Source organism: Candidatus Poribacteria bacterium, assembly GCA_021295715.1.
In the GTDB taxonomy this organism is placed as follows: domain Bacteria; phylum Poribacteria; class WGA-4E; order WGA-4E; family WGA-3G; genus WGA-3G.
This window is the reverse complement of the sequence record JAGWBV010000003.1, coordinates 230,687-288,357: the sequence shown is the minus strand read 5'-3', so window position 1 is coordinate 288,357 and position 57,671 is coordinate 230,687. Positions and strand designations below refer to the sequence as shown.

58 protein-coding genes and 3 pseudogenes (2 of these 61 running past the window's edge) are annotated in these 57,671 nt (G+C 47.7%); 31 read left to right on the top strand and 30 right to left on the bottom strand.

Going from position 1 to position 57,671, the window contains the following annotated elements; translation table 11 throughout:
* The 3 genes and pseudogenes from J4G07_02285 to J4G07_02275 form a co-directional block, all read right to left on the bottom strand.
* Positions 1-235, bottom strand: a pseudogene (locus tag J4G07_02285) (LD-carboxypeptidase) (it extends 759 nt beyond the left edge of the window).
* Positions 232-1,317, bottom strand: coding sequence for a hypothetical protein (locus tag J4G07_02280; protein MCE2412807.1), 1,086 nt, complete (start codon positions 1,315-1,317; stop codon positions 232-234). The pseudogene J4G07_02285 and the gene J4G07_02280 overlap by 4 nt, the downstream one beginning before the upstream one ends.
* 118 nt (positions 1,318-1,435) lie before the next feature.
* Positions 1,436-1,609 (bottom strand): hypothetical protein, encoded by a 174-nt coding sequence (locus J4G07_02275; GenBank protein ID MCE2412806.1) that lies wholly within the window; start codon positions 1,607-1,609, stop codon positions 1,436-1,438.
* Positions 1,610-1,942: 333 nt separating this feature from the next.
* Between J4G07_02275 and J4G07_02270 the strand changes: the two genes are divergently transcribed.
* Positions 1,943-3,253 carry an aminotransferase class I/II-fold pyridoxal phosphate-dependent enzyme gene (locus J4G07_02270; protein MCE2412805.1) on the top strand — a complete coding sequence of 437 codons (1,311 nt, stop codon included), beginning with the start codon at positions 1,943-1,945 and terminating at the stop codon, positions 3,251-3,253.
* A 72-nt stretch (positions 3,254-3,325) separates the two neighbouring features.
* Entirely contained in the window at positions 3,326-3,655 is a 330-nt protein-coding gene (locus J4G07_02265; protein MCE2412804.1) for an HNH endonuclease, read from the top strand.
* Positions 3,656-3,759: 104 nt separating this feature from the next.
* Here J4G07_02265 and J4G07_02260 read toward each other — a convergent pair whose 3' ends face one another.
* The 7 genes from J4G07_02260 to J4G07_02230 form a co-directional block, all read right to left on the bottom strand.
* Positions 3,760-4,392 (bottom strand): hypothetical protein, encoded by a 633-nt coding sequence (locus J4G07_02260; GenBank protein MCE2412803.1) that lies wholly within the window; start codon positions 4,390-4,392, stop codon positions 3,760-3,762.
* A 64-nt stretch (positions 4,393-4,456) separates the two neighbouring features.
* On the bottom strand, positions 4,457-5,371 hold the full coding sequence (locus tag J4G07_02255) for an ATP-binding protein (protein MCE2412802.1): 915 nt from the start codon (positions 5,369-5,371) through the stop codon (positions 4,457-4,459).
* Positions 5,372-5,523: 152 nt separating this feature from the next.
* Positions 5,524-6,327 carry a hypothetical protein gene (locus J4G07_02250; GenBank protein ID MCE2412801.1) on the bottom strand — a complete coding sequence of 268 codons (804 nt, stop codon included), beginning with the start codon at positions 6,325-6,327 and terminating at the stop codon, positions 5,524-5,526.
* A gap of 86 nt (positions 6,328-6,413) precedes the next feature.
* Positions 6,414-8,054 carry an alpha-keto acid decarboxylase family protein gene (locus J4G07_02245; protein MCE2412800.1) on the bottom strand — a complete coding sequence of 547 codons (1,641 nt, stop codon included), beginning with the start codon at positions 8,052-8,054 and terminating at the stop codon, positions 6,414-6,416.
* Positions 8,044-8,739 (bottom strand): HAD-IA family hydrolase, encoded by a 696-nt coding sequence (locus J4G07_02240; protein ID MCE2412799.1) that lies wholly within the window; start codon positions 8,737-8,739, stop codon positions 8,044-8,046. Before J4G07_02240 ends, J4G07_02245 begins: the two co-directional genes overlap by 11 nt.
* Complete coding sequence (locus J4G07_02235; protein ID MCE2412798.1) at positions 8,736-9,788, bottom strand: Ldh family oxidoreductase; 1,053 nt, start codon at positions 9,786-9,788, stop codon at positions 8,736-8,738. The genes J4G07_02240 and J4G07_02235 overlap by 4 nt, the downstream gene beginning before the upstream one ends.
* A 231-nt stretch (positions 9,789-10,019) precedes the next feature.
* Positions 10,020-10,805 carry a phytanoyl-CoA dioxygenase family protein gene (locus J4G07_02230; protein MCE2412797.1) on the bottom strand — a complete coding sequence of 262 codons (786 nt, stop codon included), beginning with the start codon at positions 10,803-10,805 and terminating at the stop codon, positions 10,020-10,022.
* A 277-nt stretch (positions 10,806-11,082) separates the two neighbouring features.
* Between J4G07_02230 and J4G07_02225 the strand changes: the two genes are divergently transcribed.
* Complete coding sequence (locus J4G07_02225; GenBank protein ID MCE2412796.1) at positions 11,083-12,069, top strand: aldo/keto reductase; 987 nt, start codon at positions 11,083-11,085, stop codon at positions 12,067-12,069.
* 62 nt (positions 12,070-12,131) lie between these two features.
* Here J4G07_02225 and J4G07_02220 read toward each other — a convergent pair whose 3' ends face one another.
* Both J4G07_02220 and J4G07_02215 read right to left on the bottom strand, forming a co-directional pair.
* Positions 12,132-12,899: a hypothetical protein gene (locus J4G07_02220; GenBank protein ID MCE2412795.1), complete on the bottom strand. Its 768-nt coding sequence runs from the start codon at positions 12,897-12,899 to the stop codon at positions 12,132-12,134.
* Positions 12,900-12,986: 87 nt separating this feature from the next.
* Entirely contained in the window at positions 12,987-13,541 is a 555-nt protein-coding gene (locus J4G07_02215; protein MCE2412794.1) for a cob(I)yrinic acid a,c-diamide adenosyltransferase, read from the bottom strand.
* A 42-nt stretch (positions 13,542-13,583) separates the two neighbouring features.
* Between J4G07_02215 and J4G07_02210 the strand changes: the two genes are divergently transcribed.
* Positions 13,584-14,918, top strand: coding sequence for a mandelate racemase/muconate lactonizing enzyme domain-containing protein (locus J4G07_02210; protein MCE2412793.1), 1,335 nt, complete (start codon positions 13,584-13,586; stop codon positions 14,916-14,918).
* A gap of 131 nt (positions 14,919-15,049) precedes the next feature.
* On the opposite strand, the gene J4G07_02205 is transcribed toward J4G07_02210, so the two are convergent.
* From J4G07_02205 to J4G07_02195, 3 genes are all read right to left on the bottom strand, one after another.
* Complete coding sequence (locus J4G07_02205) at positions 15,050-15,805, bottom strand: hypothetical protein (protein MCE2412792.1); 756 nt, start codon at positions 15,803-15,805, stop codon at positions 15,050-15,052.
* 225 nt (positions 15,806-16,030) lie between these two features.
* Entirely contained in the window at positions 16,031-16,465 is a 435-nt protein-coding gene (locus J4G07_02200; protein ID MCE2412791.1) for a hypothetical protein, read from the bottom strand.
* Between the two features lie 249 nt (positions 16,466-16,714).
* Positions 16,715-17,623 carry a patatin-like phospholipase family protein gene (locus J4G07_02195; protein MCE2412790.1) on the bottom strand — a complete coding sequence of 303 codons (909 nt, stop codon included), beginning with the start codon at positions 17,621-17,623 and terminating at the stop codon, positions 16,715-16,717.
* 163 nt (positions 17,624-17,786) lie between these two features.
* Here J4G07_02195 and J4G07_02190 point away from each other — a divergent pair, with 163 nt between their 5' ends.
* From J4G07_02190 to J4G07_02180, 3 genes are all read left to right on the top strand, one after another.
* On the top strand, positions 17,787-18,503 hold the full coding sequence (locus J4G07_02190; protein MCE2412789.1) for a superoxide dismutase: 717 nt from the start codon (positions 17,787-17,789) through the stop codon (positions 18,501-18,503).
* 22 nt (positions 18,504-18,525) lie between these two features.
* Positions 18,526-19,683, top strand: a complete 1,158-nt coding sequence (locus tag J4G07_02185; GenBank protein ID MCE2412788.1) for a sulfite oxidase — start codon at positions 18,526-18,528, stop codon at positions 19,681-19,683.
* Positions 19,684-19,825: 142 nt separating this feature from the next.
* On the top strand, positions 19,826-20,605 hold the full coding sequence (locus tag J4G07_02180) for a phytanoyl-CoA dioxygenase family protein (protein ID MCE2412787.1): 780 nt from the start codon (positions 19,826-19,828) through the stop codon (positions 20,603-20,605).
* Positions 20,606-20,649: 44 nt separating this feature from the next.
* On the opposite strand, the gene J4G07_02175 is transcribed toward J4G07_02180, so the two are convergent.
* Entirely contained in the window at positions 20,650-22,872 is a 2,223-nt protein-coding gene (locus tag J4G07_02175) for a tetratricopeptide repeat protein (GenBank protein ID MCE2412786.1), read from the bottom strand.
* Positions 22,873-22,875: 3 nt separating this feature from the next.
* Complete coding sequence (locus tag J4G07_02170; protein MCE2412785.1) at positions 22,876-23,196, bottom strand: type II toxin-antitoxin system HigB family toxin; 321 nt, start codon at positions 23,194-23,196, stop codon at positions 22,876-22,878.
* Between the two features lie 35 nt (positions 23,197-23,231).
* Between J4G07_02170 and J4G07_02165 the strand changes: the two genes are divergently transcribed.
* Positions 23,232-23,750, top strand: a complete 519-nt coding sequence (locus J4G07_02165) for a transposase (GenBank protein MCE2412784.1) — start codon at positions 23,232-23,234, stop codon at positions 23,748-23,750.
* A 126-nt stretch (positions 23,751-23,876) separates the two neighbouring features.
* Here the strand turns inward: J4G07_02165 and dacB are convergent, their stop codons facing one another.
* A complete protein-coding gene (gene dacB / locus J4G07_02160; GenBank protein MCE2412783.1) occupies positions 23,877-25,169 on the bottom strand; it encodes a D-alanyl-D-alanine carboxypeptidase/D-alanyl-D-alanine-endopeptidase in 1,293 nt (430 codons plus the stop codon).
* A gap of 298 nt (positions 25,170-25,467) precedes the next feature.
* On the opposite strand from dacB, the gene cimA reads away from it, so the two are divergent.
* Together cimA and J4G07_02150 are read left to right on the top strand one after the other, a co-directional pair.
* Positions 25,468-27,054 carry a citramalate synthase gene (gene cimA / locus J4G07_02155; protein ID MCE2412782.1) on the top strand — a complete coding sequence of 529 codons (1,587 nt, stop codon included), beginning with the start codon at positions 25,468-25,470 and terminating at the stop codon, positions 27,052-27,054.
* Between the two features lie 235 nt (positions 27,055-27,289).
* Positions 27,290-27,886: a hypothetical protein gene (locus J4G07_02150; GenBank protein ID MCE2412781.1), complete on the top strand. Its 597-nt coding sequence runs from the start codon at positions 27,290-27,292 to the stop codon at positions 27,884-27,886.
* A 23-nt stretch (positions 27,887-27,909) separates the two neighbouring features.
* Here the strand turns inward: J4G07_02150 and J4G07_02145 are convergent, their stop codons facing one another.
* The 3 genes from J4G07_02145 to J4G07_02135 are packed head-to-tail and all read right to left on the bottom strand — an operon-like array spanning position 27,910 to position 30,410.
* Positions 27,910-28,890, bottom strand: coding sequence for an SDR family NAD(P)-dependent oxidoreductase (locus J4G07_02145; protein ID MCE2412780.1), 981 nt, complete (start codon positions 28,888-28,890; stop codon positions 27,910-27,912).
* Positions 28,891-28,902: 12 nt separating this feature from the next.
* Positions 28,903-29,772, bottom strand: a complete 870-nt coding sequence (locus J4G07_02140; GenBank protein ID MCE2412779.1) for a hypothetical protein — start codon at positions 29,770-29,772, stop codon at positions 28,903-28,905.
* Between the two features lie 56 nt (positions 29,773-29,828).
* On the bottom strand, positions 29,829-30,410 hold the full coding sequence (locus J4G07_02135; GenBank protein ID MCE2412778.1) for a redoxin domain-containing protein: 582 nt from the start codon (positions 30,408-30,410) through the stop codon (positions 29,829-29,831).
* A gap of 114 nt (positions 30,411-30,524) precedes the next feature.
* Between J4G07_02135 and J4G07_02130 the strand changes: the two genes are divergently transcribed.
* The 9 genes from J4G07_02130 to J4G07_02090 all read left to right on the top strand — a co-directional run bounded on the left by J4G07_02130 (position 30,525) and on the right by J4G07_02090 (position 39,189).
* Entirely contained in the window at positions 30,525-31,229 is a 705-nt protein-coding gene (locus J4G07_02130; GenBank protein ID MCE2412777.1) for a hypothetical protein, read from the top strand.
* Positions 31,230-31,399: 170 nt separating this feature from the next.
* The gene (locus J4G07_02125; protein MCE2412776.1) at positions 31,400-32,506 is read left to right on the top strand and encodes a hypothetical protein; all 1,107 of its coding nucleotides are present in this window, start codon (positions 31,400-31,402) and stop codon (positions 32,504-32,506) included.
* Between the two features lie 10 nt (positions 32,507-32,516).
* A complete protein-coding gene (gene mazG, locus J4G07_02120; GenBank protein ID MCE2412775.1) occupies positions 32,517-33,308 on the top strand; it encodes a nucleoside triphosphate pyrophosphohydrolase in 792 nt (263 codons plus the stop codon).
* 84 nt (positions 33,309-33,392) lie between these two features.
* Positions 33,393-34,142, top strand: coding sequence for a hypothetical protein (locus J4G07_02115; protein MCE2412774.1), 750 nt, complete (start codon positions 33,393-33,395; stop codon positions 34,140-34,142).
* A 496-nt stretch (positions 34,143-34,638) separates the two neighbouring features.
* Positions 34,639-34,791, top strand: coding sequence for a hypothetical protein (locus J4G07_02110; protein MCE2412773.1), 153 nt, complete (start codon positions 34,639-34,641; stop codon positions 34,789-34,791).
* A 152-nt stretch (positions 34,792-34,943) separates the two neighbouring features.
* Entirely contained in the window at positions 34,944-35,642 is a 699-nt protein-coding gene (gene nfi / locus J4G07_02105) for a deoxyribonuclease V (protein MCE2412772.1), read from the top strand.
* Positions 35,639-36,430 carry a hypothetical protein gene (locus tag J4G07_02100; protein MCE2412771.1) on the top strand — a complete coding sequence of 264 codons (792 nt, stop codon included), beginning with the start codon at positions 35,639-35,641 and terminating at the stop codon, positions 36,428-36,430. The genes nfi and J4G07_02100 overlap by 4 nt, the downstream gene beginning before the upstream one ends.
* Entirely contained in the window at positions 36,427-37,857 is a 1,431-nt protein-coding gene (locus J4G07_02095; protein ID MCE2412770.1) for a sulfatase-like hydrolase/transferase, read from the top strand. The genes J4G07_02100 and J4G07_02095 overlap by 4 nt, the downstream gene beginning before the upstream one ends.
* Before the next feature lie 156 nt (positions 37,858-38,013).
* The gene (locus tag J4G07_02090; GenBank protein ID MCE2412769.1) at positions 38,014-39,189 is read left to right on the top strand and encodes an aminotransferase class I/II-fold pyridoxal phosphate-dependent enzyme; all 1,176 of its coding nucleotides are present in this window, start codon (positions 38,014-38,016) and stop codon (positions 39,187-39,189) included.
* A 109-nt stretch (positions 39,190-39,298) separates the two neighbouring features.
* Here the strand turns inward: J4G07_02090 and J4G07_02085 are convergent, their stop codons facing one another.
* From J4G07_02085 to J4G07_02045, 9 genes and pseudogenes are all read right to left on the bottom strand, one after another.
* Entirely contained in the window at positions 39,299-40,201 is a 903-nt protein-coding gene (locus J4G07_02085) for a phytanoyl-CoA dioxygenase family protein (protein MCE2412768.1), read from the bottom strand.
* Entirely contained in the window at positions 40,201-40,848 is a 648-nt protein-coding gene (locus J4G07_02080) for a DNA-processing protein DprA (GenBank protein ID MCE2412767.1), read from the bottom strand. Before J4G07_02080 ends, J4G07_02085 begins: the two co-directional genes overlap by 1 nt.
* A 96-nt stretch (positions 40,849-40,944) precedes the next feature.
* Positions 40,945-41,607, bottom strand: a complete 663-nt coding sequence (locus J4G07_02075; protein ID MCE2412766.1) for a hypothetical protein — start codon at positions 41,605-41,607, stop codon at positions 40,945-40,947.
* A complete protein-coding gene (locus tag J4G07_02070; GenBank protein MCE2412765.1) occupies positions 41,608-41,931 on the bottom strand; it encodes a DUF2188 domain-containing protein in 324 nt (107 codons plus the stop codon).
* Positions 41,912-42,562: pseudogene (locus J4G07_02065) on the bottom strand (hypothetical protein). The gene J4G07_02070 and the pseudogene J4G07_02065 overlap by 20 nt, the downstream one beginning before the upstream one ends.
* Positions 42,563-42,580: 18 nt before the next feature.
* Positions 42,581-42,784 (bottom strand): hypothetical protein, encoded by a 204-nt coding sequence (locus tag J4G07_02060; protein ID MCE2412764.1) that lies wholly within the window; start codon positions 42,782-42,784, stop codon positions 42,581-42,583.
* 579 nt (positions 42,785-43,363) lie between these two features.
* On the bottom strand, positions 43,364-44,254 hold the full coding sequence (locus J4G07_02055) for a hypothetical protein (protein ID MCE2412763.1): 891 nt from the start codon (positions 44,252-44,254) through the stop codon (positions 43,364-43,366).
* 104 nt (positions 44,255-44,358) lie between these two features.
* The gene (locus J4G07_02050; GenBank protein ID MCE2412762.1) at positions 44,359-45,045 is read right to left on the bottom strand and encodes a hypothetical protein; all 687 of its coding nucleotides are present in this window, start codon (positions 45,043-45,045) and stop codon (positions 44,359-44,361) included.
* Between the two features lie 112 nt (positions 45,046-45,157).
* On the bottom strand, positions 45,158-45,955 hold the full coding sequence (locus tag J4G07_02045) for a hypothetical protein (GenBank protein ID MCE2412761.1): 798 nt from the start codon (positions 45,953-45,955) through the stop codon (positions 45,158-45,160).
* A gap of 253 nt (positions 45,956-46,208) precedes the next feature.
* Here J4G07_02045 and J4G07_02040 point away from each other — a divergent pair, with 253 nt between their 5' ends.
* From J4G07_02040 to J4G07_01985, 12 genes and pseudogenes are all read left to right on the top strand, one after another.
* On the top strand, positions 46,209-46,856 hold the full coding sequence (locus tag J4G07_02040; protein ID MCE2412760.1) for a ThuA domain-containing protein: 648 nt from the start codon (positions 46,209-46,211) through the stop codon (positions 46,854-46,856).
* A gap of 63 nt (positions 46,857-46,919) precedes the next feature.
* Positions 46,920-48,026 carry a mandelate racemase/muconate lactonizing enzyme family protein gene (locus J4G07_02035; protein ID MCE2412759.1) on the top strand — a complete coding sequence of 369 codons (1,107 nt, stop codon included), beginning with the start codon at positions 46,920-46,922 and terminating at the stop codon, positions 48,024-48,026.
* Positions 48,027-48,045: 19 nt separating this feature from the next.
* Complete coding sequence (locus J4G07_02030) at positions 48,046-48,822, top strand: hypothetical protein (protein MCE2412758.1); 777 nt, start codon at positions 48,046-48,048, stop codon at positions 48,820-48,822.
* Between the two features lie 314 nt (positions 48,823-49,136).
* Entirely contained in the window at positions 49,137-49,547 is a 411-nt protein-coding gene (gene ndhC / locus J4G07_02025) for an NADH-quinone oxidoreductase subunit A (protein ID MCE2412757.1), read from the top strand.
* Positions 49,537-50,106, top strand: coding sequence for an NADH-quinone oxidoreductase subunit B (locus J4G07_02020; protein ID MCE2412756.1), 570 nt, complete (start codon positions 49,537-49,539; stop codon positions 50,104-50,106). The genes ndhC and J4G07_02020 overlap by 11 nt, the downstream gene beginning before the upstream one ends.
* Positions 50,107-50,214: 108 nt before the next feature.
* Entirely contained in the window at positions 50,215-50,700 is a 486-nt protein-coding gene (locus J4G07_02015; protein ID MCE2412755.1) for an NADH-quinone oxidoreductase subunit C, read from the top strand.
* 210 nt (positions 50,701-50,910) lie between these two features.
* Positions 50,911-52,116, top strand: a complete 1,206-nt coding sequence (locus J4G07_02010) for an NADH-quinone oxidoreductase subunit D (protein MCE2412754.1) — start codon at positions 50,911-50,913, stop codon at positions 52,114-52,116.
* A 44-nt stretch (positions 52,117-52,160) separates the two neighbouring features.
* Entirely contained in the window at positions 52,161-53,435 is a 1,275-nt protein-coding gene (gene nuoH, locus J4G07_02005; GenBank protein ID MCE2412753.1) for an NADH-quinone oxidoreductase subunit NuoH, read from the top strand.
* 200 nt (positions 53,436-53,635) lie between these two features.
* On the top strand, positions 53,636-54,301 hold the full coding sequence (locus tag J4G07_02000; protein MCE2412752.1) for a 4Fe-4S binding protein: 666 nt from the start codon (positions 53,636-53,638) through the stop codon (positions 54,299-54,301).
* Between the two features lie 150 nt (positions 54,302-54,451).
* Complete coding sequence (locus J4G07_01995; protein ID MCE2412751.1) at positions 54,452-54,970, top strand: NADH-quinone oxidoreductase subunit J; 519 nt, start codon at positions 54,452-54,454, stop codon at positions 54,968-54,970.
* A gap of 100 nt (positions 54,971-55,070) precedes the next feature.
* Positions 55,071-55,379: an NADH-quinone oxidoreductase subunit NuoK gene (gene nuoK, locus J4G07_01990; GenBank protein ID MCE2412750.1), complete on the top strand. Its 309-nt coding sequence runs from the start codon at positions 55,071-55,073 to the stop codon at positions 55,377-55,379.
* 122 nt (positions 55,380-55,501) lie between these two features.
* Positions 55,502-57,671 (top strand): annotated as a pseudogene (locus tag J4G07_01985) (NADH-quinone oxidoreductase subunit L); it runs 3 nt beyond the window's last position.

The window sequence follows — 57,671 nt, the reverse complement described above, 5'->3', positions numbered from 1 at the left end:
CGATCGTCTCATCGGCAAAAGCCGCCATCAAATCGTCGGCACGCGCTTTCGGGTTTTTGGAAAGATAGACTGCATTGCGCAAAGCGTGCTCTGTTTCGATAACCGTCACGCCGAATTCTTCTTCAAGTTGACGTTTGCCTATCTCGTAGCGGTAGGGAACAGTGCCGGGACCACCCCAAGAGAGCGAAATCGCCGCGATACGGCTACCCGGACGTAGTACCTTGGGTTTTATCATTTTATCCATTGGAAAGCCCGACTCTCTTTTAACTCGTCAATAAGTACGAGAAGCCGTTCCTTGGCTTGCTGACGTGAGCTAAGCGTCGGTGGAGGTGGTTCAAAAATCGTCCCGCGCTCGCTTTGCACCCACCCCTCTGTGCTGTTATCAATCTTGACACGGAGCCATCTGCTTTCAAGATCGAGATAAACCTTCAATCGGTTGTTCTCACTTCGAATATTATATTTCAGCGGAGGGCTGCTGATTTGCCAACTCATGCCATCTTCGCCTGCTGACACCCGCGCCCGTCGCGATAGCGGTATCTTCTCCGCAACAAATTCTTGGAGCAATTTGGAAGGTAACTTTCCTTGAGCAAGCGAATCCTGCAATGCCGCATCCGTCTCAAACAGGAACATCAGAATTTCAAACTTCGATTGCTGGAAAACGTTGAGTTTCCCTTCGCCGTTCACAACACTGTAAGCTTGCTTATATCCGTTATCCTTGATGAGCCACCGCCTGTTAGTCTGTTTAGTGGAGATTTCTAAGTCCTTTGAGAGTGAAATTGGTGCTTTTTTGTTTGTCTCGAACGCCTCCCTTAAATCGGGAAGATATACCTCAACGTTGCTATCAGTTTTTACAACTGTGTAAGCTGCACCTGTGGTGTCCCTGAGTAGCCACTCTTCGCCACTTAGTAAGACTTCAATAGGGGATGCGCTCGGACGGAATCGGATGTCTTTTGTCATATCTGCAAACATCTTTTGCCAATTCGTTTCGGTCTTCAAAGACGCATCCAAACGTTCTGTTTTCAATCTTGCGCGATGCGCCAATCCCGCTGTAAATAGAAGTTCACGCTCCAATTTACCGCTATTCAGGTTGCTAATGTATTGTCGATCTAGACTAAAGCGGTAAACATCTTTGGTGTAACGAATCGGTTTCGAGTCAACCGTAGGTCTTCCGCGTAGTGCTGTCCGTGTGTGAATTTGGAGTTTCGGTACCTTTTTCTGCTCAACCGGAGGGGCTTGGAGGAGATATACACAGATACCAGCACCGACCGCAAGAATAAAGATAATGAGAAATACCAGTCTTTTCAGAAATGCTTTCATGTTTGCTCCTGTTGCCGCCGTGCGTATTATTTTTTTTAGGCTTACGCTAAATTCGGATGCATGCCCTTACACAATTGACCAAGTTTGGTGCCGCACCGATTTGCATAAGCCCTATTGTTTATTCGATGTCTGATCTTTTAAAGCGAGTTGCTCTGCTTACGAGATGCCTGAGTTCATCCACTTGTTCATTGTGAATTGGGGGTGCGATACCTTCAATACTCCGCGATACCGCTTCTAAACTTCCTTCTTGTGCCCAAAAACTTTCACGCAGAATTTCTGCGAATTCCGCCACAGTAGGGACTCCTTTTTATCCGCGCTGCTGAACCTATCTCAATTGTTTTTGCACCACTTCGTTAGTATATAATGCATAACGAGTCTTGGTGAAAAATGGTTGACATTAAGTTGGTGGCAGTCCACAATTGCAGTAAGGCTGGTAATGAATTACGCTGAACGTCTGGTAGATTATACTATCATGAAGATGTGATTAACGAATGATGTTGTGGTGTTGGATGTGCAATGAATCTACGACTATAAACGCGGTCTGTCATACACTTGTTATTGATATGTTAGATACTTAAACGTTATCAATTCTTCAACAATTATATTTTCCGCGGCTTTGGAAACTATGCAAGACTTAAATCCTATAGCAACCGAGTTGAACGAACAGGTTCGCGCCGCCTCACCAGCGGTTTTCGCGCTTCTCTCCAAATTAGGAAAACGCATCTACCTACCAAGAGGCATCTTAAGCCAAACGGCAGAGGCGAATACGAAAGCGCACCGTTTCAATGCCACACGCGCAATCGCACAAGACTTCTCACAACATGCAGATGACCTAATGCATCTCCCTGTTTCGCGCGAACTCGTGCCAACACTACCGTTGGAAGGTATCTACGGGTATGCCCCCGTACTCGGTCAACCCGAATTACGGGAGGCGTGGAAAACACATCTTTTCAAAGAGAATCCTTCGCTCGCCGAGACAGCACTGAGTCTACCAATTGTGACGAGTGGTATGACGCACGGGTTTAGTCTACTCGCCGAACTTTTCGTTGACAGTGGGGATACGCTCATCCTCCCCGACAAGATCTGGGGAAACTATCGGCTTATTTTCCAAACCAAAGCGGGAGCAGACCTTCAAACCTATCCGTTTTTCAACGCTACAAGAGCTTTTAACACACACGGCTTTCGTGAGATACTCACCGACACGACCAGCGAAAAATTGCTGGTTCTTCTGAATTTCCCACACAACCCGACCGGCTACGCCATTAACCGCACGGAAGCGCAGCGTATTGTGGACGCAATTGTAGCGCGTGCCGACGCTGGGTGCCATATCCTTGTTATGATTGACGATGCCTACGCGGGATTGTGGTACGATGCATCCGTTATGCACGAATCGTTGTTTGGGTTGTTGGTGGGATGCCATCCGAATGTAGTACCCGTGAAAATAGATGGTGCGACGAAGGAGGAATATGCGTGGGGGCTACGCGTGGCTTTTATCAGTTTTGGACTCGGGGAGGTAGCGATGCAACCGCTTGAACAAAAATTCAGTGGGCTCATTCGAGCAAATACCTCCGGGGCATCACAGGTCTCTCAAACGCTTATCCTCGAAGCGATGAAGGCACCAGATTATGCCAAGCAAAAACAGCGAAACTATGAAATTCTCGAAGCACGCGCATTGAAGGTGAAAGCGGTAGCGTCTGATCCGAAGTATGCGGAACTTTGGGAGGTTTATCCGAGCCATGCAGGTTATTTCACGTGTCTGAACCTCAAATCCGGGAACGCCGAAACAGTTCGACAGCGGCTCCTTGAGGAACACGGCATCGGCACGATCTCACTCGGTGAAACCGAACTGCGTGTGGCTTATTCGTGCCTTGAGGAATCGGATGTCGAGATAGTTTTTGCGGTAATTGCTCAGGTGATTGAAGACGGCAGCATGTAGCGGATCAACGCTGAAGACGCATGTTGCCTTGCAGTGAAAATTGACCGGGTAGAAACGAAAAGGAGGTATCTTATGCCGAGGCCATACAAGAAATTTTTTGAAGGAAAAAATAATAGACGGATAAAAAATGTTAAATTTAGAAAACGCAATTTTAACAGAATGAGGCTTGTTGTTAGTGATGGCAGGAAGTGTGCTTATTGCGGATTAGAAGAAGTTCCTTTAGAAATAGATCACATAATTCCTAAAAGCAGAGGAGGTGCTAATAGATTACAGAATCTTGCCTTATCCTGTAAGGAATGTAATTTAGGGAAAGGTAATAAATTGCCTCATGAAATAGAGGATAACGATTTAAGGGAGCGTGTGATTCGTGTAAGAAGACATGCGAATAGTAGAAAATCATGAATTTGGGTTTAAACACAGTGAACCCAAATTCGCACGAAGATGTCGGGTTTCACTCGGTTGGCGCAGTTAAGAAACCGCGCCTCCCAAGTGTGCTGAATTAATATCTATTCACCTACCTTCAAGGTGCCCCACGTCGTAGTGAGTTTGTCTTCCGGTTCAACGGAAAGCGTACCGATGGTGTATCGGAAATAGATGTCGTCTTCAGCATCGTTCGGACCACACCATACCCAATTCGCTTCACACTCCGGGTCCTTGAGAATTTGCTCCATGATTGCAGCACCAAATCCCCATATACCACCCCCGAACTGCTCATAAATTTCGAGCTCATCTTCCCAATCACTGTCGTCGAAATCAACCTCTTCCCAGCCATCTTTCCGATCGTCGAGAAGTTTGCCGGTATCGCATCGCCAACCGTCTTCACCGGTTCCAATGTAATCCGGCTTATCATCGAGGATAATATCGGCAAGAAAACCGCCTCTACCTGCGGCACCGGGTTCAGCGTCGTGGACATAAACAGCGATTTGCGCGAAGCCATTGTCCAGTTCAAATTCACTAACCGTGGGGACTTGCCAGTTCCCGCTTGCAGCGACTTCTTCACCGTTGATAAACGCAACCCAAGTATTATCACCACTGATCCGCAATGTGCCTTTTTTCGGTGCAGCATCTGCGGTTTGTATGAGGAGCATCCCGCTCAGTAGGAGCGTGAGTGCTAAAGAGAACACCAATTGGTTTTTCATAAAAATCTCCTTTTTTGATTTACTTGTATATTTTTCCTACTCGCTCGGCGATGTAGTAAAAATTCTATTGGCTGGACGACGCTTTAGAAAGTGCCAACCGTCCCGCGAGATCCATAACGAACTGATACGCGACGCGCCCTGAACGTCCACTTGAAGATGCCTCCCATTCCAACGCGGTTCGGTGCAGCGCTTTCGTCGGAACCGATAGCCCCTGTTTCTGTGCATAATGGGAGACAATCTGCAAATAGGTATCCTGTGAAATCCGTTGGAAAGCAAGACGCAGCCCAAAACGGTCACTCAACGAGACCTTTTCCTCTGTCGCCTCTCTCGGATACAACTCATCCTCGTCATTTTGGGGGTATCGATTGTCGCGGACCTGTCGCGGCATCAAGTGCCGACGGTTCGAGGTGGCATAGATTAGGACGTTGTCTGGGCAAGCAGAGATTCCACCCTCCAACATCGCTTTCAACTCGCGATACTCAGGTTCATCTTCGCTGAAGGCGAGATCGTCACAGAAAAGTATATACCGTTCGGGACGCTCCCACAGCACTTCACCCATCTCTTGGAGATGGACAAGTCCCTCTTTGCTGACACCGATTAACCGAAGTCCATCGTCAACATAGCGCGCCAGCATCCCCTTGACGAGTGAAGATTTACCCGTGCCGCGGTCCCCCCACAACAGGACGTGATTAGCGGGCAGACCCTGTAGAAACTGACGTGTGTTTCTATCAAGTTCCTTCTCCTGTCTCTCTATTCCGATCAAATCCGATAGCCCCACAAGGTTCGGATGTTTAACGGGAATAAGATGCCCCAATCCATTCTGTGATCGCCATCGAAAAGCGATATAGTCATCGAGTTGGGCATCAAGCATCGCACTCGACGATTGAACCGAGGATCCCCCCAAGTGGGTCAATAAGTTATCTGCCTTCTCCAGCAGTTGTATAAAAAGTTCTTCTTGGTTTCGCGTTTTTTCAGACATTATTTTTCGTTATCGGTTATCAGTTGTCGGTTAAAGAGAATTTCCTGTAGCAATTCTCCCTTTCTTGGGATATTCCAGCAGTGGATGGATTGTTACAAACCCATCACTTAACTGATAACTGACGACTGACAACTATTTAAGGTTTGTGCCTACTACTTTACAACTTGCTTTAAGTGTCCCCATGTCAGCGTCAATTTACCCGCTGCATCAACAGAGAGCGGACCGCCGAAAGTCAGTGTCCCAAGATTCCCTGAATCATCAGGATTCAGACCGTGCCAATCCATGAACACGAGTCCTGCCTTCTTTTCGGGATTGTCCGTTCCTTCCTCGTATCCGGGTGTGAAACCGATTTCCGATCCTTCTTTGATCTTAACGTCGGTGAGCCATTCAAACCGCATCGCGACCTCATAAATCATGCCACCTTTGCCCAGTTCCGGTGTCGGAACAGCCGCAATATCGGATTTAGGGAGATTCGGATTTTTGCCCCCACTGAAGTCCGAAACGAGTGCCTTTTTCTTGATAAATGCGAAATTGGGTTTACTTGAAGGTTGTCCGGCTCCGACCTGCTCCCAATCAATATACAAAAAAATCGTATCACCTGTCCAAGGTTGTGCCGCGTTCACCGCAGGTGCAAAAATATCATCGCGTACCGACGCTGCGAAATAGAAGGTCTCCGCATCATACATTGTTGACCAAGTCATCGTGAGATCATCTTTCCCTTTCCAAGCACCTTGTCCACGAAGCAGCTCATCCTCCGAGTCAAACGCGACCCAGACGGCGTACTTCCAGTCATCAAGTTTTCCATCAATCTTAGGGGTGTTCGGGATAAAACCAGCGATGGATTCTCCATATTCCAACCCAAACGCATTGCTGTTGTCCTCTGGCAGGAAGTCTGCATTCGCTGAAAAAACGAGCAGAAATCCGAGGATCGTTGATAAAAGCATCGTTTTCATCATCTTATCTCCTCTGCTGTGTGTTGGGTGCAGTTTCAGTACTGTGTAGCGATTAAAAGATAGAGACAAGGGACATTTTATCTTTAGAATCAAACTTTCTCAGACACCTGTTCTGCCAACCGAGTAAGCGCAGGCGACATGTCTAATTTGTCAATTGCTGCCTCAATCAGGACAAAATGTTGCGTCTCGATAAGCGCGGTCTTCATAGCAGCGTCAAATTCCCCCTCGGTCTGAACAGAAAATGCCCTTCCTGCACCGAAGAGTTCTGGCACAAGTGTATAGTTCCAATTCTCTATATTGTTAAAGGGGCCTTCAGCGAGCGGGCGAATGGTGCCATACCCCTTATTGTTTAAAATCAGAACGATCGGATTGAGTCCATAGCGGATCGTTGTTGACAACTCGGTGCCGGTCATTTGGAATGCACCATCTCCGACGATCACGACTGGTCGGGCATTCGGTTTGCTGAGTTGCGCGCCAACAGCGGCAGGAATTGCAAACCCCATTGAGGTATAATAGGCTTGAGAAATAAATTCCGTGTGTTCCGGCAGACGTAAATCCGCAGCACCCCAAAGGCAGTCTCCAACATCGGGGATAACCATTAGGTCATCACGCAGAAATTGATTGAGTTGTTGGAACAAGCGTTGTACAGTTAACGCTTGGTCAGGGACCATCACAAAGGGGTCTGCCACTTCCAGTACCCATTCCAAGTTGGTTTCGGGGCGTTTGTCGAGTTGCGGAGAACACAAGCCATCGATAAAATCTTTGAAAGTAACATCTTCATAAGTGGAATAACCGACTGTGATTTTATCCGAGATGGCATAGACACTACGGCTTCGCGCAAGGTTTGCCGTGTAAATCCCAAGGTTGACATCGGTCATGAAGGCACCAAGCATAATAGTACAATCGGAAGTTTCAACGAGCATTGTGATTTCTGCTCTGCCCATCGCGCCACCATAAATACCCAAGTAGAGCGGATGCGCTTCCGGCATCACGGATTTGCCCAACAGTGTTGTCACCACTGGAATCTGTTTTTCTTCTGCAAGCCGAAGTAATTTGTCTCGAAATCCGAATCTATGCAGTTCAGTCCCGGCTAAAATGACTGGATTTTCGGATTGATTTATGAGCGCAATGGCATTAGTTAAAGCAGCATCCAACGTTTCCGAGTCACTTTGGTGAGTGCCCGTTGAGGGGCGCTGGTAGAGTGCCCCTTCCATACCGACCATATCCCGTGGCAATTCAATATAACCAGGGCGTTTGTGCCAATAGACGGCATCCAATACTCTGTCTATCTCGTTAAAGGCGGTAAAAGGTTCGTCAAGGAGTGCTGATGCAACCGTTATCTCGTCATAGATACGCTGCTGTGTGTAAAAATCTTTACCTTTATGGTGCAAAAGGGCACCCTCGGTACGTTCCTTCATCCCTGGACTACCGCTAATGACAACGAGTGGTGATTTTTCAGCGTAGGCAGCAGTGACAGCGTTAATCATAGATAAACCACCGACACCATACGTCACACACGCCGCCCCCATGCCGTTCATGCGTGCATAGGCATCTGCCGCAAATCCTGCTGTCTCTTCGCGGGTCGTGCCGATGGTCTGAATTGGACTCTGCTCAATCAGATCAAAGAACTGGACTACATAATCGCCAGGGATGCCGAAGATGTGGTCAATACCGTAACTTTCTAATTTTTTTAGAAGGTACTCACCAATAGTAGGTTGTCTATTTGGCATTAGAACTCCTTGTTTGCGAACTTATCAAAAATTCTAAATCCAATAATCCAGACACATCTTCAAGAATCGTGTAGACATCGTAATCCTCGAAAGCTGCTCGTGGTGTGACACCCGATAGCACAGCGATAAACGCAATACCGGCGCGTCGGGCAGTTTCAGCATCCGTTACACTGTCTCCAACGTAGAGGCAATTTGCGGGAACGCTACCTGTTTGGGCAACCGCCAGCAGCAACCCTTCAGGATCTGGCTTATACGTTGCGTCCCCACCACCAACGATGACTTCAAACGCCTCTAATAGGTTCTCTTTCTCAAGAATCGGTTGAATGTAGCGACGAGTTTTCTGAGAAACGATGGCGAGTTGAATACCAAGCCCCCGTAACGCTTTCACTGTCTGTGGTGCCTCTGCATAAAACTCCGCCAACGCAACCATCGTCTCATCAGCGCGTTGAAAAAATAAACGGGTAAATTCATCGACACGTTTAGAGTATGCGTCTCCTGCTAACGCCATCAGTATATCCGGTAACGACAAACCAATTGTCCGACGCACCGCGTCATCAGAAGCGATCGGCAAACCCATTTTTTCAAACGCGAAATTGACACCATCAATTGTGCCTCGCGCTGAATCCACCAGCGTGTAGTCAAAATCGAATATGAGTGTTCGGACGGGCATCTTCAATTGGCTCAAAATTCAAGTTCGGATATTCCGACCTCCGCTGCTGTCTCTTGAATCTGTCGCCATGTCTCGTCATCAATAGGGATGCCTTCGCGCAGACGGCGTTCTGTTTGGCGTGCTTCGATTTCTCCCGGAGCCAGGATCTCATCGAATCCCGGTGCGGTGGGTGATGCTTTCACATGGGCAACGAGTCCGTCAACATGCTCATAAAAGTCATCAAGCGACGTAAAATTAGCAATATCCAAGACAATCATCAGAACACCGTTCTGGAGACGGGTGTTTCCGGATCCACTACAGCCAGCACCTGACAACGCCCCTCCCAAAATGTCAATCATCAGAGCGAGAGCGTACCCCTTGTGTCCAGCAATACCACCGAGCGGTAATAGCGCGCCCTGCGGAGATTCCATCAAGTCCCGTGGATCTTGGGTCGGTTCGCCTTCGCTATCAATCAGCCAACCGAGAGGGACAGACTCCCCACGATTAAACGCCACGCGAATCTTGCCTTGTGCAACGACGCTACTTGTGATGTCAAGCAGAATCGGATGTCCATTACGCATCGGTGTGGCAATCGCGATAGGGTTTGTTGCGAGCCGTCCATCGCTTCCACCGAACGGGGCAACGTAGAGCGCAGTCCCACCCGCGTTCACCATCGTGATGCCCACCATACCGGCTTCAGCCGCCATCAGCGGGTAACTCCCGATACGTCCGATGTGATTACAGTTATAAACGCTGATTGCGCTGATTGTGCTTGATTTCGCCTTCTCAATCGCGAGCGACATCGCTTTCTGGGCAATGACATGCCCAAACCCCCAATTGCCGTTGAGGAGTGCATGCGAAGCCGACTCACGTTCAATGTGCATCGGTGCTCCCGGCTGAATGAGTCCGGATTCGATGAGTCCAATATACTGTGGAATGCGGAGAACGCCGTGGGAGTCATGCCCTGCGAGATTTGAAGCGACAAGCAGTTCTCCTATGATCTCTGCTTCATCGCTTGGGACACCCCCGGCTTTAAAGATGTCGGTTGTGATTTTCTGCAACTGGTTCTGTGTGAAATTTGGCATTATTTTAATTTTACCTTGCGGATAAATAAGGATTAATAAGTCTTTGACCTCTTGCGCATTCGAGTCGCCTGCACCGTTGTTGCAGGCTGTGGGTTTGGATAGAAGATTGGAAGGATGGGACCCCCACCATTCTTCCAACCAACACTTCCAATCACGACTTCACCGAAAACCTACTTGTAACGAGGTGGAAAGCAGGGCAGAAGCTTAATCGCTAAAAAACTCTGCTTTCAACTATGCCGCTTGAAATAATGATGGGAAATGACGATGCGGATCTGCGGGTTCACGGAAGAGAATTTTTTGACGCTCTGTTAATTCTATACCCTCTGGTATCGCCACGCGACGCGATGTCCACGCGATGTGTGAAACACAATACTTATACAGAAGGGATCTCCGTTGATGCTTGCCGTTCCATGCCGCTGTGCCGTGTGTCAGTGCCTCAGTAAACAAAATCGCTGAACCGGCAGGAGCCTCCGGAATGATGACACAAGATGACTTATCGGGTGCTTCGGCTATCTGTTGTGGTAGCTTGAAATTGCCTTTATGGCTTCCCGGAATACAGCAGAACCCACCGTAATCCGGTCCGGTATCTGCGAGATTCCACGTCACAACAACGAACCCGTTGTGAATCTCGTTATCTCGGAAAGAGTAGTATTCCCCCGGTGTCGCTCTTGCCGTGGGAGAAGTAGCACCGTAGTCGGCATGTAGATGTCCGCGCGGCATCCCTTCCCGCATATACATCCCATAAATTCGGTCGAGTCGAAAGCAATCTCCCAAACGGAATTGAAGTATCGGCATAATCTTTGAATGGTCGAGTAAATCGCAAAATGGTTTCCCCCACTGCAGAAAACCTGGACCATCTGGGGCACTTCCGAACCTTTGAACCTTTCCCGGTGTCGGAAGTTGTTGTTCGTCAACACATTGATTGAGTGCCGCAACTTCTTCTGGACTCAAGACATTCTCAACGACGAGGTAACCTTGCACGTCAAAGAGGTACTGTTGCAACTGTAAATCACTCATACACCTACCCTCCTGCTATCTACAGGCTTCAAACTAAATTCGATCTGGAAACAGGTTAAATTTGTCTCTGCTCGCATTCTGTGAAATTATTCAATAAGAATTGATTATCAATTTATCATATTTGTAGGGTAGTGTCAAACAAATTTTCTTTTCATAGAGACGTAGAAACCACTTCTACCGCGGATAAAGACTTTAGACATTGACGCAAGTCAGAATCTATTGTAAACTCTTTTCTATCGTATGTGCCAACGCTACAGAAACATCAAAAGGAGGAACTATGGAAAAGCGAATCCTCGGACGCACAGGACTCGAAGTGAGTGTTTTAGGGATGGGTGGACTCTTTGTTTCAACGGCTGGCGGTAGGAATCGCGCTGATGGACGTAACGCTATCCGACGCGCTCTGGAACTCGGTGTCAACTATGTTGATACCGCACCGAGCTACGGTAACAGTGAAGAGGTCGTTGGAGAAGCCTTAGATGGTGTGCTTCAACCGCACTATCTTTCCACGAAAATCGGTGGAAGACCTCAACCCTTTGATCCAAAAGATAAACAACTCTTGCGTCAATCGGTCGAAGAGAGCTTACACGTGCTGAAAAGGGATACGATCGATATTTTGATGGTGCATGAACCCGATCGTCCCGGACAATACGATTGGTGGACAAGCCATGAGACCTTTGATGGACCGGTCTGTGAGTTGTTAGCGGAACTCAAAGAGGAAGGAATTGTTCGTTTCACGGGATTGGGCGGCACAACCGCGCATCAACTCCCCGCGATTGTAGCGACAGGGGTCTACGATGTCGTGCTGGCAGCGCAGAACTACAGTCTGCTCTGGCGTGAAGCGGCACTCTCAATTTTTCCAGAAGCGAAACGACAGAATATGGGAATTGTCATCGGTGCTCCCTTACAACAGGGAGCGTTGTCACGCCGCCACGCCGAAGTAGAGACGGGGGCATGGTGGCTGAGCCGCCCGCGTCAGGAACAGTTCAAAGCACTCTACCGGTTTTTGGATGAAATCGAGCTCTCACTTCCAGAGGCAGGTATTCGTATGGTTATATCCAATCCGGATGTTTCTACCGTGTTGGTGGGGGCGAGGTCCGTAGAGGAGGTTGAACAGAATGTTCGTGCTGTTGAAGCCGGTCCGTTGCCTTCAGAAATATTAGAGCGGCTTCAGGAGATCGCGGATATGGTACCGTTCCGGCCCTTTGAGGAACCCCATAGTTTGGCGTTCGGTAGGAAATACAGCGGTCCTGGGCACGCACGGTGACATGCAAAAAAGAGAGGCGCGCTCGAAAAGCGCGCCTATAAAAAGAAAACGAACGCAGGGCATTATTCGTTGATGTAATCTGAGCGCAACTCAAATGTATGCGATTCCCAGCTACCTGCCTGGTTATCAAGTGCAGCCTCAATCGCCATTATACCCTCCAACTGCTCGTAGACATCGATATCCTCTTGACTCGCAAACTCTAACTCAACGAGTCGGTGCGGGGATTCACCATAGTAGTTGTCATAAGAGGCAGTCGCTTTCAACTGAGGAGGGCCGACGAGTGCCGAAGAAATGGACGCGACCCACTCCAGGTACGCCTGTTTCCCGCCAAGTGGATAATCAATTAAAAGGATACCTTTAATCGGTAAATTGCTGTCCTCGTCTTTCGAGTAGGCAGAACGTTGGATGAATGTGTGGGCGGTTGTATGGCTTGAGTGATTCGGAATGTCTTCGAGTACGGCAGCAATCTCCGGACGATTCAGATAGGTCGCCATATCAAGAAAACTGTTGAATTCAAATTCGACAAACCGGTTAGGACTCATTTCTGGGTCCTCGTTGTCGTAAGATCTTATCCGGACGATCTCTTCGGGAGCTTGCAGCGTTGCTGCAACAGAAGCAACCCACGCGATATAAGCATCCTTTCCACCCTCAGGATAGTCAATCAACAAAACAAAATTCACTGGAATCGCTTCCATATCCGTCATCGTCTCATCCATGGCGGGATCTGCTGGCATGCCATCCACTACCACTCTCTGTGTTCTATCACAGCCTGCCAGGGCAACAAGCGCGATAAGAATTATCAGGAATAAATTTGCCAATTTCAAATTCATTATTCAATCTCCTTTGGCAAAATAAAAATGAATAAGATATTAGAGTTTCCCAACTCTAACATATCGGACGATATTATACAATATTTTTTAAGAGTTTGATTGTGACTCCCAAATCGGTTCCGAAGTGTTCGCTCGGAAATTCACTGTTCGAGCGAGAACAAATAGAAGGTCCGACAGCCTGTTCAAACTTCGGATTATCTCAGGGTTGACCTCTGCTTCGCATGCTAGACGCACGGCACACCGCTCACTTCGCCGACACACCACGCGCGCGATATGTAAAGTGGCTCCAGCGGTGCAGCCGCCGGGCAAAATGAAGTTCGTCAGCGGCGGAAGCTCCGCAGATAGTGTATCTATTGCGGTCTCCATCTCTGTGGTGAACGCTGACGGTATGCGAAATTCGGAGGCTTTTGGATGGGTCGCTGGCGTTGCTAAATCTGCACCAACATCAAAAAGGTGATTCTGGACCCGCGCCATGAGCTCAGAAAGATCAGCATCCTCAACAAGCGTCTGTGCATAACCGATATAGGCGTTCAGTTCATCAACAGTGCCAATCGCCTCAATGCGCGGTTCATCTTTCCCTAACCTCGTTCCACCATAAAGCGCGGTCTCTCCAGAATCCCCAAATTTAGTATAGATTTTCATATTCATCTATTATATACTCTGTCGAAAAAGGAGTCAAGCAACATGGAGAGTTTAGGAAAAATCGTAAAAGTTGACGTTGTTGATCTACGCGTCCCCACATCGGATACACTCCTCGGTTCCGATCCCTTTCATAAAAAACCGAATTATTCAGCAGTCCTAACGACACTGGAAACAAGCTCAGGACACCAAGGGGTATCCGTGGCGTTCACCGCTGGAGCCGGAAATGACTGGATCGCTTACGGGGTTAAAGACCTTGCGCAACTCGTTGTCGGGATGGAGATGGAGACTTTCGTTGACGATCCCGGCGCGTTCCACAAACTCCTCGTCGACCATCACCAATTACGCTGGCTTGCCGATGGCGTTAACCGGATGGCGATCGGAAGCATCGTCAACGCCATGTGGGATGTTTGGGCAAAACTCGTTGATAAACCGCTCTGGAAACTCCTCGTCGATTTACCACCGGAAAAGATTGTGCAGTCTATTGATTGGCGATACCTCCGCGATGCCCTAACACCCGATGAAGCAGAGGCAATTCTCAACATACACTGGAACAGTCGCGAAACCCGTGAGCAGACGCTCCGTCAATACGGACCGAAGGCTTATTCCACCGCAGGATGGCTCGGGCTCACGGATGAACAGATTATCGAAACGGTGGATCAGGTGAAAGCCGCAGGACTTGACTGCTTCAAAATGAAGGTTGGGCAGGATCTGGACTTCGACAAGAAACGACTCGCCTTCATTCGGGAAGCAATCGGTCCAGAGGCACGTTTGATGCTCGATGCGAATCAGATCTGGGGTGTCGATGAAGCCATCGCCTATATGGAAGCGTTAGCACAATTCAAACCGACATGGATTGAGGAGCCGACGGCGCGCGATGATGTCCTCGGCTTCGTGAAAATCGCACGCGCCTTAGAGAAATACGGCATTGGTGTCGCTACAGGGGAGCAGGTGCCGTCGCCAGTTATCTTTAAACAGTTAATCACGAACGACGCGATTCAGTACTGCCAGATTGACGCGACGCGGCTCGGAGGTGTCAATGATGTACTCGGTGTCATCTTAATGGCGGCAAAATACGATGTTCCCGTCTGCCCACACGGTGGAGGCATCGGGTTGTGTAACATGATTCAACATTACGCCATTTGGGATCAAATTTGCGTCGCAGCGCATTCGGAGATACAGGTCGTTGAATACCTCAACTTCCTACAAGAGGACGTTTTCCTGCACCCAATTCAGGTCCGCAATGGTGCTTATGTTACGCCGACAGTCCCGGGTTGGGGACTTGAGATGTACCCGGAGTTCGTCGAGGGGCATACCTATCCGACAGGTTCAGTCTGGCACGGGAGAGAGGCATCTGGCGGGATAACTTTTCTGGCGTAGTTGTTTTGGATCCAATGAAAATGCGCGGTTAAATGAGGTTTCAGAATTTAATTCGGTAATATTATTGCTCGAGAAACACTGTAGGGGCAGGTCTTGTGCCTGCCCACCCATTACTTGGTAGGTTAAGTTTGTTAGGATTTAGCGTCCTCTGCCCGTTCTTTAAACGCCGCTGCTCCGGATGTAATCCATCCGCCAACGCCTGTCATCAGAAACCGCACGCCTGCTTTGACATATTTCTCAACTGTGGCATCGAGTGTCAAGGTGCCGGCAACCCGTCCCGCGTCTTGGATACGTGCAAGCGCCGAATCTATTGTGTTCTGGACATCTGGGTGGGTCAGATTCCCGATATGCCCCATAGAGGTCGCTAAGTCCGACGGCGCAACGAAAAATACATCAATATGATCAACGGTGAGAATCTCGTCAAGATTGTTAACCGCGACGATGTCTTCAATCAAAACAATGACGAGCGTTTGCGAGTTGGCGACATCAAAATAGTCGTCCACACCATAACCTTGGCGACTGGTATACATCCCACGGTGTCCAATCGGTGCGAACTTCGTACCATCCACAACGTTTTGCGCCTCCGCTTTCGTGTTGACATGCGGAACACAGATGCCCATTGACCCGCAATCCAATGTGCGGTAGATAAGTCCTTGGTCGTTGCGGTTGACACGTGTGATAGAGGTCATTCCCCAGAGATCGCATGCCCGCGTGAGATCGCCGATTCGTGACGCGTCGACAGCACCGTGTTCACCTTCCAACCATACACCATCATATCCGTTCGGACCGAAGAGGTCTATATCATCGGCATTTGTCAAGCCTGAGATAACGTACGCGAGATCGCCAGCCGCTAACTTCTCTTTAACTCGATTTGGTCGTATTTCCATAGATTTCTCCTATACAGTAGGCGAAGTTTCCTAACCTCACCGATTTACACTGTATTACTAAATTGTATATTCTGCCGTAGAAGTAAAGGGTATCAGGAATTCTGAAAGTTGTCCACAGAAAAGTGAAGTGCGCACTTGAGAGGCGCGCACTTCATGTTTAGGGTTATAGTAGTACTCTTATTCAACAAATCCTCCACTACCAACCGAAATATCAATCCCTGCTACCTATTCACTGGCACTGGAGCGTATCAGATGCATACCCATCGCACCGTTCAGCAACGGAAGTATGGCATCAAAGATAATCCAAATCAACGATCGGGTATTGTGGCCGACAGCAGTAAAGCCCGACCCAATGTCGCTGATGCCGAACCAGTTCCAGAAGAAGATTATAGCTGCAAACATGAACCCATAGAACATTATGTTACCCGCTATGAACTCTTGAACGCTCGAATCCGCACCGGCACGGCTCATGCGAATGTAGCCGAATATCACCCCCAGTATTATTGAAATAGCAGAGAGTGGGTTAATATAATCCCAAGCGGAACTATAGGGACTATCATCAGTGGAAGTATGGTAAATCGGTTCAAATACCGTCTGGATGGCGACTATCGCCGCAATGACGATAAGCACAACGCCTATAATTCGTTTGAGGGCTGCCATGAGAATTTCCTCCTCTTCCCTTACTGGGGAGTTGACTGTTGGGACCTCCATAGTCAGGTTTTATCCCAAAAAGAAATTATCACGTGTTACGGAAAAATTCGCCAGATTTGCACACATTATACATTTTGCAACATATATAGTCAAATTTTTTTACAAAAAAGTATATTGAAAGGTATAAATCAGGAATTGTGGAATGACACAAAGCAGGAGGAGAATGCGAAAAAACTGTGTTTTCAGATGATCTCTACACTAAATGCGGAGAAACGTCTTAATCTCTGCGGCATACCTCTCAAAATCGCGATCAGCAAGAGATTTCAAGTTATCCAACTGTGTAAGGGTATCCAACTCCCAGAAATCAATTTCTGGATTGATTCGCAGGTAATTCTCCTTCAACAACAATTTGGCAGTCCTCGCGGATGCCTGAGATTGCAGCGTCATCACATAGGACGTCAACTTCGCACCACCCCATCCAGTGATAAATCCCCATCCGCGTCTGTTGCGATACATATTTACCGAATGCCCTGTGCCAACGGATAGCATCTGAACCTGTTGTGCCTCCTTCCCAAATACCGAGAGTGCTTCCGTGAAGGCGACTGTGGATGGATTGTTTGCCCAGAGTCCGCCATCTGCTAACAGGAAATTGTTAACGGATTTTGGAGCAAAAAATGTAGGCGCAGCACAGGAGGCGAGGATCGCATCTCTCAGGTTCACGTCTTTATTTTTCAATTCAGACGCATCAAGGTTTTTCGCATAGCTCGATCTAAAGATGTGTACCTCACTTTTGGCGATCTCGGAACTTGTTATCATCAACGGAGTTGCTATTTCGCCGAACGGCGTTGCGGGGAGATGCTTGGCAATAATTTCCGCGAGTTTTTGGTCGGGATATTTGCTGAGGAACAACGGGATGCGATACCATCTTCTTCTGAAGATATAGGGTGTTTCCGTCTCAAAAAGTTCGACAATCTCCGTCATTGGAATGTCGGAAACAGCAGCACCCGCAATGATTGCTCCTGTGCTTGTCCCAGCGATAAGGTCGAAGCAGGTGCTGATGGGTGTCCCAAGAGCCTGTTCAATCGTGGCAAGGAGTTGGGCGGTATAAATGCCGCGAGTGCCACCGCCATCTAACGCGAGAATATGAAAAGTGTCCGTGTTGTCCATTGAGTGTTTCCCGATGTATCTCAGACATAGATTTTTCGTTATCTTTGTATACTACAGTCAAAATACCACACCCCTTTGCCAAAATCAACTGAATTTTGGCACTTGACACAAACCCACAATTTCTGCTAAAATACTGTCTAAAACAACAGGGCAAGGAGCACTCATGAATCGTAGAAATTTTTTAATTCACGGAAGTACCGCGTTAGCAGGACTATTCGTCGCGAGCAGCCCGCTGCGTGTCTGTGCTGACCAGCATGACCACCAGGGAAGTCAGAAATTACCACCCTTACCTTATGCCTATGATGCGCTTGAACCTCATATTGACAAACGCACAATGGAAATCCATCACGGAAAACACCACCAAGGCTACGTCAATAAACTCAACGCCGCAATTGCACGCAGTCATGACCTACAGCACATGACCCTTGAGGACATGCTCCGAAATATCGAAAAGGTGCCGAAGCATCTTCGACAAGCCGTTATCAACAGCGGCGGTGGGCATGCGAACCATACACTTTTCTGGAACATTATGACACCGAATAGCAGCGAACCGACAGGCAAAGTTCTGGAAGCCATTCAATCCACCTTTAGTTCATTCGATGCTGGCAGCGAAATGTTCGATAAATTAGCGAAAACGCACTTCGGATCAGGATGGGTATGGCTCGTTGTTGATGAAAACAAGAAGTTGCAAATCTATGCAACATCGAATCAGGATAGCCCTTTGATGAAGGGACACACCCCTATCCTCGGTCTTGATGTCTGGGAACACGCTTATTATCTTAAATATCAGAACCGACGCGCCGATTACATTGACGCGTGGGGCAAGGTTATCAATTGGGAACAGGTTAACGCTAACTATCTCGCAGCAATGAAAGCTTAAACTTAGCTACAAGTCGCGCCGAATGAGAAGAATAGGAGGCACCATGGAGCGTAGAGATTTTTTGCGGCAGAGCGGTTTAACGCTTACCGGGTTGTTGCTCAGCCCGTGGGCGGTCTATGCCTTCCCGAGCCGTGAGGGTGAAGTGCTTATCCCATTCACGGATCAACCACCGGAACCGCCTTCAAAACGCGGTTTGCTGGATTGGGACAAACTCGATTCCTTTATCACACCAAACGATGAATTCTTCAACGTTTCGCATTACGGCAAGCCGGAAGTACACCTCGCGACGTGGAAACTGGAAATAAGTGGTTTAGTCGAGAAACCGTTGATGCTCACGATTGAGGACATCAAGGCGCGCCTCCGGCAGGAGGTGACCTTTACGCTGGAATGTTCTGGTAACCATGGATTTCCAACGTTCACGGGTGGAATAGGCAACGCAAAATGGGTGGGGACACCCCTCGCACCGATCCTCAAAGAGGCTGGCATTAAGGAAAACGGCATTGAGGTTATCTTCTTCGGACATGATGTCGGAGAGGAGGAACGGCGCGACGTAAAAATGCGTCAAAATTTTGCCCGAAGCATGTCCGTTGAAGACGCACTACAAGACACCAACCTCCTCTGTTATGAAATGAACGGTGAGCCATTACCTCATCCGAACGGTGCCCCGCTACGCTTGATCGCTCCCGGTTGGTACGGCATCGCATGCGTTAAATGGCTCAAACGCATTGAAGTGCGCGACACCCGATTTATGGGGAGATTCATGGGACGCGACTATGTCACGATCCGCGAAGAGAAACGTTCCGATGGTGAATCCGTCTGGATGGAGACTTCGGTTGGTAGAACGAAGTTGAAGTCGTTAGCAGCGAAGGTAACCCGTGTTGGCGATAAATACCGTATCTACGGTGCAGCGTGGGGTGCCCCCATCCAAACGGTTGAAGTGAGCATTGACGGTGGCACATGGCAAAAGGCGACGATAGATCCCGAAGAGGACGCGGAATTCGCATGGAAAATCTGGCATCTCGGCTGGAACAGCCCCTCAAAAGGCGAGCATACCGTCGTTTCAAGAGCCGTTGATACCATGGGAAACATCCAACCCGCAGGTGATTCCGACTACATCACTGGAAAGCACACCTACTGGGAGAGCAACGGGCAAGTCGTCCGCCAAGTCAATATCGAATAGAAACCTCTTTGTGGGTTGGAAACTTAATTATGGGCCACTCTCCATCAAAACCCAAGTCCGCAACAACGGCGCGGGCGACTCGTAAGAATGGTGCGTCAAAGTCCTGACTTACATTGTTCTTCCGCAAGGTAAAATTAAAAATATGAACATAACCGATGCACAGAAACAGCAATTCCAAGAGGAAGGCTATTTCATTTTAGAGAATGTTATCCCAGAACCGCTTCTGGAGCTGCTCCGCGGTGAATGCGGAACCTTTATCGATCAGATGGATGCCGACATGGACCGACAGGACACGGATGTCCTCGGTATCAATCATCGCAATAAACGCTATTTCGTCTCAAACTGCTTCAGGAAACAGCCAAAACTTCGCGAATTCCTATTCAGCGATCTAATGGCGGAAGTCTGTCGTGCTACCTTAGGCGATACGGCTTACCTTTTCTGGGAACAGTATGTCGTCAAAGGTGCAGAAGCGGGAATGAAGTTCAGCTGGCATCAGGATTCAGGCTACGTCGGTTATCCCGACCACAAGCCATATCTGACCTGTTGGTGTGCACTTGATGATATGTCCGAAGAGAACGGCACCGTCTATGTGATGCCGTTTTCGCGTATTGGCATCCGCTCATGGGTGAAGCATGTCCGTGAAGAGGGCAGCAACGATATGGTCGGATATTTCGGACCGGAAAAGGGTGTCCCTGCGATTGTGCCTGCCGGGAGCATTGTCGCCTTCACGAGCATCAATTTCCACTGCAGCGGCACGAACTACACGAGCGGTCTACGACGCGCCTATCTCGCTCAGTATTCCGCAGAACCGCTCCTTGCACACGACGGAAGTCGTTTATGGGGCAACGCTGAGCCGTTGCTACGCGATGGCAAATCTGTCGTCGGAGACCCACCCCCCGATATTACCTCGCGGTTTGATTAAAGTCGGTTGCAAGCTTGACTCGCCGCGTAAACCCATATTGTTCCCTACTCGGCGTTGTTAAGTTCTTTAAGCGATTGTTCAATTTCAGTCTTGAGGTCTTGGTTATCAGTTAATTCAGCCAATTCTAAGGCTTTCTGGAAATCCTCTTTTGCTTCCCAAGTTTGGTCCAAGAGTACTTTGGCTTTACCTCGGGTATCATACGCCTCGGCATAATCCGGACTTAGGTGGATGGCTTCGGTACAGTCAGTGATGGCATTTTCATATTCGCTCAGTAAAATTTTGGCAATCCCGCGGTTGCGGTAGGCATAGATGTCATCTGGATTTAACTGGATAGCCTTATCAAAATCAGCAATGGCAGCCTCATATTCCCCTAATTTACCTTTATCAATACCTCGGTTATGGTAAGCATGGGCATCATTTGAATTAATCTTAATAGCCTCGCTATAATCTTGGATTGCAGACTTATGTTTTCCTAACTGCCCCTTCACATATCCGCGATTATAATAGGTAACAGCAGCCGGATTTAACTGGATAGCCTTGTCATAGTCAGCAATAGCAGCCTTATATTCCCCTAGTTCACGCTTTGCGTCCGCACTGTTTTTGTAGGCTTGTGCCAAAGTGGAGTCAATCTTAATGGCCTCGTCATAGTCAGCAATAGCCTCTATGTATTGCCCTATGATGCTTTTCACATTTCCACGAAGAATATAGGCAAGATCTATATGGTTTAGAGAAGGATCGGATTTAATCTGAATAGCTTTATCAAGGTCGTCCATCGCAATCTTATATTGACCTTTCATGAATTTTATACCTCCTCGCATAGTGTAGGCAAAGCCTATATGGTTTAGAGCAGAATCAGGTTTTAGTCGAATGGCTTGGTCGATATCTGCAATAGCAGCGTCGTATTGTTTCCTTATGAACTGTGCTGTTCCTCGCATAAGGTAGGCACAGGGATCGTCTACCTTGAGTTGAATGCTCTCATCAAAATCAACAATGGCAGTTTCAAACATATTTTTGATTAACTTACTAAGTCCTCGCCTAAAGTAAACATAGGCATCATCTGACTTGCGGCATATTACTTCGTCATAGTCAGCAATAGCAGCCTTATGTTGACCTAATGCAGCTCTCGCGTGCCCACGCATAACATAAGTTGCAACATCATCTGCATTGTACTGGAGAGCTTCGTTAAAATCACCAATAGCATCTTCATATTCTTTGAGGGCATTCCTTGCCCCACCGCGAGTGGCGTAAGCAAGATAGACGGAAGGATCATCCAAATTTAATCGAAGGGCTTCATCAGCATCAGCAATAGCAGCCTTATATTGACCCAGTAACCTATTTATACAACCACGCATCAGATAAGCAAAGTAAACACAAACTTCATCTGAATTCAATTGGATAACTTTGTCAAAATCAGCAATAGCAGCCTTATATTGACTCAGCGCGCACTTTACATTGGCGAGCTTAAGATAGGCATAAGGATCAGTTGGGTTAATCCGAATGGCTTCATCGAAGTCAGCAGCTGCAGATTCATACTTCCCAAGCAAGTATTTTGCCTCGCCACGATGGTAGTAGGTTTCGGCAGAATTAGGTTTTAGCCGAATTGACTGATGGTAGGCGAGAATTGCTTCTTCTCTCTTATCTCCTTCCAAAAAAAGGTTACCGATAGAAAAAAAAGCCGCTGCGGCAAGAGTATTTGTGGATTTGTCTGAGACCTTGGTCGTGGATTTTTCTTTTCGATCCTCAATTTTTGTGTCATTTGATGTTATATTTTTTGTGAGTTCAGGAAACAGATCTGTTAATTTTTGAAAGTGTTCGTCCTCATATTTCGTGATAAGGATACCGATAAAATCCATTAATGGTGCCAAGGGATGCTTTTCATCGTCACCAACGACATAGATTAACTCTTTTAGCACTGCATCAAGTTGCTCGTAGTCAGTTTCGGTTAGTGTAGTGAAACTGTTATTGGCATTCCGATTCGCTACATCGGTTAACCCCTCAAGGATCTCCACAAGCCATTGGTAGTCGCTCTCCGAGTATGGACCGGATTCAATCTGTTGCTGTACTGATGCTTGCGCCGGTTCGGAAGATGGCATCGGAATTTCAGGGGCGTTCTCCCACATTAGTGTTTGTAGATGTTCAGAACTGAATTCAGCAATTGTTTGCTTTTGGAGGAACACACTAATGTCTGTTTTCTCAAATAGGACGTTAAGTCCCAAAGAAGTTGGTGTTGGCGATACATTTTGTATAGGAGGTTTTTCAGTCAACATGATTTACTTTCTCCAATTTCCTGTATCATACTCATTATGCGTTAGCACCTGATCGATAATCACAACCTGCTTCGTGTATTGTACAACCGCAATGAGGCGGGCATCATTGCCACTAATATTGAAAACCGTCAGTGTTACCGATTTGCGATTAAACCTTCGGGGACGGACCTTCACTGGTGAAACGCGTCCGAACGTTTCACGCAAGTTAATAATCGACTCAAAACTTCCTTCTCTCATCAATTGTGCCCAATGGTTGAGGGAGGCACGAGTATTTGGATGTCGCTCTGCAAATTTCGCTAACTCATTTTCTCTAACAATTCGCATAAAAGCGCCATGTAGTGTGTTTGTTGAATTAAAAACTGCTATGTTTTTGGAATACCAGCAGCGGAACCGCTGGCACGGCCGATGGTGAAATTACACCGAAACGTTGGAAACCCTATCGGTATTTCCTCGTCTTTACAACAGACCTGACGCTCGAGATACCAAAGATCATTGAATACTATCAACACAGGTGGCAGATCGAGACCGCCTTTCGAGACGTCAAGCAACACTTCGGGTTCAGCGGGTATCAGGTGAAATCTCGAAAAAGCATCAATCGCTTCGTGCAACTGAGTTTCACTGCAGCGAGTCTCACGAAACTCATCTTCACACTGCCACCCCCGACGGAAAAACCGATAACCGTCAAGACCGTCTGTGAGTTCCTCGGTATTCATTGGTATCACCCCAAGAAACTCACACAAGGGCTTCGAGTCGCTTATCTACAGGCACAGATCCGGGCGTGCGGATTTTCTACGAGTTCCCCTGAAAATACAAACTCGCAGAATATTAACACCTGTGTTCAAAAAGATAGGACGCTGCCTTTTGACAAGGCAGCTTGAGTTCTGAAATATTGTCCAAACTTTAGTATCTTATTAGATCTGTCCCTCAAAATCGCTAATATTATACCACGTGAAAACCCAGATAGCAAGAGAATTGCCTTGATAAAGTATATGCTCAAGTTATTCCTATTCGTCTTGGGAGGGTTTACTGCTAACGTTACTCACCGGATGGCGATTAAACCCTGTCAAATAATTCCCAATCTTATCTTGGATACTTCGCGCCAATCTTGCTGGACCAACATAATGACTGATGAGGATCCCGAACGCAAACACCTCATCGTCTGCTGTCACAGTATAGCCAGCGAGTGCAGAAACACCACTCAACGTCCCCGTTTTCGCACGCAATACCTTCTCAGCAGACATACCTTGCATCCTATTTTTCAGGGTGCCATCGACACCCGCAATCGGAAGCGATGCCAAAAACTCCGGCATCACCTCAAAATTGTGATACATATAGACGAGCAACTTCGTGAGTAATTCGGCGTTGAGGAGGTTGTAACGAGAAAGTCCAGATCCGTCAACGAACCGATGCATCGGCGGTTCGTCCATGATTTCTGCTAAAAACCCAGCAACAACGTCTCTACCCTTTTTCCACGTCCCCGGTTCACCCATTACCTCAGCACCAATTGTTTTGAAAACCAGTTCGGCAGTCCAATTGTCACTCGGTTTGTTCATTAACTTGAGGATGTCAGCAAGTGGCGGTGATAGGTGCTTGGCAACAGTGTGTGCCTCTGACGAGACTGTTCCTGACACTACATTACCTATGACGTTAACGCCTTTTTCCATCAACGTCGTTTTCAAGAGGTGTCCGCAGGCGAGTGCCCTACTCATTTTGCTTGCATCAGGTTCGACTTCTCGGATACTCAACGCGTTGATCCACAGCGGTCTATCGTCCCACATCCACCCTGGACCCTCCCAAATGGCATCAAGATATGTTTCATCGACAACGATGTTCCCCTGTATTGACTTCACACCCGCTTGCAGCAAGGCATCACCTAATTTGGCAATGTCTTGGGGTTGGAGCACCGGATCAGCTCTACCTTTTAGATAGATATTCCCTAAGACTTCACCCCTCACAATGGCATCAGCATAGAGTGTGGTCTCACATTGATAGTCCGACCCCAATTTCGCTAAGGCAGTCGCTGCTGTGAAGAGTTTTGTTGTAGAGGCGGGATGGTGTAACTTATGGGAATTTTTTTCGTAAATCACCTCCCCTGTTTCAACAGTAACCACTTTGATACCGATACTTGCATTCGTGAACAACTCTTCTTGCAAAACGGCATCAATATCGGTCTGTAGTCTTTCAATCGGGTCTACAGAGGGTATCGGTGGTTCAGTTTGAATCGGCTTGGTAGTGAGGATTCCACAGCCTGAGAACAACAACGCACCGCAAAATAGAAAGATAGCAAAGGTCTTCATACTTTTTATAGTACCACATTTGAGTGAATTATCAAAATACAAACGGATTATAACTATATATGCTGATTTCAGGGGTTCAGAATGGACGCAGCACAAGGCTTTTACTTTCCCATCAGCACTCCGTAAAACACAGACAAAATTTGACTTTTGCTCTGAGATGTGTTAAAATATCATAAGGTAAATTAGCAGAAATTACGACATAAAAATAATAAAAGGAGACGCTAAATTTTGGCGTTGTAGGGCGAAGCTTGTAAGCGTATATTCAAAAGCGGAAGCCAAAACTTGCTGTGAAAATAACATGGTTGAATTTTACGATACGACACTCAGGGATGGTAGCCAAGCAGAAGGCGTGGCGTTTTCTGTTGAAGATAAACTCATCATCATAGAGGCATTGGATAAGTTAGGCATTCGCTATATTGAGGGCGGCTATCCCGGCTCCAATCCAAAAGACATAGAATTTTTCAAGCGGGCAAAAGGCATGGCGCTCGAAACGGCAACCATCGTGCCGTTCGGTAGCACGCGCTATCCCACCTATACCGCCGATGCCGATCCAAATCTAACCGCTTTGCTGGATACAGGGGCAAGAATTGTAACGATCTTTGGAAAAAGTTGGCGACTTCATGCGACTGATGTCCTACGCGTCACAGCTGAGGAGAACTTAGAATTAATTGAGAGTTCTGTCCGTTATCTCGTGGAAAATGGTCGTGAGGTCATCTATGATGCCGAGCATTTTTTCGATGGTTACGCCGACGATGCTGAATATGCGATGGAAACGCTACGAGCCGCTGCCGCTGGTGGCGCGAATTGCCTCGTCCTCTGTGATACGAATGGCGGCAGATTGCCCTTAGAAATTCAGGAAGGTGTTGAAGTCGTCCTCTCCGATCTGTCATTGCCTGTCGGTATCCATACCCACAACGACGCAGGAATGGGTGCCGCGAACTCAGTGCTCGCCGTGCAGGCAGGCGCAACCCATATACAAGGCACTTTCAACGGCTACGGTGAACGGTGCGGAAACGCGAATCTCGCCGCCATTATCCCTACAATTCAACTCAAACTCGGAATAAAGTCCCTCAGTGATACGCAGTTGCAGGCGTTAACACGCGTCTCCCGACTCATCAGTGAATTGGCGAACCTCCCGCATGACGAACGTCAACCCTACGTTGGACGTTCCGCCTTTGCGCATAAAGGCGGTTTACATACCGATGCCATCCGTAAAAACCGTCTCACTTATGAACATGTCGTACCGGAAACAGTCGGCAATACACAACGAATTCTGGTTTCCGATCAAGCCGGACGCGGCACTATTATGAAGAAAATCGAGAGGGAGTACCCGGATTACGACAAGGATTCACCGCAGGTACTGGAACTCTTCAAACGCCTCAAAGCAGCGGAACAGGAAGGCTACCAATACGAAGCCGCCGAAGCCTCGTTTGAACTCTTGACGCATAAGGTTTTCAATGCGTACAAAGCCTTCTTTGAACCTGTCGGTTTCCGCGTGATTATCGAACAGTTCAGCGACTTCGCGATGCGTTCCGAAGCGACTATAAAAGTCACAACCCCAGACGGGCTTACCGCACACACTGCCGCTGATGGAGATGGTCCCGTCAATGCCCTTGACACCGCACTCCGAAAGGCACTTGAGCAGTTTTATCCTGCCCTCCAGACGGTTCGACTCATAGATTATAAAGTTCGGGTGTTGGATACGAAGGCTGGCACGGGTTCAAAAGTTCGGGTATTAATTGAAGCGGGCGATGGTGAAAGGATTTGGAGTACCGTCGGTGTTTCAGAGAATATTATTTCCGCAAGTTGCGAGGCACTCATAGATAGTTTCGAGTATAAACTCTATATAGACAAAGTCCGCGTTGCTGCGTCGCAAACTTTTTAATTTTACCTTAGTAGTTAAACGACGTAGGTTAAAACTTTGAAGTGCCTTTCTTAAGGGATGCCTGCGCCGTTGTTGCAAACTTAGCGTTCGGTTTTAGGGGAGTGACGGATGCCATTGAGACATAATAATCTCACCTACAAGTAATGTTCAAATTTTGGCGCAGCTTGCAAGCCAAAACTTGCTGTTAAAATATCTTGCCTTGAGGTCACCGTGCCTTACATCTTTGGGGGACAACATGGGACATTTAGACACAATCGAAAAAGCAGCACAGAAACTCATCGCACTCTGTCAGAAAGAGAAGCAGACAAAAACCGACAAAGAAAAGATGCTCGGAATACACGCCGAGATCCTTACAAGCATCGAAAACCTTGACGAATGCGAGCTCTGTGGCGCAATCACAGAAATAATTGTAACGATGACTTTGGCTGATATCACAGCGAAGTTGTGTAAGGAGTGTGGGGTCAAATCACTGGAGACAGGGAAAATTCAGACTTCCAAACAAGGGACATCTCGGAAACGAACCCGCCGTGCGAAAACAGCGACTTCTACCACAGCGAAATCAAAGACCAAAAATAGTAAAGCACCTTCCAAACGTGCAGCACCCGTTGAAGAGCCAGAAACTCCAGAAACGCCAGCCGCGCTGCATACCCGCATCGAAGCACAGACCGGCATCAAGAAAGCCGATGTGAAACGTCTCCATAAGATCGTTCAAGACATTGCCGCCCCAATGAGTGCGACGCATACGCTCACCTATGTTCAACGCGAAGCAGAGATCGCAAAAATAAAGGTAGACACAGCAGCATTAAAAAAAGCGGTCGCCCTATTGCGATAACGGCTTACAGATGCAACTGCTGTTTAGTCTGTCTGGATGTGTTTTGCCCATTCCCGATTCGCTTGGTACCACTCTACAAGTGCAGTGATTCCTTCACGGAAACTGGCTTGCGGTCGCCATCCTAAAAGTTTTTCCGCTTTACGGATGTCTGCCCACGTGGCGCGGGCATCCGCCGGATGAAACGGTTGGTGCGTGAGTTCGGCTTTTCTACCAACCAGTTCCTCTATCAACCGAATCGTATCAATCAGCACAATAGGACTATCGGAACCGAGGTTAATCACCTCGTACTTGAGCGGTTTCAGCCCCGCAATCACCCCTCTTGCTATGTCATCCAGATAGGTATAGTCCCGTGAAGATTCTTTGCCATCGCCATAGACGGTAACCGGTTTCCCCTCGCTAATCCAATGCACAAAGCGAAACGCGCTCATATCGGGTCTGCCAGCGGGCCCATACACGGTGAAAAAACGGAAAATTGTTACGTCGATGCCGTAGAGATGGTGATAGCTATGGCAAATCGACTCGGCACCTTTTTTCGATGCAGCATAAGGGGACAAAGGTCCGTCTGTATTCGTTTCCTCACTGAACGGAAGACTGTTATTTGAACCGTATAGACTTGATGTTGATGCCAACACAAATTTCTTCACTTCAAACTCGCGGCACAGATCCAGTAAATTCAGCGTACCAGTCACGTTTGTATCCACGTATACCCATGGATCCTCAACAGAATGCCGAACGCCAGCACGCGCTGCGAGGTTAATCACCGCATCGAATGTAGGGATATCCCTCTTGAATATCGCCTGCAATGTTTCCCGATCACAGATGTCTGAACGGTGAAAGTGGAAATTGGGGGTGCCTTCGAGTTGCTCAAGCCTCCACTGCTTGACTTGCGTATCGTACGAGGCATTTAAGTTATCAATCCCAACAACAGTGTGACCAGCCTCCAGCAATAATTCTGTCACTTTCCATCCGATAAATCCAGCGCAACCGGTGACGAGATATTTCATATCCATTCCCTTTCATGATTGTTCGCAATCTGCCTTGAACGCTTCAAAACGCTCTTGAAACATTGACAGTGCCATTTCCGACAACTCATATTGTGTTTGGGTGTCCGTTTCCAACTTTTGTAGTTTGGTCTCATGCTGTGAGATCAGGGTGTCAATTTCCTCAACTTCCTGTTTCAATCCAAGAACAACATCAAACGCTACAGTTTCACTGGTACATGCTGTCAGCAATTCGTGATAAAGCGTCACGCCACCATCAAGTCTCTTGAAATCGCGGTGTATCTGATTCAATACACCACGGTAATGCTCCGGGACCATCGGGTTTTCTGTCTCAGCGAGCGTTTTTAAAGTCGAATCTAACTGTGTCAACTGAATCTGCTTATCCGACCAGAGAATCTTTTTCGCGATACTGTCCACGTTATCGCTATCTATAACGGGCGCGTGCTTCTGTAGAGTATCGTGAAGCTGGGTTTCCAATGCAACCAATTCGGCTTGAAGTGCCTTGATACGGCGTTTGAATTCTTCGGAATACTCTCGGATTTCGGGAAACTTCTCGTGGAGTGCATCGTGTTTCTCTTTTAGTTTGTGAACCTTCAAAATGTAGGTAGGATAACGCACCTTGAGGCTCTGAGAGAGTACCTGTATTTCCTGTAAGTCGCTTCTGGTCAGTTTCCGAGCTTGTTTACCCTCCAGCACTCCCATGAACCCATATACCGCAGCAGATAAACCGCAAAGGGTTAAAAGAATAGACGCTAAAATCTGAAAAACCCCGTCATCTACCGCCACGCGAATTGCCAAGAAACCGAATCCCCCGAGAAGTAGACCGGCAACAAGAAGGAAGATTGGGCTGGACAAATAGGGTTCTCTTTTCAGCTTTGTAGACATAGTTTCCGCCATCCATCATAGAAGACATCAGACGATCGGAGCAGATACACAAAAAGTTACTTCGCATCGGGTGTTGCTAAGAGTTTGTCAATCGCTTTCTTCAGTTCAGCATAAGTGTCTGCTTTGAAATCCGATTTCCGATGGAACACAATCGTGCCTTTCTGTGAGATGAGATAGAGCGTCGGTTTCTTTTCTTCCGTCTGATACTGTTTGTGGACCTCTCCCTTCCAGTCCAGTAGGAATTTCACAGCAGGCGGGTTTTTCTTCAGTTGACTTCTGATAAATCGTTTCGGTATGAATCCCGGAACACTCCGTAAATCACCAATAATATAGGCGACAACCCGTTCGTTTTCTCCGTATTCCTTCTGGAACGCCTCTGCCCACTTGTCGTCTTCTTCCCGAATCTTACGATTGCCCATAATGAGGAAAACAACCTTACCGCGCAACTTCTTCAGGGCGTGCTCCTTTTCCTCCGCGTCTTGGAGCGTCCAATCCGGTGCTGTATCGCCGACTTTCGGCGGTGCTGTTTCTGATTTTTCATCGGCAACAGCCACGAACATCCCAAAAAGAGTGATGCTGATAACTGCGACGATAAGTAGTTTCATGGCAGTCCTCGGTTTCTTGCGTTTCTTATCCACATTGTAACACCTCCTGATAACAAATGTCAAGTTGACTTTTCCCGAAAAACCTGCTACGCTATTAGACAAGAAAATTGTGCTAACAAACGCTTGCCTATTATTGGGATCCGCAACATGAATGCTGAACGCTCTATCCCTACACTTTTGAATCAGATTCGGGAGGATGTCCTTCCATCCATCGCGCACCCTTCGGAACTCCAGACGACTGAGAGTTTGCAAGACCTCAGAAGTCGGCTCCACAGCCTCCACTATTACTGCATCCGCTCACAAATTCCCGGTCCGGTTTGCAACCGTGTAGAGACCTTGCTTTCAACGAGTTCGGACCTTTGGCATCTCATTGCTGAAAACGAGTTGATGCTGAAAGACCTGAAAGAGTATACGCGCGTGCGGACATTCTCTGCAGAAGCAGAGGGAATCACCAATGTTGAGGAACTCCTTTCTGGCGAGGATACCCTCCGCGATGTGCTCATCAATAGTATCGCTTTCATGCTTAATTGGAAAGCAAATACAATTTGGGTTGACTCTGCGAAACGCGCACGCACCGCAATGGCAAAAAACTATATGCTGGAAATCCAGGATCGCATTTGGCAGTTCATCAAAGAGAGCACAGTCGAAACAGACGACGACTTAGAGAAAGCCGAAGAAATCCGCCAACGTGCAGACAGACTCCTCGCGGTAATTCACGCCAGTGATTTACCAACAGAAGCACAGGTTACGCTCCTGATGCAAATCTATACGCTGCTCTTGCGACTGCAACTCGGTCAACTGATTATTCAATTAGAAACCCTTCAAGACCAAGAGAACGGAACAGACACATGAGAATACACTTTTTCGGCGCAACTTGCAGGTTTCCGAAATTTGCTATCAGAGGTCTACGTTCCAAAAATTTATTCTGCAGCGTGAGGATTGTATGCTGCAACGCGCTCCTGCTGCTTCTGTTCCATAGCGCATTCGCCGCTGAGTTCCCTACGCTGTCCGCGGGAAAAGAGGTGCGTATCACGGCTCCAAAAACAGGAAAGACATTTCTGCTTTACCTTCCGATTGATTACACCGACCAACGTCCATTTCCTGTTATTTTTTGTTATCACGGCTACCGCGGAACAGCCACAACCTGGCCCTTCAAACAGGTGACGAAGGGGCAAGGATTCATTGTTGCCGGTATGAATTACGCGACTGACGCTTACTACCATAAACTCCGCTTCAACACAACCGGACCGGAGAAAATCTTCTTTGATGAGGCGTTAGAAATTATCTCAACACGGGTGAACGTTGACCAAGACTACATTTTTATGGGCGGTTATAGTCAAGGTGGCTACTCAACAACCGTTCTCGGAGAGCAGTTATTAGGTCGGTTAGCCGGGAATCTCGTCCTTGGGGCTGGTAGGTGCTATGTGGACATGAATCCACCACCGGCGGAACTCATCCGCGGGCATCCCTTTTTCTATGGTGTCGGGGAATTGGATGACCCACATTATCCACGCGCAAAACGTGCTTTTCAGTTTTATACAGAGTCCGGTGCAGATGTGGCTTTTGAGGAGTGGAAAGATGAGACGCACAAACTCTCTCCACAATGGATGACAAAAACGAAAATGCGGGAGTGGCTTATCGCTTACGGACCCATGAAACAGGTTGAATCTGGGTTTGACAAGGCGCAGATCGCTGAAAAAAATGGGAGGCTTGGAGAAGCGTTCACACTTTATACCCGAATTGCAAAGATTTTACCGGATACGAAGTTGTGCCGCACGGCGGAAGAATCCGCAATATATCTCGGTACCCAAGCCGAAACACAATTCAATCGGCTAAAGAAGGCAGCGGGTGAGAAGCCCTACGCGGCGTCAGTAAAGACATTAGAAGCGTTCCGCAATAAATATGCTGGCAGCGTCTTTGAAGCACATGCCGTGCAACTGCTCAGTGAACTGCTGAATGCCAAAGCGGATGCGTTAGAAGATCGAGCGCGCGAGGCAGAAGCGCAGAAAAACTATACGCGTGCGTTGCAACTCTACAAACTCTATCTTACCCACTTCCCAAAGGCAAAACGCTACGCGGAAGTCCAAAAACATGTAAAAGCCTTGCAAAACAAAACAGCAACAAAATAAGGAGGATTCTATGAAAAAGGAATTGTTTGAAGAACTTGTGGGGGTCATCGCGACATTAAGAAGTGAGAACGGATGTCCGTGGGATCGGGAGCAGACGCATGAAACGCTGAAATCCACACTCATTGAGGAAACTTACGAGACGCTTGAAGCCATTGACACAGGCGACCCGAAGAAATTGAAAGAGGAATTGGGCGATCTCCTGCTGAACATTATGCTCCAAGCACAGATCGCAGCAGAACATAAGGATTTTGACATCTACGCCGTGATCGAAATACTCACAGAGAAACTCATTCGGCGACACCCACACGTCTTTGGTGATATCGACGTTGAGGATTCGGACGAAGTTGTGAAAAACTGGGAAGAGATTAAACGCCAAGAGGCGGGCTACGAGGATCGGAAATCGGTCCTTGATGGGATTCCGGACGCGCTTCCCACACTGCTCCGCGCTCAGAAAATACAGAACCGAGCCGCCCGTGTCGGTTTCGATTGGGATGAACTTGCCGATGTTGTCGCCAAGGTTGACGAAGAACTCCAAGAAGTCAAGGCAAGTATCAAGGCAGATGAACCGGAAGCAGTTTCGATGGAACTCGGCGATCTGTTTTTTGCCGTTGTCAATCTTTGCCGCTTTATGGAGATCCAAGCCGAAGAAACACTGCGGGCGGCGAACCGCAAGTTTATGACACGCTTTAAATGGATGGAAGCAGAATTAGAACGTCGCGGCACCAGTTTTGAAGCACAAGACTTAGAGAGTCTTGATGCAATCTGGGAAGAAGCGAAAAAAGCGGAAATTGACACGGATTAATTCTATCTTTAACACAAGTTGCCACCCTTGTAGCATAGGAGACCGTTAGTTTGTGCTTCTCAGAGCACGAACCCAGGTAGACGAATGGCGAACTCATTATTGGACCTGTTGACACATAAGTGTGAACATCATCCGGACTATGAACGCTACACCGAACTCTTTCATCGGTTGGATCCAACAGCATCGCCGCGGATAGAACTGGTGCACCGTGCAGAAACATCAATATCTGAAACCGGTAAAAAACTCGGCATTTTTTCAGGTTCCTTCAATCCCCTAACGCTTGCACATACCAAGATGATTGAGGACACAATTGTTGAATACCAGTTGGACGAACTGCTCCTACTCCTTGCAAAGGCGAATGTGGATAAAACGGTGTTTGGCTTACCGCTTGCCGCAAGGCTCTTGACTCTCAAAAGTTACACGAAGAACCGAGAAAAATTCTCTGTCGGTGTATCAAGCCACGGTAGGTATATTGATAAAGTCACCGCTTTAAAAGCGATTTTACCACCAAGAACCGAGTTCCATTTTATCGTTGGCTACGATACCCTTGTAAGAATCTTTGACCCGAAATACTACACGGATTTCCACACCGAATTGGGAGAACTCTTTGTAGATGCCCGCTTCATTGTTGCGAACCGAGCAGCGGCAGATATTAAGACAATTGAATCTTTCATGGAACAACCGGAGATCCGCCAATATGCCCCCTACGTTTCATGCCTTCTACTTCCCGATGTTTACGCGTATATGTCCTCAACAGAGGTTCGTGAACTGTTAAAGCAGGGCGAAGCCATTGAACACCTCGTGCCACCCAGCATCTTTGCCATGCTTGACTAAATCCATTCCAACAATCCTCCCGAAATTCACGTTTTATCTTCTCGTTTGAAAAGATTCACTTTGAAACATACCATATTGGAGTGTTTCAATTTTGCCACATTTTTCACGAGTTCTCTGTCCTATTGTGTTTAATTACACACATTTTGCTGGCGTATTCTCTCATATTGGCGTTTCTGCGGTGGCATCATTCTTGCTAATACCTGATCACTATCCTCTTACCGATCGGTTTCCTGCTCATTTTGAAGTTATACATAAAATTTAATTTGCCTTATAAGTCAAATATTAAAACTCGTTGTTAATTGTTAAATTGGGACTTTATATATAATTTAGCGTTTAATCCGCATTTTGCTTAGGTTAATATAATAATTTTGAAACCGATTGATAGATACTTTCGTTAACTGCCTGTAATAATTTAGGCGATAGACTCAAAATTTGAGAAACGCCGACAGGTTCATATAGAGCGATTATAAAAACACCATTTTGAGGAGAACATATAATGTTCAACGGAATAGAGTTAATTATCGGCAGTTTGGGTGCCCTCATCGGTATTGGTGGCGGTTATTTAGTCCTCTCTGCCTTCTTCGCGGGCATCCGGCATATTACGAAGCCCGGTGCCGTTGAGGTCAAAGAGACGAGGCAAAAGAAATAGTCATTCGACGCATAAGCTACGCCGAAAAGGCTTGACAATCGAAGTGTTTTGTGTTATAATATTACAAGCATCCGCGGAGGGTTTACCACCGCACGCTTTCTTTGCACCTGAAGCATTGTAAAACACGACGACGTTTACATTGAAAACGAACAGTGGCAGCTATACAGTATCGCGCCCTCCATTCATGGGATGTTTCCCCCGCAGAAGCACGGAGACTCCAAAATGAACTCCGCACGCAGGTGGTTAAAACAGACCAGTTTGGGAAAATCAATACCGTTGCCGGGGTAGATATCGGACTGAAAAAGGACATCGCACGCGCATCCGTGGTCGTCCTGAGCTTTCCCGAGTTGCAGGTGGTAGATAGCGTGGTTACTGAAAGCCCTGTTCGTTTTCCTTATATACCGGGGTTGCTGTCCTTTCGGGAAATCCCGCCCCTATTAACCGCATTCACACAGTTGCAAACCGAACCTGATCTGGTGATAGTGGACGGTCAGGGGATCGCACACCCAAGACGGTTTGGACTCGCATCACATTTAGGGCTAATTTTGGATAAACCGACGATTGGATGTGCAAAATCTCGACTTTGGGGACGATACGAGGAGCCAGAAGCCGAACAGGGATCTTATACCTGCCTGATGGACAAAGACGAGGTGATCGGCACTGTTGTTCGCACGCGTAACAACGTTCGGGTGGTCTACATATCCATAGGACACCGAATCTCTTTGGATTCAGCACGCACCTTGACTCTCGCATGTTGTAGAGGCTACCGATTACCCGAAACAACCCGTTATGCACATAATGCTGCATCCAGTAAAGTTTCCCAAAATATGCCAATGGTTCCAACGCCATGAATGATAGCAAGCCGCTGCACTGGTCCTTTGACTACAATTACGGTGCCCAAAACCCCCAATTTTCACAAGAATTGATTGGAACGCTTCGCGGGTATGATCCCGAAGCTGCCACACGCGGCACCCAAACGGCGCAAACGATCACGCATGTTTACAATGTACTACCGAACTACTGGCGCGGCTATAACAGAGGAGAGAACTCAGAGACACTGAGCATCGGGACAGCCATCATCGAACGGAGCAAAAACGATAACCTGTGGCACTATTCGGTCAAATACGAAAATACAACAAGCGGCGAGAATCTTCAAATGCAATTCTGTTGTAGCGATGAAAACCATCGTCCGCTTAGCGGTAATTGGAGTGTTGATGCCCGAAACAGTGCCGACGATGAATACTTCCAATTGGTGTGTGCAGGCTATCTCACCTCAGATTCAGAAGTGCGGCTGCGTATCAACGGTACTGAAATTGCTGCAGGAACAGTAGACGCATCTGTCAAATTGACATGCAATTGGGCACTCTTTGATGTCATTCCCGCGCTCGTCCGAACAATTCAAGCGTCCGGCGATGGAATAGACATTGCTGTCCTTGAAGACTTGGAACAACTGAGACTAAAAAGTAAACTCGGTTTCCTTGAGACGATACAGACCCCGATTCCGCTTGACGGTTATTATCTTTACGGGACTGGACTTTTGCCTTCGTATTGGTGGCTCGATGGACACGGAAACATTGCTATCGCTTCAACCTTTTTCGAGACGCTGGTGCTTAGAGAGAAGATGGGGGACCGTGTATGAACGAACGCCCCAATATTCTTTTTATTAACACCGACCAGCACTCGTGGGATGCGATTTCGGCTTACGGAAATCCGTTCCTTCGGACACCCAATATCGATGAACTTCATCGGAATGGGACCTCATTTCGCAGATCGTTCTGTACGGATCCGGTGTGTGCTGCCGCTCGTTCCAGTTGGGCAACAGGTTTATACACCTCCGAGACGGGGGTGCCGTTTAACGGTGGGTATTTACACTCAGAAATTCCTGACCTTGGGCAATTGCTCAACGCGGGTGGCTATCAAGCATTCCACTGCGGTAAGTGGCATGTTCCGGGCAGAGATGTCCGCGAGAGTTTTCGGACCCTCTATTATGGGCAACAGGATATTGGCGCAGGCGGTGCCGCATACTACGATTCAGCATCTACGCACGCAGTTGCAGATTTCTTGACAAACTACGACAAAGACGATCCGTTTTATCTCCAAATCGGTTACGTCGATCCGCACGACGTATGCGAATATTTGCACAACCATGAGGAGAAACATATTCCAAACCCGTTGGAGCAGGGAATAGTTTCCGAAGACGATCTGCCACCGCTCCCAGAAAACTTCGATTACGATGAGCGGGAAACGGTGTTACACCGTGTCTGCCGAAGGGTTGACGACGCGCTTATCCACGCGGCGATTCTTAAAGGGATACGGGGCTGGGATGAACTCCACTGGCGTTATCTGAGGTGGAACTATTATCGGTTCATTGAAAAGGTGGACGCAGAAATTGGAAGAGTCCTCACGCTCCTGCGAGAGACATCTCGGCACAATAACACGCTCATTATCTTCAGCGCAGACCACGGGGAGGCATGCGGTAGCCATCAGATGTTCCAGAAATTCACGCTTTACGAAGAGAGCATAAGAGTGCCGTTCATCGTCGCGTGTTTGGGAGAGGGTATTCCTGTAGAGAAGGATCGATTTGACGAAACGCACTTCATCTCAGGTGTTGATCTGTTCCCTACCGTTTGCGATTACGCCGGTGTTGATGTGCCTGAAGGGATACAGGGATTGAGTGTCCGCCCGCTCGCGGAGGGGAAGGGTGTCCCTTGGCGCGATTACGCCTACATAGAGAGCAATTATTGGGGGCGTGCAATTGTCACGAATCAGTATAAATACGTTACAGAATACAAACCGAAAGCAATAGAGGACTTCCAGCCTCCTGGACCAGATGCCGAACAACTTGGACTTGCTCAACTATTTGATCGACACAATGATCCTGGGGAAACAGAAAATTTGGCAGGAAACCCAACTTACGATGAAGTCGTTAAGATATGCAGAAACAAACTATTCGCCCAAGAAGTGAGACTCCATCGGCAACAAATCGTGCATCCAAGCCCGAAGGGAGTCATATCGAATTGGGGCGATCGGTTACGAACATATTGGCAGATGGCAGATAGCCATTAGCAATCAGCAGTCAGTTAAGAGGTTTTCGTCTCACAAAAATATCCTCTTAAGAGAATCTCAAACCCCGTAGCCCGTAAGCGTAGCGGAGGGCGGATTTGAGAGACGCACGTTATAGTCCAAACGCACGAACTTTACCCGCAAGGTAAAATTAAAAAAATGAATATATTTTCAAAACGCTTAAATCGACTTCCACCATACATGTTCGGCAAGCTCAGACAGTTAACACATGAACGTCGGCAGCAAGGCATTGATATTATCGATTTGGCGATGGGCAATCCAAATCAACCGACGCCACAACCCATTATTGATAAATTGACGGAGGCGGCACAAGAACTCAGAAATCACCGCTATTCCGTTTCGCGTGGCATCTACAACCTGCGCAGGGAAGTCAGTTGGCATTATGAACGTCGATTCGGTGTAGATATTGATCCGGATGAAGAGGCGATCGCTGTTATTGGCACAAAAGAGGGACTCGGACACCTCGCTTTAGCCTTGATTGACAACGGTGACTTAGCGATGGTCCCAAATCCGACCTTTCCTATTCACATGTACAGCATTGTGCTCGCAGGTGGAAGTGTGGTGAGTATACCACTCACAGAAGAGAACGATTTCATCCCCTCGCTCACCGAAATCACACGCGACATTTGGCCCAGACCCAAGGCGTTAATCTTAAGTTTTCCGCATAACCCAACGGGTGCTGTCGTTGACCTTGGGTTCTTTGAAGAGATTGTCGCCTTCGCAAAACGCCAGGAGATTATTGTAATCCACGATTTGGCGTATGCAGACATTGTTTTTGATGGCTACAAGGCACCCAGTCTCTTGCAAGCGAAAGGCGCGAAGGATATCGGTATTGAATTTATCTCTCTGTCTAAATCCTACAATATGGCAGGCTGGCGGTGTGGGTTTGCCGCTGGAAACCGTGAGATTGTCGAAGCACTCGCTCGGATTAAAGGATATTACGATTATGGGATTTTCGCACCGATCCAAGTTGCCGCAATTATGGCACTGCGCACTCCAGAGGATACGGTGATGGAAAACGCTGCTGTCTACCAAAAACGCCGTGATGTACTTGTGGATGGTCTGAACAGAATCGGATGGAAGGTCTCAAAACCGCAGGCTTCGATGTTCGTCTGGGCACCGATCCCTGAAGCATGGAAGCACCTGAGTTCCATGGAATTCGCCATGAAACTACTCAGCGAGGCAGAGGTCTGTGTTTCTCCCGGCGCGGGGTTTGGGCATAACGGCGAGGGCTATATCCGCATTGCCCTTGTAGAGAACGAAGATCGCATTCGTCAAGCAGTGCGTCAGATCCGACGAGCGTTGTTCGGCTAATATAGTAAAGCCCGAAAACCTGTGGACAGTTGTTCGATTTTCAACTATCCTCCTCCGCCGCTGGCGAGGTTTCTAACCTCGCCTACTGGTAATAAAGGTTTATGCCCCTCTATTCCAATCCCCACTGTTCCTTTGCCTCTTCAAACGAAATCTTCTGACTGCCCGTATGAGAGATCGGGTTTTTGCCGACCCATCGCTCATCAATTGGGTGCGCTGCGGGTTGGAAACGGATGTCACAACTGATTCGCCATCTGTCGGAGAGATTTTTCGTAGAGGTGTGCATCGTGTGCATCGTGAAGATGATGACATCTCCCATCTCGAAATCCGCTGTCTGCCACTCACCGCCGTATTTTTCGCTGATCTCCATCGGAACGTTCCCGAAATGTCCAGGGGTGCCGTCTCTGTCAACATCTGTTTTGCCGTAGGTATCTCGAATCCGAGCGAAGCTTGGGAGGTTATGCGACCCGACAAGCACAGTCAATGTTCCCATCGTTGCTGGCACATCGCCGAATGGTACCCAACAGGTGTGCAGCTGCTCCGAGCCTCTCCCCATGTAGACGAAATCGAAATGGGGTCCCGACCAACCGTCAGGACGGACGAACCGTAGCCACTTGTAATCGAAGGTTCGGGTATCGCCGCTAAAGAAGGTTCGGAAGAACTTGAAGAGTTCGTCTCCCTCCAAAACCGCCTGCACATCTGGATGGTGCGTAACGGCGGGCGTGCCCATTGTTCGCCCAGGTCTTCCGTCACCAGCGACCGCCTCCATTATGTCAGTGCCGGACTTGAAGACCTCATCTTTCCCGTTTCCGTTGGCGTATTCAAGGATAGCCCGTCGTCCCGCGGCAACTTTTTCTTTATCGATTAAGCCCCGGACGAGGAGATACCCGTCCTCCGCTATCTGTTTGTGCAAGCCTTCTGCTGAATCAAGGACAGTGTTGCAGTCCCGAAGCACACCGAGGTGTGGACCGGGAAAGGTGAGTTCATGGTCTCCCAAAAAAACGGTTTCCGCCATTATTTGCCTCCGAATTGGGACGTTTCAATCCGTCGTGTCCCAAGTTGAAAAAGTGAATCGTTTGCTGGTGTCTCAAAAGTAAAAACGGGTTTGCCCCACGCCAACACCATCTGCGCGAATTCCAAAATCTTGCTGTCCTCTGCAGCGTGGGCGATACAGATTTTATCCGCAAGTGCGGCAACAAAGGCGTTGCGTTGGTGCGCCAATGCCGCTGTTGATCGCCGATGGCGACTCTCAAAAATAGATAGGATTAATAGACGCTCCGCAGACAACGCCTCCTTCCACGCCGATTTCAGTCGCATGTTTTCGATGCTCCGTGCCGGACATAAAAGAATCGGTTGTGAGCCACGCAGTAAAACGCGTAGGCACTCTTGTTCAACTGGAGAGTGATACCCACCGATCGTTGGGATCTCTCTTTCCTTGAATGTTTGAGCTAAGTCGTGCGTTTTCAGGATAATATCCCCGGGACATTTGCTGGAGCAGAAAAGTGCCCAGAGGTCTCCGCTTAAGGTGGTGTTTTGCCCAAGTAACAGGTCAATATTCCCGCGTGCCCAGATCGTTTCCGGTGTCTCCGTTTTTAAATACTGCTCCAATCCTGTTGGATAATCCGTGTCTTTTTGTGTGATACGTTGAATTGACTGCGTCACTTACTGTTAGTATCCTTCATGTAGGTTCTACTGCTTACGTTCGCGTAGTTAATCACGCAATTAATCACGCAATTAATCACGCAATTAATCACGCAATTAATCGATTACCTGATCGTCCACTTTTCGGACGTACCTAATTCCTCTTCCCTTGCCTATTGCAGTCAATAGCCCTTTGTCTGTTAAATCCTTGAGTTCGGTATAGGCAGTTCTGGGCGAAATATGGTTGATCTCCGCATATTCTCTTGTCGCAATTTGCCCGTTTTTTTCTACATGAAACAGGGTATTCTTTTGACGCTCGCTCAATTGTGCTGAAATATCGTCAATCTCTATAAAAGTGCTCTCTTGAATCGGCGAATCAAAGATGATTGTGGTTTGAAGTGGATGAAATTCATAACGCGGTTCCTTGTTTCCCCATTCCGCGGAGAGCCTTTTCATCATCCTGATACCAGAGCCGTAACGCTCAATGAAACCAATATCGTACATGAATCGGCTTAAGATGGGATTTACCGGTTCATGGACTGGCGTGTCTGGGCTGATCCCTTCTGGAAAAGTGCCGGGATTAATAATCTCAACGCGGTTGTCGAATATGAAAACTCGGACATCCGAGTGTTTTTGATAGTTGCGATGAATCAATGCGTTGATAATCGATTCCCGCAGTACAGACAACGGATATTCAAACTTATCGTCTCTCTGGAAAGAACCTGTATTCCGAAGACTGAGGAGGCGGATGTTTCTTCTTACAACGTGGGAAACGGTCATCTAATCAGACCCGTGACTGTTGGTACGTTGAATAGTGCCATTTTTATGGCAGATAACAAATTCAGTTTTCTGATTTCGGCTGACTTCCCGCCCGTACTGCACAGCTTCCTTTTTAGTAGAGAAATGCCTTGATGATTTTGTAGCACCGCTACGCTTCACATCCCATCCGCCTTTATCGCCCTGAACGACATAATGCGTATCTTTAGTCAAGTCGTAAACAACTGCCTCTACTGCCTGTTGAATTTGACTTATTGTAAGATTGCCCCGCTTGGGGGGATCTTTGATAATTCTCTTCCTTGCCACGCTAATCACCTCCTTGAACATGTTGAGATAAACGATTCTCTTTAGTCCGCAACCACTTCACAATCATCCAAGTATAATCATTAAAAATCAGATTATTAGCATTTAACTGCCATATTTGAGCCATTTGCGGTAAATCCCGCATAAAGTCTTGGTAACGTCCCCAAATGATGCTTCCATCTGGAATTGTCCGACGTCTCGACGCGGTGCGGAGCCAATTCCGGACGACTGCCATAATTTCCTCTGGCGCGTTGCTGTGTGCCTGAATATCTTGCCCTGCGATATCTGAGATAAACTGTTGATATCGATAGGGTTCACTGTCCAGTACGAGACATTTTTTTCCTTTTTGTTCTTCTACACCAAATTTCTTAGCACCGAGGAAAACACCCAATTCCAACGGCATATTAAATCAAGGGAAACCTGAATCCTCGTCTAATTCTATTCTGGATATGTCGTGAATGCCATAACGGCAAACCTCAATAATACTATAGATTTTATCAATCCGAACTTGGCTTGCATTGTCTTCTTCAAGCGCACAACGAGGGACAAAACCGCAATCGTATGTTGCAAACACTATTGCGTCAAACAGCGGTTTGTAAACTGGATCAAATGGACAATTGATAAAGACATTGTCATTGTAGTCGGATGATTTCATAATGCTTATGTCAACTAACTACTCTTCCCAAGGATCCTCAACCGGAATTGGTTTACTGCGTCCCTTGTATATTAACTTAACTCGTATTGTGCCTGATCGACGCGGTGGAGGGGTGACTATGACCGCGTCCAAGTTGAGGATGTCCTCTTCATCATAGACAGGAAAAGCGAGGCGTTGCTTCTGTTTTTTGTTCGTTGTGTTTTTTTGTTGTATAGTTTTCATAGACTGTTTAAAACTCCTTCATCTACAATTTTAACAGAAGTTGGGAATACGTGCAACCGTATTACACAGCAGTCCCGTAAAGGAAATAGTGCGCGTTTCAGAGTATTCAGAGTAAATGGAAAAATAATAGGTTTCAGGAAAAGTCCGTGAACCCATACTGGGACTGGATTCTCAGCGGTTTTTTCAGGAGGTTTCTCAGAAGTTTACTCTGAAATTTCAAAGGTGGGAGGAAGGCTTCGGTTTATACTGTCTGAATCAGGATTATAGGATTTTCAGGATAGGAAGGGAATAACGTTCTTTAGTCTACTGGAGGAAGATGTTTTCTGTGGTAGGTTTTCAGTGCGATTCACGGAGGATTTTCTAAAGTCAGGGGGTCAGTGGGTTCGTGGAAGGCAATATGTCCTCTCTCCGTGAAAACACGAGATGTTTCGCGTAGACCCTCCAGATGAATTAGCAATCAACGGAGGGTAGGCGCGGGATTGTTCGACGTTTTGACGGAGTGCGGAGCCAATCCCAGAGCATAATTGTCTGAATCAAAATTTTCAGGATTTTAGGATAAACAAGATAATGCGAAGCGCGCTAAATCTCCTGTTGGTATTGCTCAAAGAACCTGAAAAGTTGCTCAAACGCCTTGTCTGGGATGTCAATGTTTTCGCCGTGGAGTGTCTCAAGCTGGTGTTGTTGAAAGATACCGCCGTTGAGGTAGGGAATTTTACCGAGCAGGCGTTTTACATCTCTGCTCCGTTCTGCTTCCGGTTTCGCAAATCCTTCAAAGAAGAGTGGGCAGAGAAATTCTTTGTAGTATCCGTTGATGCCTCTCGATTGGCTATCTGCCAATTTAGTAAGTAGATAGTTTTCGTCGTTATTGAGAAAACCTCTCTTCTGAATGAAATAGATGAACATCAGGCGGTTGAGCATTACTGAAACGTACCACTTTTGCATCTCTCTATCGGGAATGCCTTTGAGAAATTTAAGGAATACGTCATGCTCTTTCTTGAAACGGTCATAAAACTTTTTGGTAACCCGTTCAGCGTAAAAGGCTGCTCCGACGCGTCCGGTCACGTCAGGAAGTGAAAGATCCTCTTCCTCTTCGAGGGTAAAAACGATGGCACGCAGCTTCTGAATGAGGGAGTCTCCAGATTGTTCGTTGCTGTTATACCGGTGTTCACGGCATGCATCGGGTTTCCCCTGTTCGCGTTTGACCCACTGCCATATTTGTGTGGTTTTCTCAGCGTCGGTGTAGATGATGAAGTGTTCGTGGACGGATTTGGCAACCTGCTTTTGAATTTTGCGACGGGTGGCGTAATCGGGGATGCTTTCGTCGGAAACTCCGGTTGCGGCACACTCAAAGACGACCATTCCGCGTTTTTCGGCAATTGCGGTGAGTGTATATTCAGTTTCATCTACTGTGATGGGAAGTATTTGGGTGTGATGGTCCCCATCCAAGTTCTTGTGTAAAGAGGGTTTCAAATTCGGATTCTTTGAGATATTGACGTGTTTCTCGGACGTTAAGCATTAGCATCTTCCTTTTGTCATGTTCAGTGGAAAGTGTCCCAGCAATTTCTGAGAGTGTTTTAGTCGTAGTCCTCGTCCTCATCGAGCTCCTCCGGGTCCAGGTCCATTCCGAGGTAAAGCCCCATGGGAGCGAGTCCTGCTTTGACTTTTTGGAGCGATCCCATCCCGAAATAACTGATCAGTAGTAGTTCTTTTTCCGTTTTTTCGACGAGTGTGCGTAAGGTATAGATGTTTGCCCTTTCGAGACAATTGTGGGCTCGGGTAGGGAGTCTGAGTGCGGCGATAGATAGGGTTAAGTAATCATCCCGCTCCTGTTCCGTCACATCAGCGATCTCCGGCTCCCTGTAGATGTTAGGGAATAGCGGGTCCCGTTCATGTTGGGCCTCGATAATATCTATCCAGGGCGAATCCAATTCCTGTTCTGCCTCAGCAATATCTGCCACGATGTCCCGTTCAGGATTGAGCAAGACTCTTTGGAGCGAATGAGGGAGGGATTCCCAAATCGCCGCATAATGCTCCGATTCTGACGCAGCTTCGCACCAACGGTCGAGAAAGGTCCGAAGCGTCTCGCTATCTCCCTTTTCCTCTGAAATCTGTGTTATGACTTGGAATAATTCCTGAAAAAACACAACGAGGTCTTCTACCGGTAACCATTTGACCCAATCGTGGGGCTTTGGAATTGGAACAGATTTGACGAGCAATTCGTCGTCTATAAGGTATCCGACAACGAGTTTAGCATCTTTCATCTGGTGTCTCCTTGTAGCAAGAATGTTGAATTTACGCCAATTAGGCGATATTCCGCCCAATAGTTTTCCCACATATTGAGGGGTTGATCGATATTATCGAAAATGTGGGCATTTAGAATGATGCCTCCTCGTCGTCCGTGTCGTCGGGGTCCATTCCGAGGTAGAGGCCCCTGACAGCGAGTCGGTTTTGGACTTCGAGGAGCGACTTCTCTCCGAAATTCTGGTATTCCAGAAGGTCCCATTCCATTTTTGCGACGAGTTCTCGGACGGTTTTGATATTTTCATTTTTAAGAGAATTGTAGGCTCGGGTAGAGAGTTCAAGTTCGCGGATAGGTTGCGCTAAGTAGGTGTCTCGTTGCTGTTTCGTCACATCAGCCACAGGCTCCGGTTCAGCGTGCGTCTTGCGAGTCCTTGGTCTTTGCTCCGGTTGCACCCCAATAATATCTATCCAGGGCGAATCCAATTCCTGTTCTGCCTCCAAAGTATCTGCCACGACATCCCGTTCGGAACCGATCATGGCTTTTCCGATGAAACCGGCGAGAGAATTCAAAAGCGTCGCGGGATCTTGCCCTTTTAAGGCAGCTTCTAAAGCATCAACGCTCCAATCGGTAACGACGGTCGGAGAGGTCTTGCTAGCTTCTTCAAATATCTCAGAATCTTCCTCGCCTAAGGCTATTTCGCGCCAACTTAAGGCAATTTCATGCCAAAAGTCGAGAAAAGTCTGAAGCGTTTCGCTATCTTCCTTGTCCTCTGAAATTTGGATCATCAATTCCAGTAATTCCCCAAAAAACTGAGCAAGTTCCTCGTTCGCTAACCACTTGATCCAATCGTGAGATTCTGGGATCGTGAAAGATTTGACGAACATTTCGTCATCCATAAGGTATCCAACGACGAGTTTGGGCATTTTCATGTGCTATCTCCGTGTAGTCGGAATATCAGATTGCTACGAATTATACACGAGGCATTAATAAAGTTCAATTTTTTTCTGAAGGGGTAAATTTTTGAGAATTGGTTTGACACAATTTTGAGTTTCCATTAAACTATCTCCACAAATTGCAGTTCTTGCGTTCGATTTTTTATCGTAAGCGGCGGATTTAGTGCCGTTTTCAAATTGTTTGTGCCATTAAGACGCAATGTGTCTTTGATTTACACTGGAGGCTCTCATGTCGAAAATTCTCGTATTATCAGGTGAAAACCACGGTTTCAATGCAAGTGCCAGCATCATTCACGATTTTCTCGCCGACGATGCTAATATTTCAGCGACGTTAACTGACGATAAAGGGATTTTAGCATCCGAGGCATTGAATTCCTACGATGCGTGTGTCTTTGGCACCGGCTTCACGCGGACGGAACGCCAAGCGGACGGCTCCGTCGCCCGTGTCTCCGATTTAGCATCCGCTGAAGAAGAGGGTTTGTTCCAATTTGTCAATAGCGGCAAGGGGCTGGTCGGCATTCACGGGACCGCGTGGTGGATCAGTGGTCAAGCAATGGATCTCATCGGTGGTGCTTCCAATTGGCATCCGCCCGGCTCAACGTTTACTGTCCATATTGAGGATAGCGAACATCCTACGACCGAAGGTGTCGAAGATTTTGATGTGGAAGATGAAATCTATATCTCCGCCCACGATCCGCACATTCATGTGTTGGCATCTGCTGAGTGGTTCGGTAAGGCACACCCGATGGCATGGGTCAGGTCTTACGGTTCTGGACGCGTCTTTTACACCACTTTGGGGCACGGACCCGGAACCTTTGAGCGCGCCGGAATGCAGAAATTCCTCACCCAAGGTGTGAAATGGGCAGCGGCATCGTAGTTTTGTGTGGCAAGTTTTGCAAACCTGCAAGCGACGCCAAAAATTCTGTAAGGCGAGGCACCTATGCCTCGCCGCTCCATTACCTTAAAAATGCCCACACTAAAAATCGCAAACATAGAGACCGAGATCGTTCAGGTAAACCACCGCGGCAATTGGGTCTTCGTCAAAGTCCATGCCAATGATGGCAGAGTCGGGGTTGGCGAAGCTTCCCACGGTAGGGATGACACGCGCATCCAAGATATCATTAACACACTCAAATCTTCGCTCGTCGGTTGGGATCCGTTTCAATTGGAGGCATTTCACCAACGTTTCTACCACGGCTCCGAAAGCCATTCCTACCATACCGCTCTCAGCGGGATCGAGCACGCAATGTGCGATCTGATAGGTAAGGCATTGGATATACCGAGTTATCAATTGTTAGGTGGCAAGTGCCGAGAAAAAATCCGCCTTTACGCCAATATCAACCGTGCGACCCTCGATCGCACGCCGTCCGGTTTTGCCACCAACGCCGCACGCGCCGTTGCTGACGGATTTACTGCCATAAAATGTGCGCCTTTTGACGATGTTTCCGTCGCGAACCTTTCACGTGGAACGCTGACTCCTGCTATCTGCACGGGAATTGATCGCATTCGCACGATACGTGCCGCGATTGGTGCGGATATCGATTTGATGGTGGATTGCCATAGCCGTTTTAACCCGGGTATTCTCATCCAAGTCGCAAAAGAATTGGAGGATTTGCATCTCTTCTGGATTGAGGATGCCGTGTCCTTGGATAATCTTGATGCCTTCGCCTATATGAGTCAGTCCATTAGTATCCCAATTGCAACCGGTGAACGTTTACGAACCCTCACAGATTTTGATCGGTTGCTAACCCAAACAAACGTTGATTATATCTTACCGGATGTCAAGCATGTCGGCGGAATTTCGGGTTTGAAAAGAATTGCGACCCTTGCTGCTGCACGGAACGTCATGGTAACACCGCACAATCCGAGTGGTCCTGTCGCGACTGCCGCGAGTGTGCAATGCATGGCGAGTGTGCCGAACTTTGCAATCCTTGAATACGCGTGGGGCGAAGTAGACTGGCGTGCGTCTCTTATTGATCCACCCGAAGAAATCGTTGATGGATTTATTGAAGTGCCTTCCGGAGCTGGACTCGGCATTACGCTTTAAAATATATGAGGAGTTTTAAATGATACTTCGTAATCTTGTCAGCCAAACGATCCCAAAATTCATTCCTTTTTACCTCTTGCTACTTGTCCTGACGCTTGCTGGGTGCATCGGAAACCTACAGACGATGCAAACCGAAACCGAAGCACCTACCGCTGCTACAGAGACGGAAGAAGCATCACGTCCGCTCGCGGAACTCCAACTCTCGACCCCAAAGACGAATTATGCTGCGAAGGAGGAGATTCCCCTTCAGCTCAATATTCAGAACGGCAAATTTGACTTGCTTGTGCCTTCTTTTAGCGTGGCAACGAAGGGTGCCTTCACGCAGATAACAGTGAAGGACGCGAACGGACAGGTTGTTGAACCGAAACGCGCGATTACACAAGAGAACCCACAGAAATATGTAACGCACGACGGAAAGTCTGTCCGGTGTATTCACGGGTTTGATTTCAAAGCGGACATGAATCAGGAACTGACCTTGAAAGATATCCAGCGATACTATCAGCTACAATCCGGTGCTTACACCGTAACGCTTGCAATTGACTTGGAAGTTTACCGGGAATCTATAATTGAAGATCACCCCGAGGTGGCCGAATTAAAGCGCGATCTCGCGCGGCTTCAGAATGATCCGAATCTTCAAGCCGCCGCAAAGCAGGACGCGGTTAGCTATTACAACGAGCAACTCAAGTTTATTGAAGAAAGACACAAGGATGAGGTGAAGGACGTTTACTTGCCTGTCAAAGCGCGGCGTGGGAAAGCATCGCTTGTATCTAATGAGATCGCACTAACGATAGAATAATCCAAGTTTTGTAGCGTAAACTTTCAGTTTGCGCATGCATGGACACAATTTTTTAGGTGATTGGTTTGATCCCTCAGTTTTACCTGTCTCACCGCAGCCCACAGTTGCTAACAACTACGTGGCGAATGTCAAAAGTCAGGACTGAATCCAGATGCTGGAGAAGCGTTTTCGTGAAAAACAGGAGTGAACACGATGCCCTCGCGCAGGTTGAAAATTTTACTTGCAAATTAGCGCAAAATGATATATAATTTTAAAAATGAAGTCATCCATGCACAAAGTTTTCGCTACATCGCGGTTCCCAAGGATAATCCAGAATGCTTTTTAACTTCGCAAATGTGCTAATCTTCTTGATTGTTGGCTGTTTATTTGTCGTCCTAAACCTGACTGTCTCTCGCCTCCTGCAGACCAAACTATTCTCAGGCGAAAAGTATATCCCCTACGAATGCGGCGAAGATCCGATCGGTGATACGCGGATTAAGTTTAACACCCGGTTTTATGTCATCGCGCTCATTTTCCTAATCTTTGACGTGGAGACCGTGTTCCTTTTCCCGTGGGCGGTCGTTTTCCGCGACTTTGGGCTCTTCGCATTTTTGGAGATGCTCGTTTTCATCGCGATCCTGTTAGTCGGACTTGCATACGTCTGGGCAAAGGGGGATCTGGAGTGGATTCGATCCACGCAGTTGGAAGTTCAATCCGTCCGGAGGGAAGAAAGTTATGATAATTGATGAGAAACTGGACAAAAACGTTATTGTCACCTCAGTTGATGCCGTTGCTAACTGGGCACGCTCCTCCGCACTCTGGCCCATGACGTTCGGACTTGCTTGTTGCGCTATTGAGTTTATGGCGACTGCCGCTTCCAACTACGACCTCGACCGATTCGGGGCAGGTGTGCCGCGTGCGACACCCCGCCAATCTGACCTCATGGTCATCTCTGGCACGGTGACGCTCAAAATGGCAACTCGAATTAAACGCCTTTATGAGCAGATGCCGGAACCGAAATACGTCATTTCAATGGGCAGTTGTGCTACCAGCGGCGGACCCTATTGGCAACACGGATATCACGTTCTCAAAGGCGTTGATCGGGTTATCCCTGTTGACGTTTATGTGCCTGGGTGTCCACCACGCCCGGAGGCACTCATTGAAGGGCTGCTTAAATTACAAGAGAAAATTAAAACCCAGACTGTCGCGAAACGCGATCACGTGCCCTTCCTAAAGAGACTCTTTACCAAAACGGAGTGGTACGAGATTGAAGGCACTGAAACTGCAGAAGGTGAAGGTACATAGCAAGTTTCGGCTTGCAAGCTGCGCCGAAAGCCTGAAACCACTACCTAAAATACCAGTTCGTTCAACGATAGGAGCGATTTGTAATCGCGATCATGGAGTAGGATATACGTGAAACCAGAAGAAATCTATGAAGTCCTGACCAAACAGTTTGGTGAAGCCATCCTCGGTTTTGACACCGAACTCGCTGGTGACCCGAATATTCGTATTGCCCCCTCAGCAATCGCCGATGTGTGCCAATATCTCGCCGAAACCGACACATTGGCATTTGATTCCCTGATGTGCCTTAGTGGTGTTGATTTGAGTGCCAACGACGAAGAATTTGCTATTGTCTACCATCTCTATGCCATGCAGCATCGGCATAGCGTGGTGCTGAAAACAACAGTTCCGAAAACCGATTCGCACCTCCCAAGCGTCTCACATATCTGGAAAACAGCCGATTGGCACGAACGTGAAGCTTATGACCTCTACGGCATCTTTTTTGAGGGACACAGCGATCTCCGCCGCATCTTGCTTCCCGATGATTGGGACGGATACCCGCTACGTAAGGATTATAAGGAACCGGAATTCTATCGCGGTATGCGCGTGCCGTATTAGGGGCAGTTCAGATTTGACATTAAACGGCAAAAGTGGTATCATATATAGTGGTAAAATCCAAAAATTAAGAGAGAACGCGTAAGTCCTACGTAAAAAGAAACGCAGCTTGAAACGAAGTGGAAAGCGGATTTAAGAAAAGACCGTCATAAACCAAACTACCCTGTTTTAACCGCAAGGTAAAATTAAAAGTCCGCAAGGTAAAATTGAAAAATGGAAACTACACCACAGACTGAAAGCAAAATTATAGAGTTGAAACCGTTCGCCGATGAAATGGTTGTCAATATGGGACCTCAGCATCCAAGTACACACGGTGTGTTACGGCTGGAATTGAAATTGGATGGTGAAGTCGTTCGGGAAGCAATCCCCCACATCGGCTACCTGCATCGCTGTTTTGAGAAGCATTCCGAGAATCTCTCCTATCCCCAAATTATTCCCTTTACCGACCGAATGGATTACATAGCGGCGATGAACCAGAACTGGGGATTCTGTCTCGCTGTCGAGAAATTGTTGGAGGCGGATGAAAGCAAGAACTTTGAGGTGCCGGAACGGGCGGAATACCTGCGGGTGCTTATCTGTGAATTAAATCGTATTGCGAGTCATCTCCTGTCCTTCGGGACCTACGGGATGGACCTCGGCGCGTTTACCCCATTTCTCTACGCCTTCCGGGATCGAGAACGGTTGCTCCTACTTTTTGAGAAAGTGTGCGGCGCACGGCTCACCTATAACTATATCCGCATCGGTGGCGTTTCCGAAATCATCCCGATGGAACCGGGTTCCATTACAGAACAGAATTTTTTGGACGAAGTCGAAGCATTTTTAGACTATTTTGAACCGTTGATTGACGAATATAACGAACTCCTGACAAAAAACAGCATCTTCGCGGAACGCACGATGAGGGTCGCTGTTATGCCAGCGGAGATGGCACTGAGTTACGGCGCGACAGGTCCGAACCTTCGCGGTTCCGGTGTTGATTGGGATCTGCGACGAGACGAACCCTACTCTATTTACGACAGGTTCGACTTTGATGTCCCTGTTGCTGTGGACGTTCCAGAATTAGGGGCGGTCGTCGGGGACTGCTGGAGTCGATACAAAATCCGTATGGATGAGATGAAGGAATCTGTCCGAATTGTCCGACAGATTTTAGCGGGAGGGCTCCCCGGTGGTCCAGTGATGGCAGATTTAAAAGCCGTCCGTCCACCGAAAGGCGAAATCTATTTCCGCAGTGAAGCCCCGCGCGGTGAACTCGGATTCTACATTGTCAGCGACGGCACACCGAAGCCGGTCCGTCTCAAGGGACGTTCCCCCTGTTTCAGTGCTTTGAGCGCACTCCAAGAACTCAGTCGCGGTTTAATGGTCGCAGATATTATCGCGATTATCGGCAGCATTGATATTGTGATGGGAGAAGTCGACCGGTAAACGCGCTTCATATCGAAGTTTACCGAATCAGATAAGGAGATTGGATGTCGGATTTTAGGGCACTGTTTGCACGCCCAGACTTCAACATATCTGAAAGTTTCTTACCCAATATAAACTTACAGAATCAGCTCAATTGGGCGGAGGAATTTATACAGAACGTTGTAATTCCGCGGTTGCCGGAAGCGGTTGCTTCGCATTTTCCTGTGGAGATAGGCACAGTTCTCATCATGTTCGCATGTGCTGGCGTTTTTGTTGGAGTTGTCCCACTACTTCCGTTGGTGTTGGTGCTCGCAGAACGAAAGGTCTCCGCACGTTTCCAGAATCGAACGGGTCCCATGCGCGTCGGACCGTGGGGCACCCTGCAAACGTTAGCCGACGGTGTGAAACTCATCTTCAAAGAAGATTTTATTCCTCCACAAGGCGATAAACTCCTTTTTCTGCTTGCTCCCTATATCATTTTTGCCTGCTCTTTCGCTGTCTTTGCCGCTATTCCCTTTAGTGAAGGTATATTGGTGAGTGACTTTAATATCGGTATCTTCTATATAATGGCGATCTCCTCTGTAATTGTCATGGGGGTGATCATGGCAGGCTGGTCCTCGAATAGCAAATGGTCACTGTTGGGGTCGCTCCGCTCCGCTGCCCAGATTGTCAGCTATGAAATCCCACTCGGTCTCTCCATTCTCACTGTTGTTATGCTCGTCGAAAGTTTAAGCATGCAGGAGATTGTAGCAAGTCAATCCAATGGCGTTTTCAGTTGGCTCATTTTCCGAACACCCTTTGCTTTTATTGCATTCTTTATCTTCTTTATCTCTTCTATCGCTGAGGTGAACCGAACACCGTTTGATTTGCCCGAAGCCGAATCTGAAATTGTGGCGGGTTTCCATACCGAGTATAGCGGTATGCGCTTCGCACTCTTCTTTATCGCTGAATACGCGAATATGTTTGCAGTGAGCGCAATCGCTGTAACGCTTTTCCTCGGCGGTTGGGAAGGCGTTTTGCCGGGTTACGATATCCTCGGCGGGTTCCCCGGTTTCGTTATCAAATCTATGGCACTCGTCTTTTTGATGATGTGGTTGAGATGGACATTGCCGCGCTTGAGAGTAGATCAACTTATGAATCTCTGCTGGAAATACTTTATCCCGATCGCCTTCTTCAACATCTTAGGCACTGGCATCTGGGGACTCATTTTCCCAGAGGACACCGTGATTAGCACCGCCATTAGCTGCACAATTATCTATATTGGACTTATCGCCGCATATAAAGTCGCTGGAAGGGGACTCACGCAGAGTCCCGCACCACAAGGAGTAATGAGCAATTAACAATTGGCAGTCAGTGAATATGGAAGTGGCAGCTTAGGTTAGGAGAGTCTCGTAACCGGTAGCCCGTAACGTAGTGGAGGGCGGATTTAAGGAATGCCGTGAAAGTCGAAAGCATCCGTTGTTCCACCGCAAGGTAAAATTAAAATATGGACAAATACATACGAAACATCTACAGAGGCGTTTATACCGTTCTCGTCGGGATGCGGGTGACGATCAGGCAGTTTTTTGAACCGAACGTCACGCATCAATACCCGTATGAACATGACTTTGAAAAGAAACGGAACGTTCGAGAGATTCCGAAAGGGTATCGCGGGCAACTCTACAATCGAATTGAGGATTGCATCGGATGCAAAAAATGTGAGATGATTTGTCCGGTTGATTGCATTATGATCACAGGGACCAAACTTCCCAAGGGTGAACAACTCTGGGATAGCATGAATGTTGTGCACCTCAAGGATGGCAGAGAAATCATCGGTCTCATTGAAGGTGACGATAAACAGGTAAAGTCGGCGGATTCAATAACCCTCACGAATATTACCTCTCGCCAAGGTCCACAGGAGGTCGTAGACCGCCTTGAGTCGTCCGGGATTGAGAATCGGACCCAGACTTTTTCCAGCGACGAGGTGTCGCGGGTTGTCACCCGAAATCCGGTCGTTTTCTATCTCGATCAGTTCGATATCGATATGTCCCTCTGTATGTATTGTGGACTTTGCACTGAGGTTTGTCCGACGGAGTGTCTCACCATGAAGGACACGCTCGCCGGGATTGAATACTCCAAATTTGATCGGTCGGATTTAATCTTTAAGTTTGACAAGCAAGAAATGTACGGTAAAGGTAGCACCGAAGAAGTGGATGCCGCGGATTAGACGGTAAAATTGGCGATTAGCAATTAGCAGTCAGTAAAGAGGCTTTCGTTAGACCGGAAGCAGTAGCCTGCAACAACGGCGCAGGCGGATATAAGCGACGCACCTAAAAGCCGAAACGCACATTGTTTCTCCGCAAGGTAAAATTAAAATATGGAATTTACGCTCAAAACCTTTGTTTTTTACGGATTTGCCCTGATGACAATTGCGTCCGCGCTCGTTGTTGTCAATGTCCGAAACATCGTCCACGCGGCGTTTTCGCTCATGGTGACGCTCTTTGGGGTTGCTGGGCTTTATGTCTTTTTACAGGCTGATTTTCTCGCCGCAACGCAGGTAATTGTCTATGTCGGCGGTATACTCGTCCTCATTTTATTCGGTGTCATGATGACCAGCGGACACTTGGAGATGCGCGTTCATATTGAACGCGGGCAACTTCTGCTCGGAGGTGTGGTTGCGCTGGCACTGCTTATGTTGCTCTTAACCGTTATTGCGAATACACCCGCATGGAAGAATCTCACCGACGATGGCACCGAGCTTCCACCGACAACAGAACGCATTGGCGAATTGATCCTGAATGGGCAATTTCTTCTCCCCTTTGAAGTCGTCTCTGTGCTGTTGTTAGTTGCATTAATCGGAGCCGCCCTGATTTCCCGAAAGGAGGTTAGGGACTAAGATAGCCATCAGCCATCAGCCATCAGTCACAAGAGTCTTTTGTTAAACGAAATCCTCTTTACTGATAGCCGATAGCCGATAGCCGATAGCCACTAAAAAAATGACCCTACAACACTATCTCGTTATCAGTGCGATTCTGTTCACGCTCGGTATCTTCGCTGTCCTGACCCGACGCAATGCCATTAGTATTTTGATGGGAATTGAACTTATTCTTAATTCGTGTAATCTTAACTTTGCCGCATTCTCGCGTTTTATGACACCGCCGGAGGACATCAACGGACAAATTATCGCGATTTTTGGGATTGTACTCGCCGCAGCGGAAGCCGCTGTCTTTTTGGCGATTATCCTCGCGATCTACCGTGAATTCGGTAGCATACGTCCCAACGAAGTTGATACCTTAAAAGGTTAAGAGAGTTATCAGTATTCAGTTATCAGTTACAAGAGGTTTCGGAGGCACAAAACCTGTCTTGACCGATAGCCGAGAACTGATAACCGAAAACTAATAGAAGGAAAGGCTTAAATTAACAAAGTATGATTGTATTTTTAATAAGTCTCATCTTGCTTTGCCCACTTGCCGCATTTGCGATCTTTGGGCTTTTGGGCTTGGGAAATCGGAGTTTCCCGCGACAGGATTATCTATCCACTGCAGCAATGCTCGTTGCACTTATTTCTTCGCTCCTGCTTTTGCGAGAAGTCGTTCCCGACCCAGTCCCTTATACAGTTCAGTGGATTTCGCTCGGTGGTGTTACCTTCTCTATGGGTTTCTATTTGGACAGCGTTACAGTGATCATGCTGATTGTTGTCACGCTCGTCAGTAGCCTCGTTCATATTTTCTCGATGGGCTACATGCACGGGGATCCGAGATACCCACGGTTTTTTGCCTACCTTTCGCTCTTTTCCTTTTCCATGCTTTTCTTGGTCGTGTCGGATAACCTGCTCGGTATTTATATCGGTTGGGAACTCGTTGGACTCTGTTCTTATCTGCTCATCGGTTTCTGGTTTGAAAAGGACTCCGCCGCGAATGCCTGTAAAAAAGCATTTTTGACGACCCGTGTCGGTGATGTCGGTATGTTCATCGGCATGATGATGCTCTTCACCAAATTTGAAACGCTCTCACTCTACGGAGGAGACGGTATTTTTGCCCAGGCTGCTTCTCTATTGAACAGGTGTCCTCATCTTTTGTGGTGCTATTGGTAAATCGGCACAGGTGCCGTTGCATACATGGCTCCCTGATGCGATGGAGGGTCCTACACCCGTTAGTGCATTGATTCATGCCGCCACAATGGTTGCCGCCGGGGTATATCTCACGGCTCGGATGTTCCCGATTCTAACAGAGACCTCGTCTCTGGTAATTGCCTATATCGGTGGTATTACCGCACTCATCGCTGCGACTATCGCTATTGTTCGCTTCGACATTAAACGGGTTCTGGCATACTCCACAATTAGCCAACTTGGCTATATGATGCTTGGGATTGGGGCTGGCAGTTATGTCGCGGGACTTTTCCACCTCACGACACACGCCTTTTTCAAGGCACTGCTGTTTCTCGGTTCAGGAAGCGTTATCCACGCTTTCCACGCTATGCATCATGCCCACGGCGACCACGATGAACATGGGCATGCCCACGGCGACCACGATTTAGTCCATGATCACGGTTCCGAGATTCCGCCCGATCAGGACATGCGGAACATGGGCGGATTGCGCCACAAAATGCCAATTACTTTTGTCACGATGCTCATCGCAACGTTGTCTATTTCTGGAGTGCCTTTTGTCTTCTCCGGGTTCTGGAGCAAGGACGCGATCTTAGGCGGCGTGCTCGGGCGGGCGATGGAATGGAACTCCGTCCATCACTATCTCCTATTCGGTATAGCACTCTTTGCCGCTGGAATTACGGCGTTCTATATGTTCCGACTGATTTTCATGACCTTCTTCGGCGAACCGCGCAATCAGGAGATGCACGACATGGCGCATGAATCCCCGAAGTCGATGACCGTGCCGCTCCTCATTTTGGCTGCTTTAAGTCTGCCTGTCGTGAATATACTTTGGTTTAACGATAACTATATTAAACCGCCAGAACAACCGCATCTTCACGCACCGCAGCACGCGCATGTCTCACCGGACAGCAGAACTAACAAGGCGGGGATTACACTATCGCTTTTCGGCGTTTCTGAAGCAGTCGCAGCCGAAGAAAGCGGACACGATACACACGGCGCGCACGCGGATGATGGACATCATGGACACGGTCCCGCACATGCCATCGCGATGATTCTATCTATCTGCGCCGCTGGATTAGGTATACTGCTCTCATGGTTGTTCTACCACAGGAGAACTTTGTCTGCCGAATCTGTCGCAACGACATTTCGACCGCTTTATAATCTTTTCTGGCATAAATACTACTTTGACGAATTTTACGACGATGTATTGGTCGCGCTAACGGTGTGGAAAGCACGACTCTTTGCTCAATTTGATGGAACTATTGTTGACGGTATCGTCAACGGTGTTGGAAAAGTAACGCGCGATTTCCTCGCTGTGTTCATCGGTGCTTTTGATAATCGTGTCGTTGATGGCATCGTCAATCGAGTCGCTGAAGTTACATGGGCAGTTGGTGGAAGAGTTCGTCAGATCCAGACCGGCGCGATTCAGACCTATCTCTTCGTTGTGCTCGCGGGAATTGTGTTGTTAATCTTGATTTTTCGGGTTCTC

Excerpts from the sequence above, each read along its gene's own strand:
- J4G07_02280 (MCE2412807.1), bottom strand. The coding sequence starts at position 1,317 with ATGAAAGCATTTCTGAAAAGACTGGTATTTCTCATTATCTTTATTCTT.
- J4G07_02270 (MCE2412805.1), top strand. The coding sequence starts at position 1,943 with ATGCAAGACTTAAATCCTATAGCAACCGAGTTGAACGAACAGGTTCGC.
- J4G07_02265 (MCE2412804.1), top strand. The coding sequence starts at position 3,326 with ATGCCGAGGCCATACAAGAAATTTTTTGAAGGAAAAAATAATAGACGG.
- J4G07_02260 (MCE2412803.1), bottom strand. The coding sequence starts at position 4,392 with ATGAAAAACCAATTGGTGTTCTCTTTAGCACTCACGCTCCTACTGAGC.
- J4G07_02255 (MCE2412802.1), bottom strand. The coding sequence starts at position 5,371 with ATGTCTGAAAAAACGCGAAACCAAGAAGAACTTTTTATACAACTGCTG.
- J4G07_02250 (MCE2412801.1), bottom strand. The coding sequence starts at position 6,327 with ATGATGAAAACGATGCTTTTATCAACGATCCTCGGATTTCTGCTCGTT.
- J4G07_02245 (MCE2412800.1), bottom strand. The coding sequence starts at position 8,054 with ATGCCAAATAGACAACCTACTATTGGTGAGTACCTTCTAAAAAAATTA.
- J4G07_02235 (MCE2412798.1), bottom strand. The coding sequence starts at position 9,788 with ATGCCAAATTTCACACAGAACCAGTTGCAGAAAATCACAACCGACATC.
- J4G07_02230 (MCE2412797.1), bottom strand. The coding sequence starts at position 10,805 with ATGAGTGATTTACAGTTGCAACAGTACCTCTTTGACGTGCAAGGTTAC.
- J4G07_02225 (MCE2412796.1), top strand. The coding sequence starts at position 11,083 with ATGGAAAAGCGAATCCTCGGACGCACAGGACTCGAAGTGAGTGTTTTA.
- J4G07_02220 (MCE2412795.1), bottom strand. The coding sequence starts at position 12,899 with ATGAATTTGAAATTGGCAAATTTATTCCTGATAATTCTTATCGCGCTT.
- J4G07_02215 (MCE2412794.1), bottom strand. The coding sequence starts at position 13,541 with ATGAAAATCTATACTAAATTTGGGGATTCTGGAGAGACCGCGCTTTAT.
- J4G07_02210 (MCE2412793.1), top strand. The coding sequence starts at position 13,584 with ATGGAGAGTTTAGGAAAAATCGTAAAAGTTGACGTTGTTGATCTACGC.
- J4G07_02205 (MCE2412792.1), bottom strand. The coding sequence starts at position 15,805 with ATGGAAATACGACCAAATCGAGTTAAAGAGAAGTTAGCGGCTGGCGAT.
- J4G07_02200 (MCE2412791.1), bottom strand. The coding sequence starts at position 16,465 with ATGGCAGCCCTCAAACGAATTATAGGCGTTGTGCTTATCGTCATTGCG.
- J4G07_02195 (MCE2412790.1), bottom strand. The coding sequence starts at position 17,623 with ATGGACAACACGGACACTTTTCATATTCTCGCGTTAGATGGCGGTGGC.
- J4G07_02190 (MCE2412789.1), top strand. The coding sequence starts at position 17,787 with ATGAATCGTAGAAATTTTTTAATTCACGGAAGTACCGCGTTAGCAGGA.
- J4G07_02185 (MCE2412788.1), top strand. The coding sequence starts at position 18,526 with ATGAGAAGAATAGGAGGCACCATGGAGCGTAGAGATTTTTTGCGGCAG.
- J4G07_02180 (MCE2412787.1), top strand. The coding sequence starts at position 19,826 with ATGAACATAACCGATGCACAGAAACAGCAATTCCAAGAGGAAGGCTAT.
- J4G07_02175 (MCE2412786.1), bottom strand. The coding sequence starts at position 22,872 with ATGTTGACTGAAAAACCTCCTATACAAAATGTATCGCCAACACCAACT.
- J4G07_02170 (MCE2412785.1), bottom strand. The coding sequence starts at position 23,196 with ATGCGAATTGTTAGAGAAAATGAGTTAGCGAAATTTGCAGAGCGACAT.
- dacB (MCE2412783.1), bottom strand. The coding sequence starts at position 25,169 with ATGAAGACCTTTGCTATCTTTCTATTTTGCGGTGCGTTGTTGTTCTCA.
- cimA (MCE2412782.1), top strand. The coding sequence starts at position 25,468 with ATGGTTGAATTTTACGATACGACACTCAGGGATGGTAGCCAAGCAGAA.
- J4G07_02150 (MCE2412781.1), top strand. The coding sequence starts at position 27,290 with ATGGGACATTTAGACACAATCGAAAAAGCAGCACAGAAACTCATCGCA.
- J4G07_02145 (MCE2412780.1), bottom strand. The coding sequence starts at position 28,890 with ATGAAATATCTCGTCACCGGTTGCGCTGGATTTATCGGATGGAAAGTG.
- J4G07_02140 (MCE2412779.1), bottom strand. The coding sequence starts at position 29,772 with ATGTCTACAAAGCTGAAAAGAGAACCCTATTTGTCCAGCCCAATCTTC.
- J4G07_02130 (MCE2412777.1), top strand. The coding sequence starts at position 30,525 with ATGAATGCTGAACGCTCTATCCCTACACTTTTGAATCAGATTCGGGAG.
- mazG (MCE2412775.1), top strand. The coding sequence starts at position 32,517 with ATGAAAAAGGAATTGTTTGAAGAACTTGTGGGGGTCATCGCGACATTA.
- J4G07_02115 (MCE2412774.1), top strand. The coding sequence starts at position 33,393 with ATGGCGAACTCATTATTGGACCTGTTGACACATAAGTGTGAACATCAT.
- J4G07_02110 (MCE2412773.1), top strand. The coding sequence starts at position 34,639 with ATGTTCAACGGAATAGAGTTAATTATCGGCAGTTTGGGTGCCCTCATC.
- J4G07_02100 (MCE2412771.1), top strand. The coding sequence starts at position 35,639 with ATGAATGATAGCAAGCCGCTGCACTGGTCCTTTGACTACAATTACGGT.
- J4G07_02095 (MCE2412770.1), top strand. The coding sequence starts at position 36,427 with ATGAACGAACGCCCCAATATTCTTTTTATTAACACCGACCAGCACTCG.
- J4G07_02090 (MCE2412769.1), top strand. The coding sequence starts at position 38,014 with ATGAATATATTTTCAAAACGCTTAAATCGACTTCCACCATACATGTTC.
- J4G07_02085 (MCE2412768.1), bottom strand. The coding sequence starts at position 40,201 with ATGGCGGAAACCGTTTTTTTGGGAGACCATGAACTCACCTTTCCCGGT.
- J4G07_02075 (MCE2412766.1), bottom strand. The coding sequence starts at position 41,607 with ATGACCGTTTCCCACGTTGTAAGAAGAAACATCCGCCTCCTCAGTCTT.
- J4G07_02070 (MCE2412765.1), bottom strand. The coding sequence starts at position 41,931 with ATGTTCAAGGAGGTGATTAGCGTGGCAAGGAAGAGAATTATCAAAGAT.
- J4G07_02060 (MCE2412764.1), bottom strand. The coding sequence starts at position 42,784 with ATGAAAACTATACAACAAAAAAACACAACGAACAAAAAACAGAAGCAA.
- J4G07_02050 (MCE2412762.1), bottom strand. The coding sequence starts at position 45,045 with ATGAAAGATGCTAAACTCGTTGTCGGATACCTTATAGACGACGAATTG.
- J4G07_02045 (MCE2412761.1), bottom strand. The coding sequence starts at position 45,955 with ATGAAAATGCCCAAACTCGTCGTTGGATACCTTATGGATGACGAAATG.
- J4G07_02040 (MCE2412760.1), top strand. The coding sequence starts at position 46,209 with ATGTCGAAAATTCTCGTATTATCAGGTGAAAACCACGGTTTCAATGCA.
- J4G07_02035 (MCE2412759.1), top strand. The coding sequence starts at position 46,920 with ATGCCTCGCCGCTCCATTACCTTAAAAATGCCCACACTAAAAATCGCA.
- J4G07_02030 (MCE2412758.1), top strand. The coding sequence starts at position 48,046 with ATGATACTTCGTAATCTTGTCAGCCAAACGATCCCAAAATTCATTCCT.
- ndhC (MCE2412757.1), top strand. The coding sequence starts at position 49,137 with ATGCTTTTTAACTTCGCAAATGTGCTAATCTTCTTGATTGTTGGCTGT.
- J4G07_02020 (MCE2412756.1), top strand. The coding sequence starts at position 49,537 with ATGATAATTGATGAGAAACTGGACAAAAACGTTATTGTCACCTCAGTT.
- J4G07_02010 (MCE2412754.1), top strand. The coding sequence starts at position 50,911 with ATGGAAACTACACCACAGACTGAAAGCAAAATTATAGAGTTGAAACCG.
- nuoH (MCE2412753.1), top strand. The coding sequence starts at position 52,161 with ATGTCGGATTTTAGGGCACTGTTTGCACGCCCAGACTTCAACATATCT.
- J4G07_02000 (MCE2412752.1), top strand. The coding sequence starts at position 53,636 with ATGCGGGTGACGATCAGGCAGTTTTTTGAACCGAACGTCACGCATCAA.
- J4G07_01995 (MCE2412751.1), top strand. The coding sequence starts at position 54,452 with ATGGAATTTACGCTCAAAACCTTTGTTTTTTACGGATTTGCCCTGATG.
- nuoK (MCE2412750.1), top strand. The coding sequence starts at position 55,071 with ATGACCCTACAACACTATCTCGTTATCAGTGCGATTCTGTTCACGCTC.